This window comes from Parasedimentitalea huanghaiensis, assembly GCF_009753675.1.
In the GTDB taxonomy this organism is placed as follows: Bacteria; Pseudomonadota; Alphaproteobacteria; order Rhodobacterales; family Rhodobacteraceae; genus Parasedimentitalea; species Parasedimentitalea huanghaiensis.
The window spans coordinates 54,953-100,871 of sequence record NZ_WQLV01000017.1 but is presented as its reverse complement, the minus strand read 5'-3'; the positions used below and the strand labels follow the sequence as shown (position 1 = coordinate 100,871).

Annotated in this window: 42 protein-coding genes, 2 tRNA genes and 1 pseudogene (1 of these 45 only partly in view); 16 read left to right on the top strand and 29 right to left on the bottom strand. The window is 54.7% G+C overall.

From position 1 onward, the window contains the following. Nucleotides 1-654 precede the first annotated feature (654 nt). Nucleotides 655-1,320: a bifunctional 4-hydroxy-2-oxoglutarate aldolase/2-dehydro-3-deoxy-phosphogluconate aldolase gene (gene eda / locus GO984_RS20575; protein WP_157024437.1), complete on the top strand. Its 666-nt coding sequence runs from the start codon at nt 655-657 to the stop codon at nt 1,318-1,320. On the opposite strand, the gene GO984_RS20570 is transcribed toward eda, so the two are convergent. The 7 genes from GO984_RS20570 to GO984_RS20540 all read right to left on the bottom strand — a co-directional run bounded on the left by GO984_RS20570 (nt 1,299) and on the right by GO984_RS20540 (nt 9,286). Then, nucleotides 1,299-1,703 (bottom strand): (R)-mandelonitrile lyase, encoded by a 405-nt coding sequence (locus GO984_RS20570; RefSeq protein ID WP_157024436.1) that lies wholly within the window; start codon nt 1,701-1,703, stop codon nt 1,299-1,301. The two genes, eda and GO984_RS20570, sit on opposite strands and share 22 nt — an antisense overlap. A 265-nt stretch (nt 1,704-1,968) precedes the next feature. After that, a complete protein-coding gene (locus tag GO984_RS20565; RefSeq protein WP_157024435.1) occupies nt 1,969-5,178 on the bottom strand; it encodes a 2Fe-2S iron-sulfur cluster-binding protein in 3,210 nt (1,069 codons plus the stop codon). A 179-nt stretch (nt 5,179-5,357) separates the two neighbouring features. Next, nucleotides 5,358-6,131: a LamB/YcsF family protein gene (locus GO984_RS20560; RefSeq protein ID WP_157024434.1), complete on the bottom strand. Its 774-nt coding sequence runs from the start codon at nt 6,129-6,131 to the stop codon at nt 5,358-5,360. Then, on the bottom strand, nt 6,128-7,159 hold the full coding sequence (locus GO984_RS20555) for a 5-oxoprolinase subunit C family protein (RefSeq protein WP_157024433.1): 1,032 nt from the start codon (nt 7,157-7,159) through the stop codon (nt 6,128-6,130). The genes GO984_RS20560 and GO984_RS20555 overlap by 4 nt, the downstream gene beginning before the upstream one ends. Beyond that, a complete protein-coding gene (locus GO984_RS20550; protein WP_157024432.1) occupies nt 7,156-7,908 on the bottom strand; it encodes a 5-oxoprolinase subunit B family protein in 753 nt (250 codons plus the stop codon). Before GO984_RS20550 ends, GO984_RS20555 begins: the two co-directional genes overlap by 4 nt. A 218-nt stretch (nt 7,909-8,126) precedes the next feature. Beyond that, nucleotides 8,127-8,804, bottom strand: coding sequence for a DUF1295 domain-containing protein (locus GO984_RS20545; protein ID WP_157024431.1), 678 nt, complete (start codon nt 8,802-8,804; stop codon nt 8,127-8,129). A gap of 11 nt (nt 8,805-8,815) precedes the next feature. Then, nucleotides 8,816-9,286, bottom strand: coding sequence for a DUF2269 family protein (locus GO984_RS20540; protein ID WP_157024430.1), 471 nt, complete (start codon nt 9,284-9,286; stop codon nt 8,816-8,818). A gap of 97 nt (nt 9,287-9,383) precedes the next feature. On the opposite strand from GO984_RS20540, the gene GO984_RS20535 reads away from it, so the two are divergent. Then, nucleotides 9,384-9,893: a TetR/AcrR family transcriptional regulator gene (locus GO984_RS20535; RefSeq protein ID WP_157024429.1), complete on the top strand. Its 510-nt coding sequence runs from the start codon at nt 9,384-9,386 to the stop codon at nt 9,891-9,893. A 122-nt stretch (nt 9,894-10,015) separates the two neighbouring features. Here the strand turns inward: GO984_RS20535 and GO984_RS20530 are convergent, their stop codons facing one another. Beyond that, entirely contained in the window at nt 10,016-12,751 is a 2,736-nt protein-coding gene (locus tag GO984_RS20530; protein WP_245231195.1) for a methyl-accepting chemotaxis protein, read from the bottom strand. A gap of 418 nt (nt 12,752-13,169) precedes the next feature. On the opposite strand from GO984_RS20530, the gene GO984_RS20525 reads away from it, so the two are divergent. After that, complete coding sequence (locus GO984_RS20525) at nt 13,170-13,982, top strand: IclR family transcriptional regulator (RefSeq protein ID WP_157024428.1); 813 nt, start codon at nt 13,170-13,172, stop codon at nt 13,980-13,982. Nucleotides 13,983-14,045: 63 nt separating this feature from the next. On the opposite strand, the gene GO984_RS20520 is transcribed toward GO984_RS20525, so the two are convergent. The 5 genes from GO984_RS20520 to GO984_RS20500 form a co-directional block, all read right to left on the bottom strand. Then, a complete protein-coding gene (locus tag GO984_RS20520) occupies nt 14,046-14,933 on the bottom strand; it encodes a branched-chain amino acid ABC transporter permease (RefSeq protein WP_157024427.1) in 888 nt (295 codons plus the stop codon). Nucleotide 14,934: 1 nt separating this feature from the next. Next, on the bottom strand, nt 14,935-15,651 hold the full coding sequence (locus tag GO984_RS20515; RefSeq protein ID WP_157024426.1) for an ABC transporter ATP-binding protein: 717 nt from the start codon (nt 15,649-15,651) through the stop codon (nt 14,935-14,937). A 55-nt stretch (nt 15,652-15,706) separates the two neighbouring features. Next, nucleotides 15,707-16,867, bottom strand: coding sequence for an ABC transporter substrate-binding protein (locus GO984_RS20510; protein ID WP_157024425.1), 1,161 nt, complete (start codon nt 16,865-16,867; stop codon nt 15,707-15,709). Nucleotides 16,868-16,906: 39 nt separating this feature from the next. Beyond that, a complete protein-coding gene (locus GO984_RS20505) occupies nt 16,907-18,808 on the bottom strand; it encodes a branched-chain amino acid ABC transporter ATP-binding protein/permease (protein ID WP_157024424.1) in 1,902 nt (633 codons plus the stop codon). 139 nt (nt 18,809-18,947) lie between these two features. After that, nucleotides 18,948-20,243 carry a glutamine synthetase family protein gene (locus GO984_RS20500; RefSeq protein ID WP_209279446.1) on the bottom strand — a complete coding sequence of 432 codons (1,296 nt, stop codon included), beginning with the start codon at nt 20,241-20,243 and terminating at the stop codon, nt 18,948-18,950. 173 nt (nt 20,244-20,416) lie between these two features. On the opposite strand from GO984_RS20500, the gene GO984_RS20495 reads away from it, so the two are divergent. After that, nucleotides 20,417-21,094 (top strand): GntR family transcriptional regulator, encoded by a 678-nt coding sequence (locus GO984_RS20495; RefSeq protein ID WP_157024423.1) that lies wholly within the window; start codon nt 20,417-20,419, stop codon nt 21,092-21,094. Here GO984_RS20495 and GO984_RS20490 read toward each other — a convergent pair. Further along, entirely contained in the window at nt 21,091-22,185 is a 1,095-nt protein-coding gene (locus GO984_RS20490; protein ID WP_157024422.1) for a Zn-dependent alcohol dehydrogenase, read from the bottom strand. The genes GO984_RS20495 and GO984_RS20490 overlap by 4 nt on opposite strands. Then, nucleotides 22,182-23,000, bottom strand: a complete 819-nt coding sequence (locus GO984_RS20485) for an alpha/beta fold hydrolase (protein ID WP_157024421.1) — start codon at nt 22,998-23,000, stop codon at nt 22,182-22,184. Before GO984_RS20485 ends, GO984_RS20490 begins: the two co-directional genes overlap by 4 nt. Before the next feature lie 150 nt (nt 23,001-23,150). On the opposite strand from GO984_RS20485, the gene GO984_RS20480 reads away from it, so the two are divergent. Genes GO984_RS20480 through GO984_RS20470 form a run of 3 tightly spaced genes read left to right on the top strand, consistent with a single transcriptional unit; the run spans nt 23,151 to nt 26,176 of the window. Continuing rightward, on the top strand, nt 23,151-24,392 hold the full coding sequence (locus tag GO984_RS20480; RefSeq protein ID WP_167740444.1) for a cytochrome P450: 1,242 nt from the start codon (nt 23,151-23,153) through the stop codon (nt 24,390-24,392). 25 nt (nt 24,393-24,417) lie between these two features. After that, nucleotides 24,418-25,482: a 2Fe-2S iron-sulfur cluster-binding protein gene (locus GO984_RS20475; RefSeq protein WP_157024419.1), complete on the top strand. Its 1,065-nt coding sequence runs from the start codon at nt 24,418-24,420 to the stop codon at nt 25,480-25,482. Between the two features lie 13 nt (nt 25,483-25,495). Next, complete coding sequence (locus GO984_RS20470; protein ID WP_157024418.1) at nt 25,496-26,176, top strand: type 1 glutamine amidotransferase; 681 nt, start codon at nt 25,496-25,498, stop codon at nt 26,174-26,176. A 17-nt stretch (nt 26,177-26,193) separates the two neighbouring features. On the opposite strand, the gene GO984_RS20465 is transcribed toward GO984_RS20470, so the two are convergent. The 6 genes from GO984_RS20465 to GO984_RS20440 are packed head-to-tail and all read right to left on the bottom strand — an operon-like array spanning nt 26,194 to nt 33,784. After that, nucleotides 26,194-27,651: an NAD-dependent succinate-semialdehyde dehydrogenase gene (locus GO984_RS20465; protein WP_157024417.1), complete on the bottom strand. Its 1,458-nt coding sequence runs from the start codon at nt 27,649-27,651 to the stop codon at nt 26,194-26,196. Beyond that, a complete protein-coding gene (gabT, locus tag GO984_RS20460; protein ID WP_157024416.1) occupies nt 27,648-28,934 on the bottom strand; it encodes a 4-aminobutyrate--2-oxoglutarate transaminase in 1,287 nt (428 codons plus the stop codon). The genes GO984_RS20465 and gabT overlap by 4 nt, the downstream gene beginning before the upstream one ends. A 32-nt stretch (nt 28,935-28,966) precedes the next feature. Then, nucleotides 28,967-29,971, bottom strand: a complete 1,005-nt coding sequence (locus tag GO984_RS20455) for a YeiH family protein (RefSeq protein ID WP_157024415.1) — start codon at nt 29,969-29,971, stop codon at nt 28,967-28,969. 24 nt (nt 29,972-29,995) lie between these two features. Further along, nucleotides 29,996-31,324 carry a tetratricopeptide repeat protein gene (locus GO984_RS20450; protein ID WP_157024414.1) on the bottom strand — a complete coding sequence of 443 codons (1,329 nt, stop codon included), beginning with the start codon at nt 31,322-31,324 and terminating at the stop codon, nt 29,996-29,998. 25 nt (nt 31,325-31,349) lie between these two features. After that, a complete protein-coding gene (gene acdA, locus GO984_RS20445) occupies nt 31,350-32,531 on the bottom strand; it encodes a 3-sulfinopropanoyl-CoA desulfinase (protein ID WP_167740443.1) in 1,182 nt (393 codons plus the stop codon). 26 nt (nt 32,532-32,557) lie between these two features. Continuing rightward, complete coding sequence (locus tag GO984_RS20440) at nt 32,558-33,784, bottom strand: CaiB/BaiF CoA transferase family protein (RefSeq protein WP_342448118.1); 1,227 nt, start codon at nt 33,782-33,784, stop codon at nt 32,558-32,560. A 135-nt stretch (nt 33,785-33,919) separates the two neighbouring features. Here GO984_RS20440 and GO984_RS20435 point away from each other — a divergent pair, with 135 nt between their 5' ends. After that, entirely contained in the window at nt 33,920-34,831 is a 912-nt protein-coding gene (locus GO984_RS20435; protein WP_157024413.1) for a LysR substrate-binding domain-containing protein, read from the top strand. Between the two features lie 73 nt (nt 34,832-34,904). On the opposite strand, the gene GO984_RS20430 is transcribed toward GO984_RS20435, so the two are convergent. Then, nucleotides 34,905-34,981, bottom strand: a tRNA-Arg gene (locus tag GO984_RS20430). Between the two features lie 184 nt (nt 34,982-35,165). Here GO984_RS20430 and GO984_RS20425 point away from each other — a divergent pair. The 3 genes from GO984_RS20425 to GO984_RS20415 all read left to right on the top strand — a co-directional run bounded on the left by GO984_RS20425 (nt 35,166) and on the right by GO984_RS20415 (nt 37,426). Continuing rightward, nucleotides 35,166-35,930 carry a polysaccharide deacetylase family protein gene (locus GO984_RS20425; protein WP_157024412.1) on the top strand — a complete coding sequence of 255 codons (765 nt, stop codon included), beginning with the start codon at nt 35,166-35,168 and terminating at the stop codon, nt 35,928-35,930. A gap of 9 nt (nt 35,931-35,939) precedes the next feature. Further along, a complete protein-coding gene (locus GO984_RS20420) occupies nt 35,940-36,800 on the top strand; it encodes a GNAT family N-acetyltransferase (RefSeq protein WP_157024411.1) in 861 nt (286 codons plus the stop codon). 140 nt (nt 36,801-36,940) lie between these two features. Then, entirely contained in the window at nt 36,941-37,426 is a 486-nt protein-coding gene (locus tag GO984_RS20415) for a GNAT family N-acetyltransferase (protein ID WP_157024410.1), read from the top strand. 117 nt (nt 37,427-37,543) lie between these two features. Here the strand turns inward: GO984_RS20415 and rpiB are convergent, their stop codons facing one another. The 5 genes from rpiB to GO984_RS20390 form a co-directional block, all read right to left on the bottom strand. Next, on the bottom strand, nt 37,544-37,984 hold the full coding sequence (gene rpiB / locus GO984_RS20410; RefSeq protein WP_138163992.1) for a ribose 5-phosphate isomerase B: 441 nt from the start codon (nt 37,982-37,984) through the stop codon (nt 37,544-37,546). Between the two features lie 189 nt (nt 37,985-38,173). After that, nucleotides 38,174-38,250 (bottom strand) — tRNA-Arg (locus tag GO984_RS20405). Between the two features lie 54 nt (nt 38,251-38,304). After that, nucleotides 38,305-39,690 carry a sensor histidine kinase gene (locus GO984_RS20400; RefSeq protein WP_157024409.1) on the bottom strand — a complete coding sequence of 462 codons (1,386 nt, stop codon included), beginning with the start codon at nt 39,688-39,690 and terminating at the stop codon, nt 38,305-38,307. A gap of 15 nt (nt 39,691-39,705) precedes the next feature. After that, complete coding sequence (locus GO984_RS20395) at nt 39,706-41,124, bottom strand: dihydrolipoyl dehydrogenase family protein (protein WP_157024408.1); 1,419 nt, start codon at nt 41,122-41,124, stop codon at nt 39,706-39,708. Then, complete coding sequence (locus tag GO984_RS20390; RefSeq protein WP_138163989.1) at nt 41,121-41,858, bottom strand: TVP38/TMEM64 family protein; 738 nt, start codon at nt 41,856-41,858, stop codon at nt 41,121-41,123. Before GO984_RS20390 ends, GO984_RS20395 begins: the two co-directional genes overlap by 4 nt. 338 nt (nt 41,859-42,196) lie before the next feature. Here GO984_RS20390 and rpmH point away from each other — a divergent pair, with 338 nt between their 5' ends. The 3 genes and pseudogenes from rpmH (at nt 42,197) to yidD (ending at nt 43,066) form a co-directional block, all read left to right on the top strand. Then, a complete protein-coding gene (gene rpmH / locus GO984_RS20385; RefSeq protein WP_127747158.1) occupies nt 42,197-42,331 on the top strand; it encodes a 50S ribosomal protein L34 in 135 nt (44 codons plus the stop codon). Nucleotides 42,332-42,347: 16 nt separating this feature from the next. Next, a pseudogene (rnpA, locus tag GO984_RS20380) lies at nt 42,348-42,783 on the top strand (ribonuclease P protein component). Between the two features lie 40 nt (nt 42,784-42,823). Then, complete coding sequence (gene yidD / locus GO984_RS20375) at nt 42,824-43,066, top strand: membrane protein insertion efficiency factor YidD (protein ID WP_157024406.1); 243 nt, start codon at nt 42,824-42,826, stop codon at nt 43,064-43,066. On the opposite strand, the gene GO984_RS20370 is transcribed toward yidD, so the two are convergent. Together GO984_RS20370 and GO984_RS20365 are read right to left on the bottom strand one after the other, a co-directional pair. Beyond that, complete coding sequence (locus tag GO984_RS20370; protein ID WP_167740442.1) at nt 43,063-43,809, bottom strand: glycosyltransferase family 25 protein; 747 nt, start codon at nt 43,807-43,809, stop codon at nt 43,063-43,065. The two genes, yidD and GO984_RS20370, sit on opposite strands and share 4 nt — an antisense overlap. Before the next feature lie 166 nt (nt 43,810-43,975). Next, a complete protein-coding gene (locus GO984_RS20365; protein WP_157024404.1) occupies nt 43,976-44,467 on the bottom strand; it encodes a plastocyanin/azurin family copper-binding protein in 492 nt (163 codons plus the stop codon). A 190-nt stretch (nt 44,468-44,657) separates the two neighbouring features. On the opposite strand from GO984_RS20365, the gene ttcA reads away from it, so the two are divergent. Then, complete coding sequence (ttcA, locus tag GO984_RS20360; protein ID WP_157024403.1) at nt 44,658-45,554, top strand: tRNA 2-thiocytidine(32) synthetase TtcA; 897 nt, start codon at nt 44,658-44,660, stop codon at nt 45,552-45,554. 97 nt (nt 45,555-45,651) lie between these two features. Then, on the top strand, nt 45,652-45,919 hold the 5' portion of the coding sequence (locus GO984_RS20355) for a putative bifunctional diguanylate cyclase/phosphodiesterase (RefSeq protein ID WP_245231194.1). The gene runs 1,250 nt beyond the window's last position; the window shows 268 of its 1,518 coding nt (coding positions 1-268); it begins with the start codon at nt 45,652-45,654; its stop codon lies beyond the right edge, outside the window.

The window sequence follows — 45,919 nt, the reverse complement described above, 5'->3', positions numbered from 1 at the left end:
GCGCCGCCGGTAAGGGGGGTTCTAGGGTTATCCAACCAAACCCGCAAGCGCTAAATCTACCTTTTTGAAACTTTCTTATAACACACTGTAAACAAACGAAATACTCAGAAAATGGTGCGCTTTCTAGGCTTTTGGTTTTGCTCAGGCCAACAAGGGTTAAGCAACAGTGACTACAAGTTCGCGTAAAACATCCAGATATAGTAGTCACAACCACTCAGACCACTAAAGCACGATGATTTATCGCGAGTCGGAGAAACAGCTCCATGCCAATTCAGCAATATGCATCTCGCCAAGCCGTCCAACTCGCTGCCCCCTCAGGCTGAGGTAGAAAGCCAGCAGCTTTAGAACCAACCCACCAGAGCAAGATATCGACAATGACGTTCGGGCATTTACCTTTCCCACGCACGCCCTAAATCCTGATACAAAGGTAATCCAAACCATGACCCAAGCAATGGCGACACCACGCCCCCAGGAAACAACCGACAGCTTTGCATGTCCCGAGCACCTAAACCTCAAAGAATGCGCCCGAATTTCTTGCCCGGCCCTCCGGATACTCGCACAGCTGACTATAACCGGTGATCAGATATGATCGTGCCGTCGTCCCAGCCGACACTACAGCCGAGCCCTAAGCAGCGACCCAATGCGGTACCTTCAATGCATATGATCTGCCGTCAGGCACCGGTCATCCCTGTGTTGGTTATTGAGGATCTCGCCCATGCGGTACCGTTAGCGGAAGCCTTGGTCGCAGGAGGCCTGCCTGTTCTGGAGGTCGCTCTACGCACTCCGGTCGCCTTGCAAGCAATGTCTTTAATGGCCCGCGTCCCTGGCGCAACAATTGGAGCCGGGAACGTCATGACCGCCAAGCACGCCATGGAGGCTCTTCAGGCTGGTGCGACTTTCGCCACCTCTCCTGGATTCGCCCACAGTTTGATCGATTGTTGCAAGGAACATGGGTTTCCACTGCTACCAGGTGCAGCCACAGCCAGTGAGATTATGCAGCTGCTGGATCGGGGATTTGATCTCATAAAGTTCTTTCCCGCCGCCGCGACAGGTGGGGTTGCAACACTGAAAGCACTCGGCGCCCCATTTCCACAGATACATTTTTGCCCAACCGGAGGGATTTCCCAATCCAACGCACATGAATACTTGGAACTGGTGAATGTGGCCTGTGTAAGTGGCAGTTGGCCAGCCCCGTTAGAGTTGCAAAAAGCGGAACTCTGGGGCGACATCCGTCAACTGGCACACCAAGCGCGTCAATTGAACAATGGCCACCACAGATCAGCAGCCAATGACGAACCTCATTCCGCTAAGGTCGAATAGTCCTCTTCAGCAACGTGTTCCATCCAAGTGGTGACAAAGCCGCTTTCGGCTTCTTGAATTGAAATGTGCTTCATTTTTTCATCTGGTGCGGCACCATGCCAATGCTCTTCCCCAGGAGGAAGCCAGACAGAGTCCCCGGCGCGTATTACTCTCGGCAACGCATCCCGGGTGCCAATGACACCGCCCCCTTCGACCACATATATTGTCTGTCCCAACGGGTGACTATGCCAAGCCGTACGGGCGCCAGCTTCAAATGTCACATGAACAGCCCGGTGCCTGGCAGGTGCTGGGGCTAGATTTATAGTCTCTAGCCAAACTTCGCCAGTAAACCAGCTTCGGTCGCTTTTTTGGGTTTGTCTTTCGTTGGCCGGAATTAGTTCCATGTTGCTCTCAAAACTGATTTCACTCGAAAATATGCAGGCACTCAATTTTGCTGACAGTCGGGGCAAGAGTATAATCTGTCAAGTCAGGTAAACCTGCACTTACATTCGCAACCCCCAGCTCAGCAAAAAGCAAAACACGCAGAGCCGGTTTTAAGACACACCTATGGACTACAATACATCTCTAGGTGCGCTCTCGACGAATAACGCAGAAACTCAAACAATATGGGTGCCGTTGCCCCGGTTAACCCAACCGATGGAATCGGAATTACAGGTCAACAACCATTACACCGTCCTTTTGGGCTGCTCGTGATTGACACAGAACCACCGCGACCTCACGTTGTGCCTTGGACAGAACAAAATCGCGATGTTCGACCTCACCCGAAATCAAACCACATTTACAGACCCCACAGATGCCGTCGGCGCATTTCACATCCACCTGTACACCATTCTCTGCCAACACATCGGTTGCGGTTTTGTCCGCAGGCACAACAAATTCGCGCCCCGACTTGGCCAGTTTCAAGGTGAAATCATAATTCTCATACTCTGGTAGATCTGGCACTGAAAAATACTCCAGATGCCGTGCCTCTTCGACAAACCCCTGCCGTTCAGCAGCCTGCATGACCCCATCCATGTACCGATCTGGACCACAGGTGTAGACATGCCAGCCTTCACGGTATCCGGCCAGCACCGCATCCAGATCAGCGCGGGTTCCTTCGTCCGAAACATGCACTTTGACGTTTTGCGCCCAGGGCATCGCCGCTAGGTCTTCCAGATAGCCAGCACCGGCGCGGCTTGAGACTGAATAATGCAGCTCAAACGCCCTGCCCTGCGCATACAACTGATGCGCCATCGCTATCATCGGGGTAACACCAATGCCGCCCCCCATCAAAAAGCTCTTGCTCCCCTCCACAACCGGAAAATGGTTGATCGGCTTGGAGATGAAAATCTTTCGTCCCTGAGCAAAGATCCGGTGCAGAAGCGCCGACCCACCCCGGCCCTGATCTTCTCGCAGAACACCAATCTGGTATTTGCTGCGGTCAGCCGGGTCACCCGACATTGAGTACTGACGCAGGAATTCGGGCGCGACGACAATGTCCAGATGTGCACCTGCAGTCCATTCCGGAAGCTCCGATCCGTCCAGGCTACTGAATTCATACTTGGTGACATCCGGGCTCATCTCTTCGACCTTAGAAACCTCGACCCTCAGAACCGGGCTGTCACTGTCACTGCTATAAATGTGATCCCATTCCCCGGTTTCACCCGCAGTCCGGCGTGCTTTGTACTCTTCTGCTGTGACCATCGCCTGATAGGCCTCGATGCCGGCCTCACGGTCCATTGGGAAAGGATAAGGCCAGGGGTGCGGCGCCAGATTGGCCGGGTAGACAGCCAAAGTCTGGTCTTCAAACTTTAACTTCAGATCCTTTTGCAGCGCGCGTGCGTTCACTGGATTGCGGGTCGGGCGATAACCGCCGTCCTCTTCCATTTCCAGATCCCACCACCACTTTTTGACAGCGTTCATCTCACCGTTGCCGACTATATCGTCCAACTTGGCCAAAGCCGGAGCTGTTTTTGGCAAATTCATAGCGGCCCAGCGGAAAGGTTTTTCAGAAAACAGCCCCTCAAGGTTCCAGGGGCAAGTTTTCATGCAGCGACCGCACATCGCTCCACCAGGAGTGGTAATTCGGTAGGTGGTGCACTTCTGGCTGTCGCTTTTCCAGATCTCATAGCCATTGAACATCCGTTTGGGTCCGGCCGTGATCGCCCCAGACGGGCATTCACGCGCGCATTTATTGCAGCTTTCGCAGAACCGTTGCAGGCCAAAATCGATCGGCAAATCATGCGCCAGAGGCATGTCAGTGGTCACCACACCAGATTTCAATCGAGGCCCCAGAAATGGGTTCAGGATCACTTCACCAATTCGGCTCACCTCGCCCAATCCCGCGAGCAGCAGCAACGGAGGCTGCAACACCTCGCCGTCCATCACCGTATGCGCCTTGGCTTTAAATCCAAGATTGCGAATTTGACGCGCGATCACCCCACCCAACAGTGAAAACCGCAAATAGGCGCGCATCGATTGCGCAACGGCGATCCAGTCATCCCCGGACGTCGCATCGGTTGTTTCAAACCCTTGATCAATTATCATGCTGATCGCCTGGTCATGCTCAGGCACGATTTCTTCGCCGGTGGCATCATGGCTGTACCACGTCCAGTCCGGGCAACGGCTGATCCCAACGGCATCGACACCCAACCAATAGCTGGTCGCCTTTATATTCGCCGCATTGCGTGAGGCATCTGTTGGTCGCGACCCACCGCCCCCGGCACCATCTTGGAGAAGAACAAAGGCCCCCAGCATCCGCCGCTGCGCCATCGAGGGCGCCGCTTTGCGCACATAGAAGCCACCTGTGGCGGCCTTTTGATTGCCCTTGCCCATATCTCCGAACTGCGCGCGGGCAAACATGTCGGCGCGTTTCGGCACCCGCGCCACACGGGCTTCGTCGATATAGGTTGTTGGGTCTTCAACCCGTTTCAACGTCTCAAACGGATGTGCTCCATCCTTATAGTCTCGCTTTTTAAAGGGGTCCAAATTTAGCGCCGAGCGTTGCGAGCCAAGTCCAACCCACCAGCGCGGCCCCTTGACCTTCATCATAGGTTGCTGATCCATTGGCAGCAGAGGTTGATCCATTGTCAGATCAAAATCTGTCGTAACCACCGCCACGCCAAAACGTGTCCCTAGATAGGGGTTCACCAATTGTCCCTCTTCAACTGTAGCCAGTCCAGCTGCCACCACCAACTGATTTAAATCCACATCAGACGAGGTGCCGGTATGTGCCTTGGCATCCCACCCCAACAACCGGATATAGTTGGCCAACACCACCGCAGTTTCGCTGGCACGCAAACAAGCCCGGTGCTGTTGTGCATCCACCAGCCACTCACACCCTTGTTCATCCGCTCCTGGATCGCGGGGCATGTCGTACAGGAACACAATGGAACGCGAATGGTCGCCAATGGTGGTGGGCGGTGCGCTCATGGCCTCCTTCAGATCGGCCATAATGACATCGATACCTGCCGCCAGCGTTTTGGTCTGGCGAGTTTTCAGATCTTCGGCCAAACGATCAATATCGGGATTGCGATAAGGCTGATCCAACCGGGCCGAGGCAGGCATTGGGCCAATGCCAACCATAGAAGCATCGGAGAAATAGCCAAAACCTTTGATATGCTCAGCGCGCTCCTGCGGATCATTGGGACATTCGGCACGGGCCTTATTGACCATGCCATCGCGGATTGCATCCATCATCGCCTGATATTCGCCCATCGCATTGACAATCGACGCAGGCAAATTTGGACGGCGAAAATTCAACGGCTGAAACCCTGGCACATCCTCCAGCTCCGGCATCACTCCGCGTGCAAGTCGTTCTAGCGGAAAAGGCCCTAAATGGACTGGGCGATTTTTGTCCGAAAAGAACTGAAAAGTCATTGCTAAGGATCCTGATGGTCAGTGATGGTTGCTGCCTTGTACTACACAAGACAATCACTTTGATAGCATCCAATATACAATATTGTCTAAATCATATCCAACATGCTGTTTTCAATCGAAACAATATGCGAGAACCTACCAATATGTGGGAAACCCGGCCAATTGGCCGGGCAAAGATATTAGCCCCGGCGCCCGGAAAACTGTGCAATTTCTATGCCACCCCCGGTCAAACTGTTGCGCACGGCCCCCGCCAGCGCCACAGCGGTTGGCGTATCTCCGTGTAAGCAGATCGTATCAATGTTAGTTGCAATACGCTTACCGCTTTCTGTGATAATGGCCCCCTCTTGCACCATCTGCAGAATACGAGGGCCTGCGACTGCCGGATCATGGATCACCGCGCCGGGTTTGGATCTGTCCACCAACGTTGCATCATCATTGTAAGCCCGATCTGCAAAAATCTCACCCGCCCAGTTGCATCCCAGTTCGCGCACCACTTTTTCCATCTCGGTAGCGGCCAGAACCATGATAATAATATCAGGGTCGACTTCCAAAGCGGCTTCATAGCAAGCGCGCGCCATGTCCGCATCAACGCTGGACATATTGGCCAGCGCCCCATGCAGTTTCAGATGACGTACTTGCCCGCCCAGCGCCGCTGCCATCCCACGAGACGCGCCCAGCTGATAGCGTACGGTGTTTTTCAGGTTATCTTTGGACAGCTGCATCTTACGCCGCCCAAACCCCTGCAGATCAGCAAAACCCGGATGCGAACCAATACCTACGTTGCACTCCATTGCGCGGGTCATGGTCGCAGCCATCACATCAGGATCGCCGGCGTGAAAACCACAGGCGACATTGGCCGACGACACGATGTCCAACAGCGCCGCATCATCCCCCATGTTCCAGGGACCAAAGCTCTCGCCCATATCAGCATTCAGATCGACCGATTTGGTCATGTGTTCTCTCCACTCTCGAAGGGGTCAGCATTGGCTGAAACAGCACCACCGACCAATTGATAAGATAACAAATCCGCCATATCCAAAGGATCACGGATCAGCGGCTGACATTGCCCCGGCAGCGATTTGACAAAGGCATCGTGCTTGGCCTGAATGGCCAGTCCGTCCTCCAAACTCACCCATTCAAACTGCAAGGCTGCGCCGTTTCCAGACTGCGCCACCCGCGCCAGATCACATGGCAGCACTGTGCCAATACGGGGATAGCCACCAGTTGTCTGACACTCCCGCAGTAGCACAAAGGGTTTTCCGTCTCCGGTCATCTGGACATCACCGGGCACAATCACCTCAGACAAGATGTTCAACTGTCCCGCGGCCGAAAACCCCTCTCCATCCGAGACCATTTCAACACCCATGCGATTGGCACGGACACCCCGATTAAATTGAGTATCCCCAAACCGCGCCAACACATCATCTGCAAACAGCGACGACTGAAAGCTTTTGACAATTCGCAGCGCACCGCCCGAAAACCGGTCTTCAACTTCAAGTCCCAGACCTGTCTCACGTTGGGCATCCTGTCCCGCTGGCAGCAGATCGCCTTCTGTCACCGCCTGCCCAATGCCCCCGGTCAGATGCGCAGCACGTGACCCCAGAAAACGGTCGGTATCGATGCCGCCTCCCAAATGGAGATAGCCATACACTCCACGACGCGCAGCGCCGATCACCAGCTTCTGCCCCGCCTCCACCAGATGTGAGGCATTCCAGGTGAGCGCCACACCATCCAGTGTGGCTGTCATTGGTGCTCCGGTCAGGGCAATGCGGAGCGTACCGACGGCTTCAAATGTGCCGCCAATTCCACCCATTTCCAGCGCAGCCAGCCCTGCCCCCTGGCTTAGCAACCCCGCACCTTCTGCAAGCGCCAGCACATCCGCCGCCCCACCCTGCGAAATACCGCGTTCCAACAGGCCCGGGCGTCCCATGTCCTGCACGGACATCAAGGGACCTGCACTTAAGACTTTCAACCCGCTCATGATGCGATCTCCGACACAGAGGCGCCGCCATTCAACGGATCACCCTCACGCAACCGCAGAAAGTCAGCCCGCGCCACCGGCTCAAATATTAATTCGTCCCCAGCCCGCAGCGCAAAGGGGTGTTCCATTTCCGGCCGAAACAGGCGCATGCCGGTCTGCCCAACATGACGCCACCCGGTGGGGGCCGGTGCTGTGAACAACACAAACTGGCGGATCGCCTGCACCAATGCGCCCTGTGGTACCATTGGCGTCAGTTCAGTTTGACGTGGCAGATCCCACTCTTCACCCAACGTGCCAAGGTAAGGTTGCGACGCAGCAAATCCTATGGTGAGAACCCGCACTCTGGCTGAGCCGAGACTGTCAATTGCCTGCGCCTCGGTCATGCCAGCGGCGTCAGCTGCTTCAGCCAATTGTGGGGCCAAATCGGTGCCATACACAGTAGGCACCCGCCAGAACCTGCGCCCCTCGGGCAGCGGTGCCGCATACCAATCACGATCCGCCAGCAACCCCTGTAACTGCTCTCGCAGAACGTCGTGCGACAATTCAGACGGATCAAACCGCACAAAAACCGAGGCAAGCGAGGTAGAGGTCTCAATCACGCCCGTCATCAACCTCTGTTCCAACGCGCCTTGAAATGCCAGCGCCGCGCGGTTCGATGGCTCACTCAGCTTGTCAGCGAATGTTACCAACAACCCCTGAAGTCCAACCGTCCGTATCACGGGAAAGTTTGATGACTCTTGCACGCCCATATCCGCGCTCCCTTTTAGTGCGGCGCCAGCGTTGCGGTGCGAACGACGGACTGTCAACACGGGAAACACAGCTGTCTGAGTTGTTACCCTCTCCTCAAACATCTGACAACGCGGCGATCTGCAAAAACATCGTCAGCGATTGGCCTGCGTTCTCAGCTCACGCGTCCTCCGCTCATCAAGCTAAACATGAAATAATTTTGCCATGTCACAAATTGGGTTCAATACACGAAGGGAATAAATTTGGCCGTTCGCTTAGCATAGGCCTTAAATTCTTCCCCATAGCGACCGGCGAGGTAAGTATCCAATGGCGGGATATGGAAAAAGACGAAACCGAGAGTCACAAAAATGGGTATGATTAAAGCAAAAGCCGAAGCGGTAAGAATCGCCCACCCGGTGAACAGCACCGTATCTCCGAAATAGTTGATGTGCATCGAGTAACCAAACAGCCCACCCATGTAGCACCGTCCTTTGGAGGACGGTTTTCTCTTCCATTTCCATCGCTGCAGTTCCGACACTGTGTTGAGAAATGAACCAAGCAAAACCAACCCTGCGCCTGCCCAGTCCAACATTCCCAATGGGGTCAGCACTCCGGAAACGACCCCAGCGCCAAGAACCAGGAACCCAATTTCAAACACGCCAATAAAAACGGAGAGACCCAACACTTCTGACATCGCGACGCGGCGTTGCAAAAGGACAAACAGCGTCACCAGATGCCGCAACCAGTACAGCACAGCACATAGGGCAAGAATGCGCGCCCTTGGCTCATCCACCCAATCCAGCCCACCGAAGGCCAACCAGAGGCACCCCGCAACGAGGGCGCCATGCAAAACAGCAAAGATCAGTTTGGGACCGGTTGATCGGTCGTGGTCTCGATTGATGCCGCCGGAATTTGACATAGGAATATACCTTAGAAGGGTTTGAAGATCATTAGGGCGAGCGAGAGCAGACTCAAGATCAGCGCAAGCAAGCCAATTGGAACGGCTTGCAAAAACACGCGCTGATAATATTTAGGAAGGCGCATGTCTGCCTTAGCGGCGGCAGCGGTAGCGATATACAACAAACGATGTTCAACTCGGGCGCCAACGACAAAAGCTAGGATTAGAGCAAGGCTCATTCCGACCGAAGTCGCTATCCATCCGGTCTGCAAATCATACCCCAGGGTATGCACCATCCAAAAACCAGTCAGCACGATCACTGCAAGTGAAGGCCCCATAAGCAGGCGGTTGACGCGTAGAACACACCGCAACAACCCTGCCGCCTCAACCGGCGATGCGGTTTTGGCCTGCCCATGGATGAGCCCATTAATTAGGGTCGCCCCTATCATTATCGAAATGGCGAAAATGTGGACTAGCTTGGCAACAAGGTAAGGGTCAAACATCTAAAACTCTTTTTCGTCCATTTGGACTATTTAATACCTGTAGACGCTTCGTCAAAATGATGTCAATGCTTTTTCGACCAGCAGGACGAAATAGAACATGCCCAAAATTGTTGACCACGCTGCCCACCGGGCAGACCTGGCGCTTCGTGCGTCGAAATACTTCTCAAAACACGGGTATGCCGGGGGGAGCATGCGAAACATCGCGGAATATCTTGGCGTTTCAAAAAGCGCGCTCTATCACTATTTCCCCAACAAAGAGTCGCTATTTCTTGCCTGTACGGAACAGGTAATGTCCCAGGTTGATGTTGGCGTGCTCAACGAGAGCACAACTCAACAGGAGCAAATTCAGCAACTGATCAATGTGATGCAGGTCGATTTCGGCTCTGAAATGGCGCTTCTTTTTGATTATCTGCGTAACAAAAGCAAAGCCGAAATCGCTGAAAATGAGGCCATGCAGGTCTCAATCGAGACTTATCGCAAAATGGTTGAAGCGATCGTCGGTGCCAGCAAGACAGATGAAACACTGGCAATGATCATGGGCACATTGCTGTTAGACCACTTGTCCGGCGGCACATGGACAGCATCATCAAACCTTCGCTCCATATAAACCCCCGCCAATAGCCAGGCCCGTTCAGGCAACCCGCGCAGATGATTACGTCCACAAGAAAGGCCAGCGCATTGGCTGGCCTTACATACAGTACTAGCGTCAAATTCACTTGTGCAGCGGACCTAGAAGTTCTGCCAGATGTCGTCACCCCCGCCGGATACCTTAACGGGTTCCATCTCAATATCCGGCGTGTCCCAGTCATCGAAATGGGCGTTGGGGGTCGGCGCCTCATTCGCCTGCTCGGGGTCATAGGAAACCTGGCTCTGAGCACCAGCATCGATGCTAAAATGGGCCACCAGAGAGGACAGTTTGTTTGCATCTGTATTTAGCAAATGGCTGGCGGCTGTTGCCTCTTCCACCATTGCCGCATTTTGCTGCGTCACCTGATCCAATTGGGTCACACCAATATTGATCTCGTTCAAACCGGTAGATTGTTCCGCAGCCCCAACCGCAATTTCCGAAACCATCTGAGAGATGTTGTTTACGCGATCGAAGATACTGGTCAGCGCATCGCCAGCCTTCCCAACCAGATCGACGCCTTTCTCGACCTGCTTCGAACTATCACTGATCAGCGTTTTAATCTCCATTGCAGCATCAGAAGACCGCTGCGCCAGCCCACGAACCTCGGACGCGACGACAGCAAACCCACGACCTGCTTCACCAGCACGGGCCGCTTCGACGCCTGCGTTCAGTGCCAGCAGATTGGTCTGGAACGCAATGTCATCAATCACCCCAATGATCTGGCTGATATGACGCGCTGAATCTTCGATTTCGGTCATCGCTGAAACAGCATTTTTTACAACATGACCGCTTTGCTCGGCCTCAGACTTGGCCTCTGCCATTATCGTCTCAACCCGGGTTGCGCCTTTGGCTGCCGATTTAACACTCGCTGTCATCTCATCCAGAGCCGCTGCGGTTTGTTCCAATGTTGCCGCCTGGCTTTCGGTCCGGCGCGACAGGTCGTCTGACGAGTGACTGATTTCAGTGGCACCATTGCGGATACTTTCAGACGCACTAACAACCTCAAAGACTGTCGTTTTCAATGTGTCCAGAGCCTGATTAAAGTCATCCCGCAACTTGGCATAACCCTCGCTCATGTCGTCATCGATACGCACAGTCAGATCCCCTTTTGAAAGCCGTTCCAGACCGGCCCCAATCGCGGAAACGGCTGCCTCCTGCTCGGCCATCCGCTCTTGCCGTTCTGCCTCAACGGCTTTGGACATTTCCTCTTTTTCAACCAGCCCGTCGCGGAACACAGACAGCGCACGGGCAATGCGGTAAATTTCTTCACTCGACCGGTCAAACCCGGTGACAGGGCTAAGGTCGCCTTCAGCCAGCCGCTCGGTGGTTGCGCTGATCTTGACCAGAGGTCGCTGGACCAGCACCCGCGTAAGAATCAGAGCCACGACCAACACCACACCCGAAGCGATCAGTGCCAGTTGCATTTGTTCCTGCGCAACGGAAATGTCGCCGGAAACTTCTTTGGCCATTGCCGCAATTTCAACCAGACTGGCAGAACCAAGAGCAGTTGCATGTTGGGAAATCTGGCGAACAGCTTCAGCGGTATCCGTCGCAGCCTTGGCAGCCGTAGCATCCGCTTCCAGCGACGCAGTTTTAAAGGCCGGAACCCCTTTTTTCGGGCTGGCCAATGCAATCATAACGGACAAATCGCCTTCAAGACTGCCATCGTTGAAATCGGTAAAATCTTTGAGAGCCTTAGCAGCCTGTTGCAGCTTCTCTGCCGCAGCGGTGGTTTCTGCAATGCCAGGAGCGACAACCACATCCAACGCGGCAACTTGAAAGCTGCTGATCCAGCTGTTGATTTCTACCAGCTTGTTAAGAAAGCTAACGTCATTGTCCAACAACCCCTGAATTGCTTCGCGGTTCTCAATGCCTGCGTCTTCAGCAGCAATCGACAAAACAAACACCATGTCGTCTACGGCTGTTGAAAGCTCGGTATTGATACGTATACGCGCCCGCAACACTTCTTGCCTGTCGGCATCTGTCTGATACATGCCGCTGCCGATTGCCGCCTGAAAGGTATCAACCGACATGTTGATGGCTTCCATATTCAACTCAATGGAACCATTGGCCTTAACCGTTTCGATGATTTCTGACAGGCGCCCGAGCGACGACAGCGCGATATCTTTAAGCGTTGAACGCATTGCGTCTTCGCGTGCGGTACCAATCGCCAATGTGGTTCCAGACAGCAAATTCACTTCAGAGCGCGCTTCCAGCAGCGACTGAAGCATTGCAAATTGGTTTTCAACCAGATCAATCAGGGTCTCATCAATCGACGACATGGTTTCTTCGCCACGCGCCTTCAAGCTCGAATAGGACTCAGCCGCAAGCTCAGCCAGTGTGGCCTGTAATCTGCCACTCAGTTGCTGCAACACAGCAGTTCGTGCCTCGATTGAAGCCTTGTTGCGAAAGGCATTTTTGCGGGCAACGACCAGAGCTTCCAATGTACTGGCTGCGTTTTGCGCATCTTCTTCAAACCCCCCGCGTGCCTCCTCAGGCAGCAAGGCTATGCTCTCGTTTAACTGGGTGGTCGCAGCCGCAATATTTTCGGCACCCGTTGCAAGCTGGTCAGCTCCAGTAGCCAGAAGCACTACTGCCATTGCGTCCTTGGTTTGACTCGCCGCTTCAATCAGGCTGCTGCTCAATTCAAGTTGTGGCAGCTTGTTCTGGGCCAATGTGTCCATGTCGGTGGCCACCCGATCAAAGACCAGCGTCACCAGGAAACCGATTGCAGCAGATGCAGCGCCCAACGCTAAGAGGATCAGAGTAATCTTGGCGCCAACACTGGAAAACGGCATGCGTCGGCGTTTAGGGGAAAGAGTAGACTGTGTCGTCATAGGTCACCTGATCTTACCAAATATCAATTGATCTGCCCAACAATCGGACAGACGAGGAGCTTGTTAAACGGAACGGCGGTTAGAATTGGCCAATCTTGGCCGCTCGGTGAATTTCACCCAAACGCATCAATAAATCCCAACTTTCAATAGCGCGCCACTTAATTACATTCGCATGATTGAATAAGAGAGTTAAAAAATACTAAGCAGGAAACAAAAGACGTTTAAAATTGCCCACACGGTGCGCTATACGAATTTCCAATTAAATAATCTGGTAACAAGCCTTGGTCTTTGGGACGGTAAGGTGCTGGTATGGGGGGTGCGCTTTTGCTACACCAACACACTGCGACACGGCTGGATTTTCATTGCAAAAACAGCTTACCTCAATGTACGGCAATGAGGTCCCAATTGTGAGAAGATCATGCAAGAACGGCTAATACACCTTCTGGAAGCAATTTCTGGCGCTCCTTCGCCAATAAGCATCACAGATCTGATAAGTATGACTGGCTTGCCCAAGGCGACGATCTATCGAAACGTCGCCGCCTTGGTTGACTGTGGGTTTGTCGAAGAGACCGACGGCGGCGGCCGCTATGTGCTGGGGATGCGCTTTGTAAAGATCGCTCTGACCGGCAAATCGGATGCCCATGTGATCAATGCGGTGTCGGCCATGCTGATGCAGACCGTCAAGGATCTGGGCGAAACCGCCTTTTTGGCACGCTACCGCGGTGGGCGCGTTGATCTGATCCATGTTGAAACCCCAAGCGACCCCAAGGTTTCCTATATCTATCCGGGACTTGGCCCGCGCCCCGCGCATGCCTGTTCCTCTGCCAAGGCCATTGCCGCCTTCATCCAGACCGAGTTGCGCGACGACCTGCTAGAGGCCAACCCGCTGCGATTCAACGCCAATACCCATGTGGACCGCGAACAAATCCTGCGTGAACTGAACCAGGTGCGCCGCTATGGCTATGCGGTGTGTGAGGGCGAGATCGACGAAGGTGTTTCAAGCGTGGCAGTTCCGATCAACGTGGAACGGCTGGGGGCGATTTTCAGCATCGGCATCGTTGGCCCCACCGCTCGTATCACGCCCATCATCCAAAACCGCGCCTTACAGGTGCTTCAGGCACAAGCCATCCGGGCCTCGGCAGCGATCCAGCATTGTTCCGTCATAGAGGCTGAGACAACAAACGCCAGCGCGATGACAACGGCCCAGGAGGAACCGTTGCAGACGCACTAGCCGCGTGTTCCAGAGTAGTGCTGAGGGCAACCCTCGAAATCACAAATGGCGGAGCCATTGCCCTTACCGCATTGGCTCAGCGTTTCTTGCAACGATTCCATTTGGACGCAGCATCAGAAATGAAATCAGCGCAATCAGAACCGCTGCATCCCTGTACAAAACAAATTCATCCGGCAGAACAAACAGGAATGTGCTTTCAAGCAATCCGAGTAAAAACCCACCGTACAGTGCGCCTTTAGGACTGGATAGCCCACCAATGATCACCGCAATCAGTGCCTTAATCATCGGGGTCAACCCCATCGCCGGATAGACCGCACCACGTTGCGCAATCCAGATCACCGCAGCGATACCCGCCAATACGCCCGACAAAGCAAAAGCGATCATGATGACCTTATTGGCATTGATACCCATGATCCGCGCAACATCAAAATCCGTTGCCGAGGCGCGTAGTGCAATGCCCATACGTGTCCGCGTCAGCAGCCCATTCAAAAGCAGCAGCGCAGCAACAGATATCACAATAGCAATGATCTGCGCTTTGCTGACATAGACATCGCCAAAGGTGAAATAACCGGACAGAAAGTTCGGTACCGGAACCGGTTTGGACTTGGGGCTAATGAAAATCTGAAAACAGACATGCAGAGCCAGAGAAACCGCAAAAGACGTAATCAACAGCGACATCGGGCTGCGGCCACGCAGCGGCCGAAAAGCGATCCGCTCCATCAACACCGCCACCAGACCCGCCAGAGCGATTGCGATGGGGACCGCCACCAAAAACGGAACACCCCTTAGCAGCAAAAAGTACAACCCATAGCCGCAGATTGTCATCAGATCGCCATGGGCAAAATTTAGAAACCCCAGCAAGCTGAACACAATCGCCAATCCAAGCGCGAGCAAGGCATAGGTGCCACCAAGGCTGAGGACGGAGACCGCGAATTGAATGACCTGATCCATATTAGGCGGCTCCCAGATAGGCTTGATGAATAGTAGGGTCCGCGGCCAGGTTGCTGGCATCCCCATCTCTGACAATTTGGCCCAGTTCCATCACATAGGCGCGATGGGCAATGGCCAGACTTTTGCGCACGTTTTGTTCGACCAACAGGATGGACACCCCTTCCTGATTCAGTTGCTGCACCAACTCAAACACCTGCGACACAATCTTGGGCGCCAGCCCCAAAGAGGGCTCATCAAGAATCAAAAACCGGGGTGACGTCATCAACCCACGTGCAATGGCCAACATCTGCTGCTCGCCGCCAGACAGCGTTCCTGACTCTTGGTCAATTCTCTCTTTGAGAATGGGGAACCGCTCTACCAGCGTATCGATCCGGGCCTCAGCTTGTCGCGCAGGTAAACTGATGCCACCGGCGATCAGGTTTTCGCGGACCGTCAGATCACCAAAGACCCGGCGCCCTTCTGGTGATACCCCAATGCCTAGCTGTGCCTTGCGTTCAACGGGTAGCGACAGCAAGTCAGTACCGTCAAAAGAAATCGTCCCGGAGGCCACCGTCGCAAGGCCCGTGATGGCGTTTAGGGTTGACGTCTTCCCAGCGCCATTGGCTCCAATGATCGTAACCAGTTCACCGGCGTTCACACAAAAGGATATTCCGCGCACCGCAGCAATTGGGCCGTAGGACACATTCAGGTTTGAAACCTCAAGCAATGGGGTGGTCATATTTTACCTCAAAAGCGAGCCGCAGCGACCTTTACCGCTGCGGACAGGATTATCTTTAGATACGGGAGTCAGGAATCTCATCTGCGGTCAGCAGAGTGGATTTTACATAAACCCCTTCGCCACCTTCGATCCGCATGATGTGCACTGGCAGGTTCGGCAAGGCGCCGTAGCCTTTCAGCGTTACGCTGCCGATCTCGGTCGTCACGTCCTCTAACTCCGCAAACGCGGCCCGAATGGCTTTGGCATCACCGCTACCCGCATTGATCGAGGCCTGCTCAACCAGACGCATGAAGGAATATCCAACCATCGCCGGGTAAAAGCTATCATCGCCACCGTAGGCCACTTTGAAACGGTCAACAAAAGAGGCAGCATCGTCACTGGCGTTTGGTGCCGCCATGGTCAGGTAATGTACCCCTTCAACAACCTCACCCAAGCCACGCACGGCAGGCTGATCCAAAACATCTGTGCCCAGATAAGTTGAGGTGATCCCAGCTGCACGCAACTGGTTGATGAAGATCGGGAAGTCATTGTCAAATGTCATCCCCATTATGACATCCGGCTGCTCTGGCAGGGCTTTAATTGCCGCCACCATCGAAGAGAATTCTTGCTGGTCGTAAGCAAATTCGGAATGGCCAACAACCTTGCCACCACCCGCTTCAAACACCTCCTGGAAGTAGAGCGGCGTGAATTCTGTAAACGGGTCAAAGTCGGAGCTGATGATATAGGCCGTTTTGGCACTCAGGTCGTCCAGCGCATATTTAGCGTTCACCGCGCCCATGTGGGCATCCGACATCATCACCAGAAAGCTGCCCTCGCCCAGACGCGCCGGGATGGTTGGCTGCGATGCAATGCCATGTGCCGTCATCATGCCCTGCGACAGGGCCTGCATTCCGGCGGAAACAGCATAAGGAACCAACGCCGAGGTGATGAACAGATCTAGTTTTTCATCAGACAGGATTTCCGAGGTAGAGATTGTGGATTGCTGAATGTCCGACCGGTCATCACGTTCAATCAGCCGAATGGGATATTGTCCTGCCAGACCACCCCGTTCGTTTGCCTCGGCAACAAACATCGACACGCCCTGCATAAAGGGAGCGTCATACGACGCCATGAACCCGGTTTTGGCGTTCACCGCCCCAATAACAAATTCCTCAGCGATGGCTGGCAGTGCTAGCGAGGCGACCAGAGCCCCTGACACTATGGCTTTTCTGAACATTCTCTTCTCCCTTATTGCATGTCTTGTTTGATTTTTTTGTTAGTGAGGGTCATCCAATTCTTGGCCGATATAGGCTTCGATCACGACTGGATTGGCGCGTATTTCAGCGGGCGTTCCGTCGGCAATCTGTTCGCCTTTGTTGACGACATAGATGTGGTCACACAGCGCCATCACCATCGGCAGATCATGCTCGACCAATAGGATGCCGCAGCCAATATCAGCCACCACTTGCCGCAACAGTGCGGTCAAAGCTTCGGTTTCCTGGTGGTTCATCCCAGCAACCGGCTCATCAAGCAGTAGGAAATCAGGCTCCAGGGCCAAAGCTCGGGCAATCTCCAATCGACGTTGATCCCCATAGGCCAGCGCCTCGGCTGATGTTTGCGCCACAGCATCCAGATTCAGAGCATGTAGCCAGGCGCGGGCTTTATCCTCTGCCGCAACAGAACCCAGCTCGGGTCGAGCGACATTCACCGCTGTCAGGACATTTTCCAGCACCGTCAGCGAGCCAAATACCCGGATGTTCTGAAATGTGCGGCCCATGCCGGATTTCGCTAGCTTGTTGGCACTCCACAGCGTTGCATCCTGATCATTCAGAGAGATCGAGCCGCTGGTGGCAAACAAATTACCGGTGATCACATTGATGAATGTACTTTTGCCGGCGCCATTGGGACCAATCAGCCCAACAATCTGGCCAGCCTTCACTTCCAGGTTGGTGCCGCTCATGGCGACAAACCCACCATAGCTTTTGTGCAGATCTACGGTTTTAAGCCGGGCCGCCTCCGAAACTCGGTAATGCGCAGGGGCGATGTTGGAATTTGCCGTGCCAAACCACCCATCCAAGCGTCGCTGGACCCAAGGCAGTGTCGCTACTTCTTTGTAGCCAGCGATACCATCAGGCCGGTAGTATAGAACCAGCAGGATCATCACCGAAAATGCCAGCGCGGTTAGGCCAAAAACCTGTGGCATAATGATGCCGCCAATAAGCTCCTGACCGGCGAAACCGCCCAAAAACTCTTCAGTCTTCTTAAAAACCTCCTCAGCGAAGGTCACAATGACCGCACCAACAACAGCCCCGGTGAGCGAGCGGTATCCACCGATTATGACCATAACAATCAGGGCAAATGTCTTATCCAGATAAAAGGCGGACGGCGCCGCAACTCCAACGACATGCACAAACAAGGCCCCGGCCAGCCCCATGATTGCGGCGCTGACAACCCATAAGAACAGGATGGAGTTGTCTGAAACGATACCAATCGAACGCGCGGATTGTTCATCTTCGCGGGTGGCCTCGGCGTTACGTCCGGCAATGCTCGCTTTGGCCGCATAGGCCACAATCAGCGCCACAACCAACGCAACCAGGATCAATGGCCAACCGAGGGCATCTCTGGGAATACTGTACAGCGACTGCTTTCCATTGGTCAGCGGCTTTAGCCCGATAAAAAGAAGATAGGAGATGATCAAAAACCCAAAACTGGCAATAACCGCAGCAGTATCGCGAAGCCGCCGCATCACCATTCCGGTCAGCAATCCAACCAGAACCGCAGCCGCGACAGCCGGCACCAGCGCCAGCCACAACGGCCAATCGGCCTGCTGAATGGAAAACGGCATCGAAGGCAACAGAAAGCCCTTGATTGCCGGTGGAATGGTGAACCAGGATGCAACGTAGGCCCCTATTCCAAAGAACGAAATATGGGCCAGAGACAGGATCCCGGTGCCACCGCAAAACAACCCAACCCCAAGCCCGGCAATCACGTTGATCGTGGCCAGTTTCAGCAAGCTGTCATTGGCAAGCCCAAAGCCAGCAAAGAACAACAGGAGTGCACTTAGAGCCGGGGCAATGATCACAACGGACCAAAAGGATTGCCGCCCGCGCGTGTCCAAACGCGCCTTACGCGTTGCGGCGATCTCACTCGAAGCCATATTCAGATCCACTTGCGACATGCGCTCCTCCTCGTTTTCTCACACGCTACATTCACGTATAATTCAACAAAAATGATATTTTTCTTCAGCTATACCCACAAAACGTAACACTGAATCACATCGGTTTGCTGTCGTTGAAAACCGTAGCCAGCAACCGTTTCTACAGGTTTCGCAGGTAGCGCTCCGTCTCCACTGCCGTAACCTGCTGTCGAACAAACTCAATTTCGCGTTCGGATTGCTTGACGGCGATATCCAGCCGGTCCTGTCCATAGACCTCTGACATGAAAGTGGAGTTTTTGGCCTGCGCCACAGCTTCATCAAGGGTAAGTGGCAACATATCCGCAGGATTATCAGCATATGCATCGCCCTTGGTCACGGGACCGGGCTCACTGCCGTTTTCGATGCCTTCCAATCCGGCCGCGATATCACAGGCCAACAGGTAATAGGGGTTCACGTCAGCCGAGGCATCGCGTTTCTCTACCCTCACCGCAGAATCTCCGCCTTCGATCACCCGCAACCCTACCGTCCGGTTGTCATACCCCCAGCTGTTGTTCACTGGGCAGAAGGTATAAGGCTGGCGCCGTTTATAGGCGTTGGGGGTGGTCGACCCCGCCAAGGACATCTCGACCATACGGTTTTGCAATCCCGCGACAAACGCTAGGCCCGTTTGGTTAATCTTGCCATCTTGAGCAAAAGCGTTTTTGCCATCTTTCCACAGAGAGTAATGAGTGTGGAAACCGCTTCCCGATTCAGCGATGAATGGCTTGGCCATAAAGGTAGCGAGATAGCCATGCTTTGCTGCGACCTGCTTCACCATAGCGCGGAACAGAATGATGCGGTCGGCGGCCAGAACGGCTTCGTCATAGCGAATGTTCACCTCGACCTGCCCCGCCGCATATTCGGGATTCGACTGCTCAATCGGAATACCCATCGCGGTCAAATCCTCGCGGATCGGCCCCAGCACATGCTCCAGTTCTGCCATTCTATTGATGCCGTAGACTTGATTGCCCTGAATGGTGGGCAGCCCGGTTTCCGGATCCAATAGATAGAACTCCAATTCTGTACCAACCTGCACCTGATATCCCTGTGCAGCTGCACGCTCGACTTGCTTTAGCAACGCGCCACGCGGATCGATTGGCACCGGTTGGTGATCCATGCCCTCAGCATAGGCCAGGGTGATTGCAACACCTGGTTCAAATGGACAGGCAACAGGAGCATTCAGCGGGAACATGTGCATATCGACATAGCCATTGTCGAAGCTGCAATAAGGCGTATCCCAAACGTCGCTGGTCATATCCAACGCAAACATCGCTGCAATGATGGCGTTGCCGTCTTTACAGGTTCGCTCCCACTGGGTGGCCGGAATACGCTTGCCGCGCATGTACCCGTTCACATCCCCAACACCAAGTACCACGGTATGGGTGCCTTCGGGCAATGGGTAAATTTCTTTGGTCACGTGGCTCTCCCAGGTAAATGTAGCGGCGTATATATATCTTTTTGTATACAGTGTTCAGTAATTTTCAAATTGTTATTTTTTCAATGTAACAACACGAAAACATCAATATTGCTTGTGAACGACGTCGAAGTTGGTAGAAAGAATACAGTATTCGCGCTTCCACAGGTGTTTTCATGACTACTTTCAAAAAGATCAAAACCCCCCGAATTCGGCTCGCCGATGAGGCCTATGCTCAAATTTTAGAAGCCATCGCCAATGGGGAAATTGATCCGAATCGAAAGATCGTACAGGAAAAGCTGGCAGCCGAGCTCGACATCAGCCGCACACCAGTCCGCGAGGCGCTTTTGCGGCTTGAACAAGAAGGCATCCTGGAAATTGCTGGTCGGGGTGGATTTTACATCCGCAAAGTCAGCCATGAGGAAGTGCGCTTCATCTATGAGACCCGCGCTGCCATTGAAGGGTACTCAGCCCGGCTGCTGAGCGAGGCCGCCAACACCAGAACTTTCCAGCAGATTGACGCGATCATCAGTTTTGAAGAAGGCCGCGACCTAGAGACGGCAGCCGAATTGTATGACGCCAACCGGAAAATCCACCGTGCATTTGTTGAGCGCACCCAAAACCGCTACTTGCTCGATATGTTCGACCAGATGTGGAACCGTGGCTTTTCACTGCATATGTTCTCGCTGATCCCCAGCGCGGATCTGCAATTGTCACTCGGGGAACACCACGCGTTATGTGATGTTTTGCGCAATGGCACCCCCGCCGAGTCAGAGGCAGCGATGCGCGCCCATATTCATACCGGCCTAGATCTTCAGCTGGCCTGCATGAAGGACGCGCCGTCCGCCTCCTAGCTCAGTGAAAAGTCAATTATCGTGCGCAGCCCTTCACCGCGCTGCATGGCCGCAAAACCATCGTTGATTTGTGAAAGCGGCAATCGCCCTGTCAGCATATCATCCAGATTCAACCTGCCATCGAGATAGAATTGAACCATCACCTGCATATCGCTCCGAAACCGGTTTGATCCCATGTCACAGCCCATGACCTTTCGCTGCGCAATGAACTGGTGAAATGGCAGGGAAACCTCGGTGTCAGCAGACATCAGACCAATCAGCACCAACAGTCCATTTTTTCGCAACATCATAAAGCCATTGCGTGCGAGATCCGGATGACCAACCGCTTCGAATGCGTATTCCACCCCTTTGCCAGCGGTGATCTGCATCACCTGTTCAACGGCGTCGTCCAAGGACGAGTTGATCACATGCGTAGCACCAAAGTTGCGGGCCATCTCCAGACGACCAACATTGATATCAACCGCTATGATGTTCAACGCTCCGGCTAGTCTGGCGCCCTGAACGGCATTCAACCCAACCGCACCGCAGCCGATCACCACCACTGAACTCCCCACTTCGACCTGTGCGGTTCGCATCACCGCGCCCACACCCGTGGTCACCCCACAGCCAATCAACGCCGCCTTGTCCAAGGGCATCGCCGGATCAATCTTTGCCAATGCGTGTTCATGCACCAACATGTGATCCGCAAAGGCAGACAGGTTCATGAACTGCTGAACCTTGGTGTCCTTTTGCTGCAAACGAGGCGGCTCTTCTTCGCTGCGGTTAATTGCAAGTTGATCTTCACAGATCGACGGGTTTCCCGACAGGCACATGTGGCAACAACCACAAAACGCCGACAAACAGCCGATGACATGATCGCCGGGCTTCACATAGCTGACCCCTGCTCCAACAACACGCACGATACCCGCAGTTTCATGGCCCAAAATAGCGGGGGCCTGTAGCGGAAGATGGCCCTGCATGAAATGCAAATCTGTGTGGCACAATCCAGTGGCAGCAACTTCAACCAGCACTTCATTGTGACCCGGATTTCCAAGGGCGATGGTCTCAATCTCCAGCGGCGCGCCCGCTGTGTGGAAGATGGCGGCTTTCATCGGCACATTCCCCCCGCTTGCGCAGCAAGGAAATTCGCGAGCACCGCATTCACCGCCTCGGGGTTTTCTAGATTCGAAAGATGACCGGCATCAGGAATGATCTCTAGCTGAGCGCCTTTGATAGTCTTAGCAATCTCTTCGGCGTAGCTGACAGGGGTATCCGCATCATCAGCGCCCACCATTACCAATGTCGGCGCTCTGATATGGCCCAAAGCGCTCATCGCATCATGGTTGCCTATCAACTGTGTCGTCAGCACCAGCCCAGACAACTGCGCCCGCGCCATTGCGCCGATCGCTGCATCAATAACCTGAGGGCTGCAGCTCGGCCCGGTAATCGCTTTGATCATGGTATCCGAAAACGCCCGCACCGAAGTCCCATCCGCTAAGTCTGACAAGATTGGCTGCATAAAGTCCTCAGGGCTCATATCGCCACCCAGTCCAAACTTTGGCGAGCTGTCCATAATCGTCAGAGATCGGACCAGTTCAGGCTCTTCTGCTGCGAAGTGCTGTAAGATCATTCCGCCAACTGACAGGCCAACAAAATGCGCCGAGGTTAGCCCCAACGTCTGAGTGACAAAGCCTTTCAGGCTGCTTGTGACCTCAGCCATCTGCGCACCATCAGGCAAGGCTGCGGACAATCCAAAACCGGGCATATCCCAGGCGATACAACGATAGTGCGGCGTAAAATACTCAAACTGGGGAACCCAAGCCGTACGTGATCCTGCCATAGCATGCAGAAAGAGGATCGGCGCACCGACTCCGGCCTCTTGCCAGCAGATCGGCCCCTTTTCTTCAACAATTATATCGCCTTGCATCACACCACGCTCCTTTTTCACATCCAAAAGTCACCTTTTGTCACCGCCAGTACTGACATAGCAAAATCAAGTTCACAAGATTTTTGTATACAGAATACAATGAATCCAGTATTCACGAATCAACACTCGTGCCGGAAAGGAAATTGTCCATTGTCAGATCGCAGCCTCACCCAAACCGACCTATCGGATCCGGCTCTTTACGATGCAGGCATTCCCCACCAGGTGTTTGCAGAAATCCGCAAACAACCCGGGCTGAGCTGGAACCCGTTACAAGGTGAAGATGGATTTTGGGCGGTGACCCGGTTTGAAGACATCGTTGAAGTCTCTCGCCACCCCGAGACCTTTAGTTCCGCCACTGGCCACATCCAGATCTATACAGTGCCCGACGACTGCCTGGAGGCACGCGCCTCGATGATTGACATGGACCCGCCCAACCACAGCCGGTTACGGCGCTTGGTCAACCCTGGCTTCATCCCCAAAAACCTCCGGCTTTTTGAACCCATTGTTCGCCAACGCGCTTCGGCATTGCTGGATGATCTGGTGGCTGAAGGCGGCGGGGACTGGGTCGAAAAAATTGCCAAGCCAATTCCGATCAGCATCATCTGTGACATGCTTGGTGTGCCGGAAGAAGACCGTAACTACATGATTGAATTGACGGATCATCTGGTTGCTGGCACCGCGAACAAACCGCTTGATCCCAATGCCTACGGCAACACCACTCCGCTTCGGTTCCTGCCATTTGAAAGCCCCGCAGCCTTTGCGCTGGACAATTACGCCCGCGATCTTGGCAACAAACGCAGGGCCGAACCGCAGGATGATCTTGTCACCAAACTGATCAACGCCGAAGTCGATGGTGAAAAACTGACCGAGGCAGAATTCACGAATTTCTTTCGCCTGCTGATTTTCGCTGGCAATGAAACCACCCGGTCAGCAATGTCCAATCTGGTGATCCAGATGGTGAACAATCCCGAAATCTTTGCCAGTATCAAAGACAACCCGGATCTGATCGATGGGGCCGTGGAAGAGATCGTCCGGGTGGCATCGCCTATCCTCTACTTTCGCCGCACCGCAACCTGCGACACCGTGCTGTCGGGAACCCCGGTTAAAAAGGGCGAAAAAGTTGTAATGTGGTACGCCAGCGGAAATTTCGACGAAGCCCGGTTCGCCGCACCGCTCGACTATGATGTTACCCGCCCCAAAATGCCCCACATCGGCTATGGCGGTGGCGGCGTCCACACCTGTCTAGGCGCAGGTTTGGCGCGCATTGAATTACGTATCCTGCTTGAGGAAATTCTGAAACGCGACATGAAAATCTCCTTGGCCGAGCCTCCCGAATACGTCCACTCCAACTTTGTGAATGGCATCGAAAAACTAGTCGTCCGCCTCGGCTAGTTCCACCCAATTACAGGAGGCGCAGATGCTGCCCAACCGCGCGACCCCGCAGACCCGGGACTATACCATCACCCGCAAAAAGACAGAGTCCGACAACATAATGTCGTTCTATCTAAACCCAACAACTGGCGCCTGCCCCGATTTTGTCCCTGGGGACTATCTGGTCTTTACCGTACCCGATGAACAGGGTGTGCCGGTGAAACGGGAATACAGCATCTCGCAGCGCAGCAGCGATGGATTGCGGGTCACGATCAAACATGAAACCGCCCCCCAAGACAAAGATGTGCCACCCGGAATTGCATCCAGCTATTTTCATAGCAAGCTCAGCGAAGGTGACACCGTCACCGCTTATGGTCCCGCTGGCAAGTTTGCCTTGAACCAGAGCTCGGATCGGCCGGTGGTTTTGCTCAGCGGTGGCGTCGGTCAGACCCCATTGCTGGCCATGTTGCAGGCACTTGCAGCACAGGGCAGCCGCGAAACGGTGTTTATTCATGCTTGCGAACATGGTGGCGTCCATGCGCTCGGTCAGGAAGTACGTGATTTACAATCCAGTTTTGACAAGCTTGCCAGCCATATCTGCTACGCCAACCCACGGCCGCAGGATGGCGGTTATGACAGCAGTGGTTTTGTCACCCGCGCCCTGTTGCAGCAGTTGATGCCAAAGACCCCCGCTGAGTATTATCTCTGCGGTCCCGGCGCTTTTATGGAAGCAATGTACGCGCTGCTTTTGTCGCTGGGTGTCGACGAAGACCTGATCTATTATGAGTTCTTCGGCCCTGCCACGCTGCTAAAACCAACACGATCTAAATCAGCCCCCACACCGCAGGCCGCCAACCTGCCACAGATCACATTTGCTCAATCCGGGATGCAGGTGGCTTGGGATCCGGATATTCCCAACTTGCTGGAGCTAGCCGAAGAACATGGCGTGATGGCAGACTATAGCTGCCGGGCTGGCACCTGCGACACCTGCAAAACAAGAGTAACAGCAGGTGAAGTCGAATACCCCGAAGAACCAATGGAACGCCCAGGTACGGGGTTTGCCCTCCTGTGCTGTGCGGTGCCCAAGGGCGACGTGACTCTGGACATCTAATCAGGACTAAATAATGAAAATTGGTATTTTGCAGACAGGCCACACAGCCGAGTCCTTGATCGACAAGCACGGTGATTTTGACGCCATGTTCCACAACTTGCTGGCGGGGAAAGAGTTTGAGTTTCAGACTTGGAATGTGGTCGATGGTATCTTCCCTCCCAGCCCGGATGCCGCTGACGGCTGGTTGGTCACAGGCTCCAAACACTCCGCTTACGAAGATCTGCCGTGGATTTCTGAGTTGGTGAATTTCCTACGCGAAACCTATGCAGCAGATCGCCCAATTGTCGGCATTTGCTTTGGTCACCAGATCATGGCCTTGGCCCTAGGTGGCACGGTTGAACGCTTTGATCAGGGGTGGTCGATCGGGAATCAATCTTACCAGATGGCGGATGGCACAGATTTGAGTGTTGTCGCCTGGCATCAGGATCAGGTTACCAAACTGCCACAAGGCGCACAGGCTACCGGTGGGTCACCCTTTTGCAAAAACGCCTTTATCACCTATGGAAACCGCGCTTTTACAGTCCAGGCACATCCTGAATTCAGCGCAGAATTTGGTCGCGATCTCTCAGATTACCGCCGCGACGCCCTCCCCCCAGAATTGATCGAAGCCGCCAAGATTGCCTATGACCAACCGCTCAGCACCGCTACATTGGCTGGCCAGATCGCTGGCTTTTTCAGGACGCGCAGCATTTAGCGCGTCCTGAGGTCGCCCTAGATACCACCTAAACAGATGGATTTCATTTCAAGATAATCCTCGACCCCCTGACGCGCACCTTCTCGTCCAAGGCCAGATTGTTTGATGCCTCCAAAGGGGGCGACTTCTGTTGAAATCAACCCAGTATTCACCCCAACCATGCCGTATTCCAGCGCTTCTGCCACCTGCCAGACCCGCGACAGGTCACGCGCATAGAAATATGAGGCAAGACCAAATTCGGTATCATTGGCCTGCGCAATCACGTCATCAACCGTATTAAACCGAAACAGCGGCGCAACTGGACCAAAGGTTTCTTCGCGGGCAATTGCCATCTCACGCGTCACATCCCCCAGTACCGTGGGCTGGAAAAAGCTTCCCCCCAGCTCATGCCGGGCGCCCCCCGTCAGCACCCGCGCACCTTTGCTGGTGGCATCTGAAATATGGGCGCTCACTTTGACCACCGCACGGGCATCAATCAACGGGCCGGTTGTCACCCCATCCTGCACCCCATTACCAACTTTGATGCCGGAAACAGCCCGTGTCAGTTTTTCGGCAAAGGCATCATAGACACCATCTTGCACATAGATCCGGTTGGCGCAGACACAGGTTTGTCCGTTGTTGCGGAACTTGGCGATCATTGCGCCCTCGACTGCCGCATCCAGATCCGCATCGTCAAACACAATAAACGGCGCATTACCGCCAAGCTCAAGGCTGAGTTTTTTGACCGTATCTGCACATTGCCGCATCAGGATCTTCCCAACGCCGGTTGAACCGGTAAAGGTCAATTTACGCACAGTCGGATTGGCACACATCTCGCCCCCAATGGCTGCGGCATCGCGCCCGGTGACTATGTTCAACAGCCCCTTGGGCAAACCGGCCCGTACCGCCAGTTCTGCCATTGCCAGAGCCGAGAACGGGGTTTCGGAGGCAGGTTTTAGAACCACCGCACAGCCTGCCGCCAGAGCAGGCGCAACCTTGCGGGTGATCATCGCATTGGGAAAATTCCACGGCGTAATCGCCGCCACAACGCCCACTGGCTGCTTGATCACCATTAGCCGTTTGTCCGGTTGATGGCCGGGGATCGTTTCCCCGTAAACCCGCCGCGCTTCTTCGGCAAACCACTGGATAAAGCCAGCACCATAGGTCACTTCTCCCAGTGCCTCAGCCAGCGGTTTACCCATTTCTCTGGTCAGGATCAGGGCCAGATCTTCACGGTGTGCCATCATTAGGTCGTACCAGTGCCGCAACACGGCTGCCCGTTCTCCGGCGGTTCGGGCTGCCCAATTTTTTTGCGCGATTTCAGCCGCCGCAATCGCCGCTTTGGTCTCTGCTACACCCAAATCAGGAACCGTACCAATTTCTTCGCCGGTGGCCGGATCATGAACCGCAATCACCGCCCCATCAGAGGCCTCAACCCAGTCGCCATTTAGGAAAGCCCGCTGGCGAAACAAGGCTTTGTCTTGCAAGTGGATCATTCTCCCGCCTCCCGCGCTGCAGGGATCACGTCACTCAGAATGCCCAGCGCTTCGGCAAAGACCGCATCAGGAATTGTCAGCGGTGCCAGAAAACGGATCACATTGCCGCCAACGCCACAAGTCAACAGAATCAGCCCACGGGCCATTGTCCTGGCTTTGACCCGTTGCGCCATTTCAGGGTTTGGCGTGCCCTCAGAAGTTACAAACTCAGCCGCCACCATAAACCCAAGCCCACGCACATCGCCAAGTTCAGGCACATCGGATTGGAGATCCCGCAAATGCGCGATCAAATCCGCCCCCAACTTGCTAGCGCGCTGGCACAATTGTTCTTCATCCAGCACATCCAGCACTGCAAGTGCGGCTGCAATGGCCAATGGATTGCCGCCGTATGTCCCGCCCAAACCTCCCGGATTAGGTGCATCCATAACCTCGGCACGCCCCGTGACAGCGGCCAGCGGCATACCCCCGGCCAACCCCTTGGCCATACATGTCAAATCAGCCGCAACGCCAAGGCGCTCCATCGCAAACATCTGGCCGGTGCGACCAAATCCAGTTTGAATTTCATCAGCGATCAACAAGATCCCATATTCATCGCAGAGCTCTCGCAACCCTGTCATCAACGCCCTTGGCGCGATGTTGAAACCGCCCTCGCCCTGCACCGGCTCAATGATGATTGCAGCCGCTCGTAATGGATCGAGATCCGTTTGAAACAGGCTGCGCACCGCCGCAAGTGCGGCCTCAGCCGAGATCCCGTTTTGCGCGGTTGGAAAGGGCACATGATAGGTGTCGCCCATCATGCTGCCAAATCCCGCACGATAGGGTGCCACCTTCCCTGTCAGCGACATCCCCATATAGGTGCGACCGTGAAACCCACCACCAAAAGCAATCACCGCGTCACGTCCAGTATGGGCGCGGGCGATTTTGACCGCATTTTCCACAGATTCAGCACCTGTGGTCACAAAACAGGTTTTCTTGGCAAAATCGCCGGGTACCAGCATGTTCAGCCGCTCTGCCAACGTCACGTAGGAGGCATAGGGTAAGACATGGTGGCAGGTATGGGTAAAATCCTCCAACTGTGCCGTAATCGCCTGCACTACTTTTGGGTGCCGGTGGCCGGTATTGACCACCGCAATTCCAGCCGCAAAATCGATATAGCGGCGGCCTTCAGCGTCCCAAACTTCGGCGTTTTCGGCGCGCGCGGCAAAAACCGGGTTCATCAATCCCACGCCACGGGGGATGGCAGTGGCCCGGCGGGCCGTCAGGTTGCTATTGGTATCAGGCATGATTGGTCTCCGGATATCAGGACGTTGCAAATTCAAAGTGGTAAAGCGCGGGTAAGCAGCCAGACAAAACCGGCGATCCACAGCGTTTCGATCAAGACGATGGCCAGTGCGCGCGGTCCAACGGTGACGATCTCACCCAGCAGGGTTTTCATCCCCAGGGCCGCAATCGCACCAACCAAAGCCCATTTAGAAGCATCCGAAAGCACCAAGGCTGTAGCGACCGGAATGACACCCAACGAATTCAGGGTCGCCAGCGCGACAAAGCCAAACAGGAACCAGGGCACAGGGACCGATCCACGCGGCGCACCTTTGCATGCGCGCAGGCCAAACAGCACGACAAGACCGATCACCGGCACCAACATCGCAACCCGCAGCAGTTTGATCACCGTTGCAATGTCGCCTGTCCTCTCTGACACCGTATAGCCAGCGCCCACCACCTGAGCCACGTCATGGATCGTTGCCCCCAAAAAGATGCCTGCGACCTGATCGGACATACCAGCGAGCTGGGTGAACATGGGATAGGTTATCATGGCAACGGTGCTAAACACCGTCACCGCCACCACCGTAAAAACAGTATCCCGCTCGACAATGCCGCCCTCGCCTTTCGGCAATACCGAGGTCAGAGCCAAGGCGGCTGAAGCCCCACAGATGCCCACCGCGCCACCAGTCAGAACGCCAAAGGATAGGGTGCGACCGATAAGCCGGGCCGTCAGAATACCCATGCCAATAGTGCTGACCAAACTGACCAATACAATCAGCACCGCATATGGCCCAAGCTCGAATATCTGGGCAAAGGTGATCCTCGCGCCCAACAGCGCCACCCCGACCCGCAGCACTGTGCGGGACATGAAATTGATACCTGCGGTGAATTTGCCGTCACGGTCGACAAAATTGAACGCCATGCCCAGAAGCAGTGCAAACAGCATCACTGGAGCGGTATATTGCGTAGCAAGAAACATGGCCGCCATAGCCGCGGTTGAACTCAGCACGACCCCCGGGATCGCCTCTTGGATCCGCGACTGCAGATTAGATAACATCCGATTTCCTTCGCCCAGTTGGGATTACGCAGCAGCGGCAGCAGCGCGATTGCGGAAAAAATCTGTGAGGGGGGTTTCGTGTTTCAACACACTGCGTTCCGCAATAAGCCCTTCAACCATTGCCCTGTCACCACTGCGCGAGGCAGCCTCGATCAGGGTCAGATTGATGACATCGCGTTGTGCAATGGATCCGCCAAACAGATGCGCCGAATGACGCGCACCCGACAGCAAACCTTTTGCCTTTTCATAGTCACCACGCCCAAAGGCCTGCAGTCCTCTGACAATCGGCAAACCAGCGGTGCGGATAACAATTGAACTGGTGCCGCTACCCTCTTGATTGGCCTCCAGCGCCGCAATTAGCGCCTTGGCCTCGGCATCCCGACCGGCGGCAGTAAAGGCCATCATCGCATGTAGATCTGTGAACGGCATATAGGCTTGATCTAGGACCTTGGCATACTGATCCGCAACAATGCCCCAGCGATCCCCCGTATCGACGCCATCCATGTTCAACCGCCATAGCAACGCGGCTGAATCATGCACATCCATCAGTTCGGAACGGTCGGTGACCAGCATATATTCATCATGAGCCGCCAGTGCGCGATCAAATTCACACTGCTCCAACCAGTACAACTGCTGGTGCCAGCGATTGTGGATCGACATGTAACTGTCACCGCCCCAATGCGCCTCACAACGCTCCATAAAGCCAAGCCCTTCGTCGACCTTGCCCTGCATTTCATAGCAATGCGCCAGTGCATGCACACTCCAGGTATCAGCTGGATTCAGAGATACGGCCTTTATTGCCGCGGCCTCGGCCTGCGGATAGTGTCCGCATTCCTCCAGACCAAAGGCCGACATACCAAGCACAAAGGAATACTCAGGATCCGCCTCACTCCATTGCGCCATCACCCGTGTTGGCCGGTCCCGACACGAACTGGCCTGTCCCAGAAGGAAATCGACCTGATGACCAAACTGCAGCGCACACAAATCGCGCGGACAGTGCAAGAGGATATCCGCATAGGCCTGTGACGCAGCATAGAAATCACCGCTCAGCCACAGGGTCATCGCCTGAATATGCCCCAATTCACGCGCATTGGCCTTGTTCGCCAATCCAACCAGAACATCGTATTCAGCCCGCAAATGAGCCTGTTTTCGTTTATCGCTGGAGATCAGATACATACCCGCCAGAAAACACCGGGCCATAATGAAATCGGGGTCCGTTTTCAGAACCGCCTTGATCATCGTGCCTGGGGCGGGCGCATATTCTAACAGACGCACCGCGGCCTGTGTAAATGCATCTACCGCAGCCTGATTATGATGTGAAACAGGCGCACCAAAGCCATCGTGCAAAATCATCTTATTCTCCAAACTTTGGGTAGGCTCAGCCGCGATATCCGTTGCGGGTCTGCGGTAGTTTCATGTCCAGCACTGCACTTGCGACCTGATTACGCAGCATCTGCGCGGTGCCGCCACCGATGGTGAACATTCGTGCATCACGCGCCATGCGCTCCATTGGCAGACTGCGGCCATACCCACGCGCGCCAAAAATCTGCAGCGCGGTATTGGTCACCGTGACAGCATTTTCAGCTGCAAACACCTTTGCCTGCGCAGCCGCATTCTTGTCGGGATAGCCTGTCCCGCCGCTCTTGGCTGCTTTGTAAATCAGGGCCTGGGCTGCACTCAGACCAATTTCCATATCGGCAATCATCCATTGAAGCCCCTGGAACTCTGCAATTGGGCGACCAAACTGCTCGCGATCCTTGGCAAACTCCACTGCTCGTTCAAAGGCGCCCTGCGCAATCCCATGCGCCACGGTTGCGGCACCAACACGCTGGCCATTATAGGCGCTCATCAGGGCTGCAAACCCGCGCTTAAACCCCTGCGGCAGTTGGATCACATGCGCGTCCGGGACAAACATGTCCTCAAACAGGATCTCGGTCTCCGGGATGCCTCGCAGCCCCATCGCATATTCACGGGCGCCAACTTTCAGGCCCTCGGTGTCATCACGAAGCGCGATAAAACCGCCAATCCCCAGATCTTTGCCATCGTCGATGACCCGAGCAAACACCAGATGCAACTTGGAGACCCCGCCCCCGGTGATCCAATGCTTCTTACCATTCAGAACATAACCACCATCCGTTTTCACTGCGGTGGTCGTCATTTCCGTCGCAGCACTACCCGCGCCTGGTTCGGTAATGCAAATCGCCGGCTTGTCACCTGCCAGCACATAAGATGCGGCCAGTTTCTTTTGTGCGTCCGAGCCATAGCCCATGATCGCACCGACACCGCCCATGTTGGCCTCAACCACAATCCGCGCGGTGACACCGCAATTGCGGGCCATCTGCTCAATCACCAGCACGGCATCAAAGTAGCTCAATCCCCGACCACCAAACTCAGTGGGGATCGTCATTCCCATGAAACCGGCCTCGGTCAGCTTTACAACGGTATCCCAAGGATAGTCTTCACTGCTGTCAACATCAGCGGCTCGGTCCCGAACATGGCCGTCAGACAGGGCTTTGGCTGCTTGTTGCAGCGCTTTTTGGTCGTCGGTTAAGTCAAACACGATAGGCTTCCTCAATTCGTTACGGCTCAAGCGGAGGCAGCGGCAGATCTCAACTCTGCCATCTCATCCAAGATTTCTTCACTGTCTGCGCCACACAGCGGCGGCGCCCGGCGATAGGTCACAGGCGTTTTGGAAAACTTCGCAGGGCTGCCGATCAAGTCGACGGTCCCGGTGCCAGATTTGGGGTGCTGCATCGACACTTTCATGTCCCGTGCCCGCACCTGATCACTGTCAAACACCTGATCCAGTTGATTGATTGGACCGCCCGGCACGCCACGCGCCTCCATTGCGGTCAACAACGGGGTTTGCTGTTGCTGGCGCAGCAATGGTGTCAGCAGAGCAATCAGCGCCTCGCGGTTTTCCAGTCGCGATGGATTGGTTGCATAGTCCGGGTCCGCAGCCAGATCCGGACAGCCCAGAATGGTACAGAACCGGACAAATTGCCCATCATTGCCCACCGCCACAATGACATGGCCATCACTGACCTCGAACACCTGATAGGGAACAATATTCGGGTGTTGATTGCCGCGTCGCTGCGGCAGCTCCCCTGACAACAGATAATTGGTGCCCTCATTGACCAGCCAAGAGGTCTGCACATCCACCAGCGCCAGATCAATCTGCTGGCCTTCTCCGGTTGCATCGCGGTGCCGCAACGCTGCCAGGATAGATGTCGCTGCATACATACCGGTCATCACATCACAGATCCCAACGCCAACTTTCATCGGTTCGCCCTCGGGAACACCTGTCAGGCTCATGATACCACCAAACCCCTGGGCCAGCAGATCATATCCGGCGCGATGCGCGTTAGGGCCTGTTTGCCCAAACCCCGTGATCGAACAATAAACCAGCCCCGGGTACTCGGCCCGCAAGTCATCGTAAGACAGCCCATAACGCGCCAATCCGCCAACCTTGAAGTTTTCAACCAGCACATCACAGGTACCAAGCAGCTCTTTCACGATGGCCAAGCCTTCAGCTGTGGCAATATCCACTGCAATCGACCGCTTGTTGCGATTGGCCGACAGATAATAAGCACTTTCGCTGCTAGCCACACCGTCGACATCCGTTACATAAGGCGGCCCCCAGCTGCGGGTATCGTCACCGGCACCAGGGCGTTCGACCTTGATGACATCAGCCCCCATATCACCCAATAGCTGGGTGCAGTATGGACCAGCCAAGATGCGGCTAAGGTCCAGAATTCGCAACCCGGCCAGCGGTCCTGTAGGTTTTTCGATTGATTGAACCCTGCTTCCCACGCTGCGCCTCGTCTAAATTTTGCGGCCCATTTTCTGGACACACTTCAACTTGGGTCAACGATATCGACGAGAAAACATGTAGAAAAGCGATAAATTAGCGATTATAGTGTTCGAAATAGTAACAAAGGACTCGCCATGAACCTCCGTTTTTTGAGGACAGTTGTCGCCGTATCTCAATACCCAACCTTTGTGGCGGCTGGCGAAGCAATGGGCCTGAGCCATTCGGCCGTCAGCGTGCATATCAAGACACTGGAAGATGAGCTGCAAATCACTCTGGTTGATCGCAAAAAACGTCCGCCTGTCCTGACAGATCGTGGCATTGCATTGGTTGAACACGCGCAGAAGATTTTCGAAATAGTGGATGATATCAAATCGCTAACTCATGAAGAAACGCTCATCGGGTCAATCACGATGGGGGTTGTTCCTTCAACTCTGGTGAACCTGGTTCCCCCCGCAATTGCCAGCCTGCGCGCCGCCCACCCCAAATTGCATATCAAGATCAAAACCGGGCTTTCGGCTGATCTGGCCCAACAAGTGCGCAACCGTGATTTGGATATGGCTGTGGTCACAGAACCCGATCGCCCTCTGGCCAATCTAAGGGCTCAGGTCATCTGCACGGAACCATTGCAGTTGCTGGCCCCAAAATCAGCGCAAGACATGACCGAAAAAGAGCTCTTCGCCAATTACCAGTTCATCTGGTTTAATCGCCAGACCTGGGCTGGCCAGCAGATCGAACGTCATATTCTCGACCGCAAGATCCATGTGGAATCAGCCATGGAGGTCAGCGCACTGGAAGCGGTGGAATCGCTGGTCCGACACGGTATTGGGATTTCAGTTGTACCCCAGCAAATGTGTGCACCAAAGGACCGACCCGATCTGACCGTCCGCGATTTTGGCTCTCAGGATCTCGCACGTAAACTGATCATGCTGGATCGCAACAACAATCCACGACGCCGACTGTCCGACGCCCTGTTTGATGCCTTTCAAAACGTCATCACTTCAGGCGCAGATGCCCAGACCGCAAACACCGACGCGCGGAACAATTGATAGCCCAAGGCTAGACCGCAGGGCCAACAAAGCGAAAACACTCAAAATGGTGAAATCAACAAAAAGGGGGAAGTGGCGGACCGAGGAGGATTCGAACCCCCGACCCCCTGATTCGTAGTCAGGTACTCTATCCAGCTGAGCTATCGGTCCACTGTTTGCGGGGTTTAGTGGCAGCATGAGACAGGCGCAACCCCAAAATTTTGTCAAAATCATCTCGGGGCCAACCCGGTTGCGTAGCGGGGCTTGCTGCACTCCTCTTAAAGTGTCAGGCACAACAACGCAGACCTCCGCGATTGGTTGTCTCCATGCAGTTGATAAGGAATGCAATCCAGCTATGGCTACTTGGTCCGATTTGGAAAGGGAACTCAGCATTTGGCACGCAGCTGGGGTCACTCCGACGTTTTGGTGGCGCGATGATGACGCCGAATCTACATCTCCTGCTCTGGATACTCTTTTAGCACTGGCCCAGCGTCACAGCGTGCCAATTCATCTCGCAGTTGTGCCAAAATCTGTCGGCCCAGCTCTGGCCAACCGCCTAAGCCATGCAGCTGATACCTATGTACTGCAACATGGCTTTGCGCATGTGAACAACGAACCCTTCGGTGCCCGAGCGTCCGAAGTGGGCGAGCACCGTGATATCGATCTGCAATTGCGTGACCTGAAGGACGGGTGGCAACGTCTGGTTCAAGCTCAGATCCCCAACCTACTGCCCGGTTTCGCTGCTCCATGGAACCGGATCGCTGACAAAACCGTTGCCCATTTCCCAGATCTTGGCTACCGGCTGCTTTCAACCTGTCACGCCCGCAAGTCTCCCTCGCCCGTTGCTGGCGTAACTCAGGTGAACATTCACTTCGATCCAATCCGCTGGAAACAGGGGCCGAAATTCCGCGGCACAGAGGCCACCCTTGAAGGTGTGGTCGAACATCTGGTGCAACGTCGTACCGGGCTGGTGGACAAAACTGAGCCAACCGGGCTTTCAACCCACCACCTGCAAACGGACGATACAGTTTGGTCCTTCACCGACCAGTTGCTAGAGCGGCTGACCCACAAGGGCGCCAGCGAGTGGATTCGACTGTCTTCGTTTCTTGACCAAAAATAGGCCCGCCCCATGATCGATATCACCTATGGCAAACCGGAAGACCGCGAAGAGATCGCGCAATTCATGCAACAGGTGTTTCCACGCGCAAAATGGTCGATGGATGGCTGGCGGGCGATATTGGATGGTCGCTGGGGGCGCCCCGGTGATCCCTATGCCGTCACTGTACGGGACAATGGAAAACTGGTCGGTGTTCTGGGCCTGATCACCGCCCAGCGCCCGACCGATCACGGCCTACGTGTTACCGCCAATATGACCTCGTGGTACCTGCTAAAGCCATACCGGGGCACCGGCATTGGCCGCCGCATGATCGATCTGGCCACCGCCCGCACTGACATTACGGTGACCGACTTCACCAGTTCCCCCGGTGCTGTTCACGCCGTCAAAAGCGCCGGTCTGGTGGAATTGGATACCACCCGCCTGATCTGGCATCCGCGCGCAGTGACAGCTCCGCCTCTCCCTGTCCACGGCGACCCGCTTGCACGCGCTGAAACCCTCGACGCCAAAGACCTGCGCGTGCTGCGCGACCACGAGGGACTAGACCTAACCCCACTCATCGTAGAAACCCCTGACGGGCCCTGTGTCATCATTTTGTCGATCAAGCAGAAACATGACGACTACGTCACGTATGAGGTCATGTACCTCGGCAACCGCACGCTCTTTGCCCGCCACGTCCGTGCCATCGCCGACAGCCTGCTACCGCAGGATCGCGCGATTCTATCGGTTGACCGCCGCTTACTGCCTGCCGATGTAACCCCTGATATGACCGAGGAGTTTGCAGTACCGCGGTTCTACACCCCAAACCGCATGCCACCAGAAGACATCGACCATCTTTATTCAGAGGTCGTCCTGCTTGGAATGAAGCTGTACTGACTGTTTTTCCTGCACGTTGAACGCCCCCCTTGCGGCTAGTCACACGAAGAAGTGTCCGCTGATGGTCCGGCAGAAGACTTGACCGCAAAAGGTGGGGCTATACGAACTACAGGTCAAGAATTCTTATCTAGCAGATTGAAATGACCCAAACTTCTGAACGCGAAATCACTTTTGTGCGTCTACCTGACGTCTCTGCCGACGACATAATTGCGCATATGTCGGATCCTCGTGTCGCTGAACATATGCCCTTGCTGACTTTTGACTGGGATCACAAAACCGCCGCGGATTTTGTTGCCGCCAAAGAACAATGCTGGCAACGCGATGGGCTTGGCCATTGGGCCATTCTTTGCAATGGCGCTTATGTTGGCTGGGGTGGATTTCAGAAAGAAGGGGATGAATGGGACTTTGGTCTGGTTCTAAAACCCCAGAGCTTTGGTTTGGGGCGGCGCATTTCAAAGAAGGCACTTAAGATCGCAAAGGCAGATCCAAGAATACCATTTGTGACATTCCTCTTGCCGCCATCCCGCAAGAATCTCGGTGCCCTCACCCGACTGGGCGCCCAGTTTGTTGAAGAAACCGAATATGCTGGTGCATGGTTTATGAAATACCGCCTGAACACTCTGTAGCACCACTTTCAGGCACTTTGCCGCAAAGGCAAAACCATATCTTTCATGAAGCTGGAAGCAATAGCACCCAAATTTCCGGGCCCTATTGCTCCTTTCTGCTTATGAACTGTCGAAGACTTACTCTTCAATCATATCCACGCGTGTTGCATGACGCCCGCCTTCGAACTCGGCAGTCAGGAATGCATCCACGATGTCGAGCGCCAGCCCTTCTCCGACCACGCGCACGCCAATCGACAGCATATTGGCATCGTTATGCTGGCGGATCATGCTGGCCGAGAAGGTGTCAGAGCAGACGCCGCACCGGATGCCTTCCACCTTATTTGCTGCCATCATGATTCCCTGACCCGTGCCACACAGGATGATACCAAACCGGCAATCACCAGACGCAACCTGCTGCGCGGCTGCTTTACCATGGATGGGGTAATGTGTGCTTTCAGGCGTGGTTGGTCCAATATCAACCACGTCCCAGCCTTTAGCTGCGATATGATCTGCAACGACCTGTCGGAGCTGAATGGCGGCGTGATCGCTGGAGAGAACGATGCGTTTGCTGTCTGTCATGGGGAAGATGTCCTGTTTCCCAATGCAATTTAGCGTCTTGGCCCAATTGCATCAGGTGATCTTTGTTGTATCAATGTTCCGGTTTTTGGATGGTAGCATAGGCTGCGCAAAGATCTAACCACCGAATGATACAGGCTGGCATAAATCAACCCAGAAAACCGGCCGTCATTTGCATTCGAAATAGGGAAGTGGCGGACCGAGGAGGATTCGAACCCCCGACCCCCTGATTCGTAGTCAGGTACTCTATCCAGCTGAGCTATCGGTCCACTAAGGGCGGGATGTAATCTGAGCGGCGGAAATGAGCAACCCCAAAAACGAATTTAAATGGTGCCATCCCCTTTGGGCAGGCAAACATCAAAAATAGTACCTTCAGGGCCGGTCTGACGCAGGCTGACGGATCCCCCATGGCCCCGGCTCAACTCAGCAGCAATTGCCAGCCCCAACCCCGACCCACCTTTGCGGGCGCCTCCTTGAAACGGAGTGAACAGATTTTCCCGTGCCCGCTTGGGCAGTCCCGGCCCGGTATCACTGATGCTGATCCACCAGGCATCGCCATCTTCAAAGGCCGAGATTGTCACGGTTCCCACATTGCCAGTGGCAGTGATCGCTTGTCGGGCATTGCGCACCAGGTTCATCACAATGCGATAAATCTGTTCGGGGTCGGCGCGCACCACCAGATCCGTCGGAACCTCGCTAACAATGTCGACCTTATCATCGCCCAGCGTCACCCGTTCTGCTTCGACCAGATCATCAACCACTTCGCACAAATTCACCATGGTCAGCGTTGGGGCGGGTTCTTCTGCGCGTCCAAAGGCCAATGTTCCCTCACACAATGACACTGCGCGGGTGATCGAATTCACCAGTTTAGGTGCCAAACGCCGTACCAAGGGGTCTTCGCTCATCTCAATCCGGTCGGTGAACAGCTGTGCCGAGGTCAGGATATTGCGCAGGTCATGGCTAACCTTGGCCACCGCCTCGCCCAATTGCGCCAGCCGTTCCTTTTGCTTTAGCGCCTGGGTTAGTTCTGTCTGCAACTGCAACAAAGCTTCTTCAGCTTCGCGCAGTTCGGTCACACCGGCGCTGGGATGGATAATACCACGGGCGTCTCCGGGGGCAGCAGCATAGCGCTGCATATACCCCACAACAACTTTGATAGGCTTGACCAAAATGGCCCTCACCGCAACAAATAGCAGCAATGCCGTGAAGACCGAAATCACCGCCGACAGCACCAAGATTCGCACCCCGTAATCCAGCATTGCCATCCGTAGCGGCGCGGTCTCCATCGTGACCTCAATCAATAAACCAGCTTCACGCACTGGCGCACCGATTACGCGGACAACCTGATTGCCCGGCGTCACCAGACGGACCAGTGCATCTTTGATCAGAACAAACGGACTCGCCATCCGCAGGTCGTATGTCTCGTCGATGGGTTGCGGGATAGGCGAGGACAACATCAGCTGTCGCATTTCATTGCGGCGCAACACCACGTTGAACACCCCGGCGTTTTCCAGCAGTTCGGCCTCTAGGGCTGTTTCCAGCATATCGTCCGCCAGCAATGCCAGGGATGCGATCTGCGCCCTCTCTAGGCGCGCCAGCAGGTAATCCTCACGAAATCGGGCGATCGACGGCACAAAAATCAGAATTTCTGCCAACATCACGAACACCGTGGTCAGAATCAGAAACCGGCCTGAGAGCGAATTCAGCATTGCGGCCTTTCTGGCTCAGGGAATCCAGCGCTGTACAAACCGGACTGCGCGTTTAACCACCTGACTATCAAAAAGCCGCGGCGAGAAATAGGCCCCAGCTACACGTTTGTTGATCTCGCCAATCGTCGGATAGGGCGCCACCATCGCCGCAATCTGGCTCATCTTCAGGCCGTTGGCCAGAGCCAGCGACCAGGTGCTGATCAACTCGCCCGCCTGGTGCCCAACAATCGACGCCCCAACGGGTCGTCCTTTGGCCACCATCACCTTGATAAACCCTTTGGTCTTACGCTCTGCTAGGGCCCGGTCGTTATGCCGGTAGTCGAATCGGATAACCTCGAGCTTGGCCCCATAGACATCTCGCGCATGACGTTCCGTCATCCCCACCTGCGCCAATTCAGGGTCGGTATAGGTGGTCCAGGGGATATGGTCAGTTTTCACGCGTGATGTCAGCCCAAACAAGACGGATCGTATAATAACCCCCGCTTGATAGCCGGCCACATGAGTGAACTGCATCCCACCCGCCACGTCGCCAATCGCATAGACGCGCTTGTTGCTGGTGCGCAGCTCGTCGTCGACCTGAATACCTGTCCGGTGAGTCGCGATGCCTGCAGCCTCAAGGTTTAAGCGGTCGGTATTGGCTTTGCGTCCAACTGCCATCAACAGATGCGACCCTTTGAAGATGCTCCCATCTTTGGTTTCGACCTCAATTGCCCCAGCCGTGCCGCGCACTTTGCTCACCAGTGCGCCCTCGGCAATCTCGACACCCTCATCGCGAAGACTATCCAGAACAATCTTTGCCAGTTCGGGATCATCTTTGCCCAGCGCTCTTGCAGCTTCGATGACAGTGACTTTGCAGCCCAGTCGGACATGCGCTTGCGCCATTTCCATACCAATCGGACCACCGCCAATGATCAACAGGTGATCTGGCTTTGTCCGCTGATCAAACAGGGTCTCATTTGTCTCGTAAGGTACATCCGCCAGCCCAGGGATAGGCGGCACAAGCGGTGAAGATCCCGTCGCGATCACCACACGACGCGCGGTTATCTTCTGCTCCCCAGCCTGTATCTGTGTTGGAGAGATGAAATGGCCAAACTCCCGGATCACCCTCACGCCAAAACGTTCGAACCGGTCCTGACTGTCCATCGGCTCTATGGATGTAATCACGCCTTGGACATGGTCCATTGCAGCCGCATAGCTCACCTGCGGCACTTGATCTGCTACACCTAAGGCTGCGGTGTTGTTCTGCGCATAAGCGGCCTTGGCACTGGCAAGCAGCGCCTTGGACGGCACACAGCCATAGTTCAGGCAATCGCCGCCCATCTTGTGACCTTCCAGCAGCACCACATTGGCCCCCATCTGGCTGGCACCTGCGGCAACTGACAGCCCACCGGACCCGGCACCAATAACCAGCAGGTCGCATTTGATATCTGTCATCCTCGGGCCTCTTTCTTGCTACGGATCGAATTAATGATGATCGGCAGTGTTGCAAGGGCGCAGAGCGCCAAAATTGGCCCGATGATATGAGGCTCCCACAACAGAGACAGATCCGGATCGCCCCCCCTATCGAACACCTCGCCCAGCCCTACGCCAATCCAGGTAAAGACTATAGCGCCGGGAATGATACCCAGCGCGGTGGTCCACAAAAAGGTTCGAAACCTGACACCAACCAGTGCGGGCAACAAATTGGCGACAAAAAACGGCACCGCAGGCACCAGCCTGATCAGCAGCAGCACCGGCACCTCATTTTCCCGCAGTCCGGTTTTGAACTTTTGCATACGTCCTTCAGATGCCTCCAGCTTCGCCGCCAGCAGGTCGCCCAGCCCCAGCCGCGCTGCCGTAAAAATTGCTGCCGCGCCGATAGTCGCCGCCGAGACGTTGAACAAGGTACCTGCGGCCAGTCCAAACAAGAACCCACCCGTCACCGATGCAACAGCCGCCCCCGGGAGTGAAAAGGCTACGATGGTTATGTAAACTGCAAGGAACAGCACAACGAGGCCCGCAAAATTCTGATCGCGGTATGCCAGCAGCGATTCGCGATTGTCACGCAGGGTGTCAAAGCTCAGATAATCGCGCAGGGTAAAGGCACCGATCACCGCAACCACCAGCACGACCAACAATGGCAGATGGCGCAAAATGGAGCGTTTGGGCGTGTTACTCGTTTCAGTCATTGGTAATTTGGTCTCCGGTTTGTCCCCTGCTATGCTCAAAATGTGGATGAGGCGAGTACAGGTACAGAGAAATCACGGCTCAGTGATCTCAGCCAGCAGATTTGTGAGAATGGTTTCAGTTAGCGGGCTGCGCCCGCCCTTCCTGATGCCGATTGACACAGCAACCTCCGCAAACCATCCTTCAACCCAATCCAAAAAGACAAAAAAATAGCGATCCGACCGAAAACCCACCTCACAGGGTTTGACTCGCCCGCCAATCCCTTCTAATGACCGGGTTCGAGATAGACACCTCGGGGGCTTTTGTATGCCTTCGATTTAATTAGATGGAGACCGGAGCGATGAAACGCACCTTTCAGCCTTCGAACCTGGTTCGTAAACGTCGCCACGGTTTTCGTGCGCGCATGGCCACTAAGGCAGGCCGCAAGATCCTGAATGCACGTCGTGCACACGGCCGCAAAGAGCTGAGCGCATAAACGCGCACTCAGTTTTCTGACGGATTTCAAACCGCCGGAGGCCCCCACGGATGGCATTGCCACCCTTGGGAAACGCCTCCGGCGGTTTCCGTTTGTCCATCACCTCTCAATTGCCATAGGTCAATATGCAGGTACTCTCCAAACGCAGCGAATTCCTTGCTGCTGCCCGCGCCCGTCGGCAAGGCAGCAAAGGCATGATGGTGCAGGGTCGCAATCGCGGCGATGGTGAAGGTATTCGGGTTGGATTTACCTGTTCCAAGAAAGTCGGCAATGCCGTGGCCCGCAATCGTGCCAAACGTCGGCTGCGTGAAGTTGCCCGCTTAAATTTGGCCGAGCATGGCCTGCCCGGCTGGGACTATGTTCTGATCGGACGCGCCAAGGAAACCGCCAATCGGCCTTTTGAAGACCTGCAGGGCGACTTCATTTACGCGTTGAAGAAAATTCACCGCTGATCTCTTTCCTGTTCCTGTTGGCGCCCCTATTTATCCTCTCATGAACCCGCTGGCCTATATCATCGCCCTGCCCGTACGGGCCTATCGGCTGATCTTCAGCCCCTGGGTTGGCTTCAACTGCCGTTATCAACCGACATGTTCGGCCTACGCGCTAGAAGCCCTTGAAAAACACGGTGCGCTAAAGGGCAGCTGGCTGGCCGCCAAACGTATCGGGCGTTGTCACCCCTTAGGACGCGATGGCTATGATCCTGTCCCTGATAAGAACGACCCACCAGAGCCCTAGGCAACACTCCGTTTTAGACGGCGCGCTAAGTTAGTCACTGGTCGCAGCAACTTTTGGCGGTCAAACCACTGAAGGTCGTGAATGTCGGACCGTGAGGGGCGCTGCACGGCTAACGGAGGGTCAACCGCCACTGTCACCAATTCCGGATGACTTTTGCGAAACCAAGAGTAGGCGCCATCAACATGCATCGCGCCGCCACGCGGATCGCCAGCAGGGCGCTGCAGAATCTTCTTTAGGTAGGGCAATGCCTTTACCGCGCACCGTCCGGAAACCCCATAGAAATGCAAACATTCAATTGCAGCATCTGGCGCGACCAGTGCGATTCGCATTCTTTGTTTGAAATCGGGCTTTGGGACCCCCGCTGGCATATGCCCATAGACCATATCCCAATCAATTTGCTTCAAATATCGCGACACCTCTCTGAACCTAAGCGAGAAGTTGTCTGAAAAATCCGCGTCATCTTCTAGCACCAGAAATCGCTTCAAATTCATTGATATCGCTTGTTCCAAAACCCCAATGTGGCTCAGAAAACAGCCACGCGCGCCAATGGATGGAAAGCCAAGCTTGCGTCTGGGTCTGAACGCAGGAAAAAGGCACACGTCCGGGTGCCCCAGCCCCAAGCCCACTGATTTCAGCTGTTGATCAATGTCGATCCGTCGATCTTTGCGATTTGGCAGATTGATGACAAACACTTTGTCAAAGGCATTCAACAATGCGGCGCAGCTTGTTTGCTTTTCACTCATGTTTGGCCTCGCATGTAACGCAGTTGCAAAACCAGAGTACGTAGTCCCCCGAACAGAACGTAGGTCCCATCCGGATAGCGGCCAGTCCCACACGGGTACAGTGCGCCGCATTTCAGGGCACTGCTCGCTTCGGATCACCCGAGCATTCATGGATAAGAGGGTTGGCTCAGTTGCCAGCTAGATGCGCGGCAAACAGATCAAGAAACGCTTGTTTTTCTTTCTTATGCGCCCGCATCTCCTCAACTTCTGCATCAATACTGGTCACCCCACCACCGTCGCCAACAACAACAAGCATGGCCATACCGTATTGCCCGTGCCGATTGCAGCGCAGCCCATAAACGCCCGGTTCGTCGAATTGCACTTCGACCCTCGGCTTGTTGGAAATGGCAACTGGATTTCTGTCCGCAGGCCAAAGTTGTGGCACCGAATGAACGGTGTGCTGACCACGGCTATTCAGAAACACCAGGGCTTCACCTGGCTCAAGCTGAACCAGCGGTGGATCAAAGCGAAACATACCCGTCGCCGCTGTCGCCATCGGGTCAGTAACCTGGTTCACATCGTGTTTCATCGCCTGGGAGAGATCGACAGTGATGTTCTCGGCCAAGACCGGTGCAGCTGCAAACGCCATCAAGAACAGACAAGAGAAAATTCGTTTCATAAGGGTCACCTGAATACGGACACACACGCAGGATTGCACTGCTGTTGCGACTGGCTAGCACAGCCATAAACGGATCGACCTTGCGCTAGCTCAACTCACGCCAACAACAGCAGGGCAGCGTTGTGGAAGTAAGACCTATCCAAGCGGGTTTTTTCTTGGCAAAACGCCCCCCAAACGCTAGGGGGCCGACATGCTTGATACAGACCTTGACGATATCCACCCGCTGTTTGCCGGCGCTCCCTCGACCACCGGGTTCAAAAAGCTGCGCAAGCGCATTGTGCGCTATACCCGCGAGGCGATTGAACAGTACGGTATGATCGAACAAGGTGCCCGCGATCCGGATGCCAAACCGCAGAAGTGGCTGGTCTGCCTGTCTGGCGGTAAAGACAGTTATACCTTGCTGGCAGTCCTGTATGAGCTGAAATGGCGCGGACTACTGCCGGTTGATCTTTTGGCCTGCAATCTGGATCAGGGGCAACCCGGATTTCCGGCAACAGTTTTGCCTGAATTTCTTGAAAAAATGGGTGTGCCGCACCGAATCGAATATCAGGACACCTACAGCGTGGTGATGGACAAAGTTCCAGCTGGTCGCACGTTCTGTGCGCTGTGCTCACGTCTGCGCCGGGGTAACCTGTACCGTGTTGCCCGCGAAGAAGGGTGTTCTGCTGTGGTGCTGGGCCATCACCGGGATGATATTCTGGAAACCTTTTTCATGAACTTGTTCCATGGCGGTCGTTTGGCCACAATGCCTCCCAAGTTGATTAATGAAGAGGGCGATCTGTTTGTTTACAGACCCCTGGCCCATGTCGCCGAGGCTGATTGTGAAAAATTCGCTAATGCGATGAACTATCCAATCATCCCCTGTGATCTGTGTGGCAGTCAGGACGGGTTGCAGCGTCAACAGGTCAAACAGATTCTCGATGGATGGGAATCAAACAGCCCAGGACGCCGCCAAGTGATGTTCCGAGCCCTGATGAATGCCCGCCCTTCGCACCTGTTGGACCCCAAATTATTTGATTTCTTGGGTCTGGAACGAAAAAAATCCGAATCCGATACAAATTTCGACGAAATTCCCGTCCTGCGTTAACGGTCGAGTCAGACCAACGACCCTATTCTCCTATTAGCGCGTAAGGTGCGTTTAGGCGAAAGGTCATTTCATGCTCAATCCGAATTCAGGTCGACTGATGCGAATTCGTAGCAAAATCGCTCCGGTCCTGCTTGGTCCTCCGGTTCTTGCATTTATACCAGCACTGACCCTTGCCATGTTCTGGCTGGGCGGTGAGGTTGCATTGCTGAGTGTCGCACTGGGGCTGCCGATCGTGTTTGCCGCCATGGGTGCTTTTGGCAACTCCAAGATGTCTTACATTCCGCGCGATAGCGTCACAGGCATGTTGTTGCGTGAAGGTTTCGAAATGGAGCTTGAGCGGGTCTACTACGGCACCGATGACACCG

What these genes read in the sequence shown, in the direction of transcription:
- GO984_RS20420 (WP_157024411.1), top strand. Translation starts at nt 35,940, where the DNA reads ATGATCGATATCACCTATGGCAAACCGGAAGACCGCGAAGAGATCGCG.
- eda (WP_157024437.1), top strand. Translation starts at nt 655, where the DNA reads ATGCATATGATCTGCCGTCAGGCACCGGTCATCCCTGTGTTGGTTATT.
- GO984_RS20530 (WP_245231195.1), bottom strand. Translation starts at nt 12,751, where the DNA reads ATGACGACACAGTCTACTCTTTCCCCTAAACGCCGACGCATGCCGTTT.
- GO984_RS20365 (WP_157024404.1), bottom strand. Translation starts at nt 44,467, where the DNA reads ATGAAACGAATTTTCTCTTGTCTGTTCTTGATGGCGTTTGCAGCTGCA.
- GO984_RS20475 (WP_157024419.1), top strand. Translation starts at nt 24,418, where the DNA reads ATGCTGCCCAACCGCGCGACCCCGCAGACCCGGGACTATACCATCACC.
- GO984_RS20505 (WP_157024424.1), bottom strand. Translation starts at nt 18,808, where the DNA reads ATGTCGCAAGTGGATCTGAATATGGCTTCGAGTGAGATCGCCGCAACG.
- GO984_RS20390 (WP_138163989.1), bottom strand. Translation starts at nt 41,858, where the DNA reads ATGACTGAAACGAGTAACACGCCCAAACGCTCCATTTTGCGCCATCTG.
- GO984_RS20540 (WP_157024430.1), bottom strand. Translation starts at nt 9,286, where the DNA reads ATGTTTGACCCTTACCTTGTTGCCAAGCTAGTCCACATTTTCGCCATT.
- GO984_RS20490 (WP_157024422.1), bottom strand. Translation starts at nt 22,185, where the DNA reads ATGAAAGCCGCCATCTTCCACACAGCGGGCGCGCCGCTGGAGATTGAG.
- rpiB (WP_138163992.1), bottom strand. Translation starts at nt 37,984, where the DNA reads ATGACAGACAGCAAACGCATCGTTCTCTCCAGCGATCACGCCGCCATT.
- GO984_RS20455 (WP_157024415.1), bottom strand. Translation starts at nt 29,971, where the DNA reads ATGTTATCTAATCTGCAGTCGCGGATCCAAGAGGCGATCCCGGGGGTC.
- GO984_RS20370 (WP_167740442.1), bottom strand. Translation starts at nt 43,809, where the DNA reads ATGAGTGAAAAGCAAACAAGCTGCGCCGCATTGTTGAATGCCTTTGAC.
- GO984_RS20535 (WP_157024429.1), top strand. Translation starts at nt 9,384, where the DNA reads ATGCCCAAAATTGTTGACCACGCTGCCCACCGGGCAGACCTGGCGCTT.
- GO984_RS20435 (WP_157024413.1), top strand. Translation starts at nt 33,920, where the DNA reads ATGAACCTCCGTTTTTTGAGGACAGTTGTCGCCGTATCTCAATACCCA.
- GO984_RS20485 (WP_157024421.1), bottom strand. Translation starts at nt 23,000, where the DNA reads ATGCAAGGCGATATAATTGTTGAAGAAAAGGGGCCGATCTGCTGGCAA.
- GO984_RS20515 (WP_157024426.1), bottom strand. Translation starts at nt 15,651, where the DNA reads ATGACCACCCCATTGCTTGAGGTTTCAAACCTGAATGTGTCCTACGGC.
- gabT (WP_157024416.1), bottom strand. Translation starts at nt 28,934, where the DNA reads ATGCCTGATACCAATAGCAACCTGACGGCCCGCCGGGCCACTGCCATC.
- GO984_RS20395 (WP_157024408.1), bottom strand. Translation starts at nt 41,124, where the DNA reads ATGACAGATATCAAATGCGACCTGCTGGTTATTGGTGCCGGGTCCGGT.
- GO984_RS20570 (WP_157024436.1), bottom strand. Translation starts at nt 1,703, where the DNA reads ATGGAACTAATTCCGGCCAACGAAAGACAAACCCAAAAAAGCGACCGA.
- GO984_RS20525 (WP_157024428.1), top strand. Translation starts at nt 13,170, where the DNA reads ATGCAAGAACGGCTAATACACCTTCTGGAAGCAATTTCTGGCGCTCCT.
- GO984_RS20520 (WP_157024427.1), bottom strand. Translation starts at nt 14,933, where the DNA reads ATGGATCAGGTCATTCAATTCGCGGTCTCCGTCCTCAGCCTTGGTGGC.
- GO984_RS20560 (WP_157024434.1), bottom strand. Translation starts at nt 6,131, where the DNA reads ATGACCAAATCGGTCGATCTGAATGCTGATATGGGCGAGAGCTTTGGT.
- GO984_RS20400 (WP_157024409.1), bottom strand. Translation starts at nt 39,690, where the DNA reads ATGCTGAATTCGCTCTCAGGCCGGTTTCTGATTCTGACCACGGTGTTC.
- GO984_RS20545 (WP_157024431.1), bottom strand. Translation starts at nt 8,804, where the DNA reads ATGTCAAATTCCGGCGGCATCAATCGAGACCACGACCGATCAACCGGT.
- ttcA (WP_157024403.1), top strand. Translation starts at nt 44,658, where the DNA reads ATGCTTGATACAGACCTTGACGATATCCACCCGCTGTTTGCCGGCGCT.
- GO984_RS20550 (WP_157024432.1), bottom strand. Translation starts at nt 7,908, where the DNA reads ATGGGCGTGCAAGAGTCATCAAACTTTCCCGTGATACGGACGGTTGGA.
- GO984_RS20495 (WP_157024423.1), top strand. Translation starts at nt 20,417, where the DNA reads ATGACTACTTTCAAAAAGATCAAAACCCCCCGAATTCGGCTCGCCGAT.
- GO984_RS20450 (WP_157024414.1), bottom strand. Translation starts at nt 31,324, where the DNA reads ATGATTTTGCACGATGGCTTTGGTGCGCCTGTTTCACATCATAATCAG.
- yidD (WP_157024406.1), top strand. Translation starts at nt 42,824, where the DNA reads ATGAACCCGCTGGCCTATATCATCGCCCTGCCCGTACGGGCCTATCGG.
- GO984_RS20415 (WP_157024410.1), top strand. Translation starts at nt 36,941, where the DNA reads ATGACCCAAACTTCTGAACGCGAAATCACTTTTGTGCGTCTACCTGAC.
- GO984_RS20555 (WP_157024433.1), bottom strand. Translation starts at nt 7,159, where the DNA reads ATGAGCGGGTTGAAAGTCTTAAGTGCAGGTCCCTTGATGTCCGTGCAG.
- GO984_RS20565 (WP_157024435.1), bottom strand. Translation starts at nt 5,178, where the DNA reads ATGACTTTTCAGTTCTTTTCGGACAAAAATCGCCCAGTCCATTTAGGG.
- GO984_RS20425 (WP_157024412.1), top strand. Translation starts at nt 35,166, where the DNA reads ATGGCTACTTGGTCCGATTTGGAAAGGGAACTCAGCATTTGGCACGCA.
- GO984_RS20470 (WP_157024418.1), top strand. Translation starts at nt 25,496, where the DNA reads ATGAAAATTGGTATTTTGCAGACAGGCCACACAGCCGAGTCCTTGATC.
- rpmH (WP_127747158.1), top strand. Translation starts at nt 42,197, where the DNA reads ATGAAACGCACCTTTCAGCCTTCGAACCTGGTTCGTAAACGTCGCCAC.
- GO984_RS20510 (WP_157024425.1), bottom strand. Translation starts at nt 16,867, where the DNA reads ATGTTCAGAAAAGCCATAGTGTCAGGGGCTCTGGTCGCCTCGCTAGCA.
- GO984_RS20465 (WP_157024417.1), bottom strand. Translation starts at nt 27,651, where the DNA reads ATGATCCACTTGCAAGACAAAGCCTTGTTTCGCCAGCGGGCTTTCCTA.